28 protein-coding genes, 8 pseudogenes and 1 riboswitch (2 of these 37 cut by a window edge) are annotated in these 42,544 nt (G+C 63.1%); of the genes and pseudogenes, 12 read left to right on the top strand and 24 right to left on the bottom strand.

The features are described from left to right. A protein-coding gene (locus PD885_RS03125; protein WP_002802695.1) for an Abi family protein crosses the window boundary here: on the bottom strand, positions 1-594 show its 5' portion. 318 nt of this gene lie to the left of the window's left edge; the window shows 594 of its 912 coding nt (coding positions 1-594); it begins with the start codon at positions 592-594; the stop codon falls past the left edge of the window. A gap of 487 nt (positions 595-1,081) precedes the next feature. Beyond that, a riboswitch (cobalamin riboswitch) is annotated at positions 1,082-1,325 on the top strand. A gap of 209 nt (positions 1,326-1,534) precedes the next feature. On the opposite strand from PD885_RS03125, the gene metE reads away from it, so the two are divergent. From metE to PD885_RS21895, 4 genes and pseudogenes are all read left to right on the top strand, one after another. After that, complete coding sequence (gene metE, locus PD885_RS03130) at positions 1,535-3,826, top strand: 5-methyltetrahydropteroyltriglutamate--homocysteine S-methyltransferase (RefSeq protein WP_002802697.1); 2,292 nt, start codon at positions 1,535-1,537, stop codon at positions 3,824-3,826. A 279-nt stretch (positions 3,827-4,105) separates the two neighbouring features. After that, a pseudogene (locus PD885_RS20395) lies at positions 4,106-4,708 on the top strand (choice-of-anchor X domain-containing protein); the annotation flags it as partial. A 114-nt stretch (positions 4,709-4,822) separates the two neighbouring features. Then, a pseudogene (locus PD885_RS03145) lies at positions 4,823-5,548 on the top strand (IS5 family transposase); the annotation flags it as partial. Positions 5,549-5,701: 153 nt separating this feature from the next. Further along, positions 5,702-7,059: pseudogene (locus PD885_RS21895) on the top strand (choice-of-anchor X domain-containing protein); the annotation flags it as partial. A 65-nt stretch (positions 7,060-7,124) separates the two neighbouring features. Here PD885_RS21895 and PD885_RS03155 read toward each other — a convergent pair. From PD885_RS03155 to PD885_RS03180, 6 genes and pseudogenes are all read right to left on the bottom strand, one after another. Beyond that, a pseudogene (locus PD885_RS03155) lies at positions 7,125-7,813 on the bottom strand (TolC family protein). Next, positions 7,813-8,016, bottom strand: a complete 204-nt coding sequence (locus PD885_RS03160) for a hypothetical protein (RefSeq protein ID WP_082244181.1) — start codon at positions 8,014-8,016, stop codon at positions 7,813-7,815. Before PD885_RS03160 ends, PD885_RS03155 begins: the two are co-directional and overlap by 1 nt. Continuing rightward, positions 8,013-9,157, bottom strand: a protein-coding gene (locus PD885_RS03165; protein ID WP_088057097.1) for an IS3 family transposase whose coding sequence is annotated in 2 segments (ribosomal slippage) — positions 8,013-8,920 and positions 8,920-9,157 — 1,146 coding nt in all. Because the reading frame shifts where the segments join, the coding sequence is not laid out codon by codon here. Before PD885_RS03165 ends, PD885_RS03160 begins: the two co-directional genes overlap by 4 nt. Before the next feature lie 60 nt (positions 9,158-9,217). Next, the gene (locus PD885_RS03170) at positions 9,218-9,862 is read right to left on the bottom strand and encodes a 4'-phosphopantetheinyl transferase family protein (RefSeq protein WP_145954089.1); all 645 of its coding nucleotides are present in this window, start codon (positions 9,860-9,862) and stop codon (positions 9,218-9,220) included. A gap of 110 nt (positions 9,863-9,972) precedes the next feature. Beyond that, positions 9,973-10,941 (bottom strand): IS5 family transposase, encoded by a 969-nt coding sequence (locus PD885_RS03175; protein ID WP_088056647.1) that lies wholly within the window; start codon positions 10,939-10,941, stop codon positions 9,973-9,975. A gap of 221 nt (positions 10,942-11,162) precedes the next feature. Continuing rightward, positions 11,163-12,689: a site-specific integrase gene (locus tag PD885_RS03180; protein ID WP_040762466.1), complete on the bottom strand. Its 1,527-nt coding sequence runs from the start codon at positions 12,687-12,689 to the stop codon at positions 11,163-11,165. Positions 12,690-13,197: 508 nt separating this feature from the next. Between PD885_RS03180 and nudC the strand changes: the two genes are divergently transcribed. Both nudC and ampE read left to right on the top strand, forming a co-directional pair. Continuing rightward, a complete protein-coding gene (nudC, locus tag PD885_RS03185; RefSeq protein ID WP_002805001.1) occupies positions 13,198-14,088 on the top strand; it encodes an NAD(+) diphosphatase in 891 nt (296 codons plus the stop codon). Between the two features lie 73 nt (positions 14,089-14,161). Next, positions 14,162-15,052, top strand: coding sequence for a regulatory signaling modulator protein AmpE (gene ampE, locus PD885_RS03190; RefSeq protein WP_002805000.1), 891 nt, complete (start codon positions 14,162-14,164; stop codon positions 15,050-15,052). A gap of 53 nt (positions 15,053-15,105) precedes the next feature. Here the strand turns inward: ampE and PD885_RS03195 are convergent, their stop codons facing one another. From PD885_RS03195 to PD885_RS03205, 3 genes are all read right to left on the bottom strand, one after another. After that, positions 15,106-15,516: a DUF2752 domain-containing protein gene (locus tag PD885_RS03195; RefSeq protein WP_002804998.1), complete on the bottom strand. Its 411-nt coding sequence runs from the start codon at positions 15,514-15,516 to the stop codon at positions 15,106-15,108. Further along, on the bottom strand, positions 15,516-15,860 hold the full coding sequence (locus PD885_RS03200) for a CD225/dispanin family protein (RefSeq protein ID WP_002804995.1): 345 nt from the start codon (positions 15,858-15,860) through the stop codon (positions 15,516-15,518). The genes PD885_RS03195 and PD885_RS03200 overlap by 1 nt, the downstream gene beginning before the upstream one ends. 247 nt (positions 15,861-16,107) lie before the next feature. Further along, positions 16,108-18,030 carry an MFS transporter gene (locus PD885_RS03205; RefSeq protein WP_088056648.1) on the bottom strand — a complete coding sequence of 641 codons (1,923 nt, stop codon included), beginning with the start codon at positions 18,028-18,030 and terminating at the stop codon, positions 16,108-16,110. A 364-nt stretch (positions 18,031-18,394) separates the two neighbouring features. On the opposite strand from PD885_RS03205, the pseudogene PD885_RS03210 reads away from it, so the two are divergent. Then, positions 18,395-18,934: pseudogene (locus PD885_RS03210) on the top strand (MFS transporter); the annotation flags it as partial. Positions 18,935-18,953: 19 nt separating this feature from the next. Here PD885_RS03210 and PD885_RS03215 read toward each other — a convergent pair. Then, positions 18,954-20,322 (bottom strand): annotated as a pseudogene (locus PD885_RS03215) (IS5 family transposase). 115 nt (positions 20,323-20,437) lie between these two features. Between PD885_RS03215 and PD885_RS03220 the strand changes: the two are divergent. Beyond that, a pseudogene (locus tag PD885_RS03220) lies at positions 20,438-21,115 on the top strand (MFS transporter); the annotation flags it as partial. A 117-nt stretch (positions 21,116-21,232) separates the two neighbouring features. Here PD885_RS03220 and yccS read toward each other — a convergent pair. The 4 genes from yccS to PD885_RS20405 all read right to left on the bottom strand — a co-directional run bounded on the left by yccS (position 21,233) and on the right by PD885_RS20405 (position 27,413). Continuing rightward, positions 21,233-23,449, bottom strand: coding sequence for a YccS family putative transporter (gene yccS / locus PD885_RS03225; protein ID WP_040762463.1), 2,217 nt, complete (start codon positions 23,447-23,449; stop codon positions 21,233-21,235). Positions 23,450-23,666: 217 nt separating this feature from the next. Then, a complete protein-coding gene (gene purD, locus PD885_RS03230; RefSeq protein WP_002804987.1) occupies positions 23,667-24,962 on the bottom strand; it encodes a phosphoribosylamine--glycine ligase in 1,296 nt (431 codons plus the stop codon). Between the two features lie 120 nt (positions 24,963-25,082). Continuing rightward, positions 25,083-26,666, bottom strand: a complete 1,584-nt coding sequence (gene purH / locus PD885_RS03235) for a bifunctional phosphoribosylaminoimidazolecarboxamide formyltransferase/IMP cyclohydrolase (RefSeq protein WP_088056649.1) — start codon at positions 26,664-26,666, stop codon at positions 25,083-25,085. A 537-nt stretch (positions 26,667-27,203) separates the two neighbouring features. After that, complete coding sequence (locus PD885_RS20405) at positions 27,204-27,413, bottom strand: hypothetical protein (protein WP_145954090.1); 210 nt, start codon at positions 27,411-27,413, stop codon at positions 27,204-27,206. 352 nt (positions 27,414-27,765) lie between these two features. Here PD885_RS20405 and PD885_RS03240 point away from each other — a divergent pair, with 352 nt between their 5' ends. Continuing rightward, the gene (locus tag PD885_RS03240) at positions 27,766-32,343 is read left to right on the top strand and encodes a beta strand repeat-containing protein (RefSeq protein WP_088056650.1); all 4,578 of its coding nucleotides are present in this window, start codon (positions 27,766-27,768) and stop codon (positions 32,341-32,343) included. Positions 32,344-32,798: 455 nt separating this feature from the next. Here the strand turns inward: PD885_RS03240 and fis are convergent, their stop codons facing one another. The 3 genes from fis to PD885_RS03255 all read right to left on the bottom strand — a co-directional run bounded on the left by fis (position 32,799) and on the right by PD885_RS03255 (position 35,119). After that, positions 32,799-33,071: a DNA-binding transcriptional regulator Fis gene (gene fis, locus PD885_RS03245; RefSeq protein ID WP_002804983.1), complete on the bottom strand. Its 273-nt coding sequence runs from the start codon at positions 33,069-33,071 to the stop codon at positions 32,799-32,801. A gap of 116 nt (positions 33,072-33,187) precedes the next feature. Beyond that, entirely contained in the window at positions 33,188-34,318 is a 1,131-nt protein-coding gene (locus PD885_RS03250) for a DUF3426 domain-containing protein (protein ID WP_082244220.1), read from the bottom strand. Positions 34,319-34,741: 423 nt separating this feature from the next. Then, complete coding sequence (locus PD885_RS03255; protein WP_002804978.1) at positions 34,742-35,119, bottom strand: helix-turn-helix transcriptional regulator; 378 nt, start codon at positions 35,117-35,119, stop codon at positions 34,742-34,744. A gap of 149 nt (positions 35,120-35,268) precedes the next feature. Between PD885_RS03255 and PD885_RS03260 the strand changes: the two genes are divergently transcribed. Next, complete coding sequence (locus PD885_RS03260; RefSeq protein ID WP_088056651.1) at positions 35,269-35,772, top strand: hypothetical protein; 504 nt, start codon at positions 35,269-35,271, stop codon at positions 35,770-35,772. An 11-nt stretch (positions 35,773-35,783) separates the two neighbouring features. Here PD885_RS03260 and prmA read toward each other — a convergent pair whose 3' ends face one another. The 5 genes from prmA to aroQ all read right to left on the bottom strand — a co-directional run bounded on the left by prmA (position 35,784) and on the right by aroQ (position 39,778). Further along, a complete protein-coding gene (gene prmA, locus PD885_RS03265; RefSeq protein WP_002804974.1) occupies positions 35,784-36,704 on the bottom strand; it encodes a 50S ribosomal protein L11 methyltransferase in 921 nt (306 codons plus the stop codon). 212 nt (positions 36,705-36,916) lie between these two features. Further along, the gene (gene accC / locus PD885_RS03270; protein WP_002804973.1) at positions 36,917-38,284 is read right to left on the bottom strand and encodes an acetyl-CoA carboxylase biotin carboxylase subunit; all 1,368 of its coding nucleotides are present in this window, start codon (positions 38,282-38,284) and stop codon (positions 36,917-36,919) included. 108 nt (positions 38,285-38,392) lie between these two features. Continuing rightward, positions 38,393-38,665, bottom strand: coding sequence for a four helix bundle protein (locus tag PD885_RS03275; RefSeq protein WP_002804972.1), 273 nt, complete (start codon positions 38,663-38,665; stop codon positions 38,393-38,395). A gap of 77 nt (positions 38,666-38,742) precedes the next feature. Next, positions 38,743-39,234 (bottom strand): acetyl-CoA carboxylase biotin carboxyl carrier protein, encoded by a 492-nt coding sequence (gene accB / locus PD885_RS03280; protein WP_002804971.1) that lies wholly within the window; start codon positions 39,232-39,234, stop codon positions 38,743-38,745. 97 nt (positions 39,235-39,331) lie between these two features. Further along, complete coding sequence (gene aroQ, locus PD885_RS03285; RefSeq protein WP_002804970.1) at positions 39,332-39,778, bottom strand: type II 3-dehydroquinate dehydratase; 447 nt, start codon at positions 39,776-39,778, stop codon at positions 39,332-39,334. A gap of 992 nt (positions 39,779-40,770) precedes the next feature. Here aroQ and PD885_RS03290 point away from each other — a divergent pair. Continuing rightward, positions 40,771-41,577 carry an IS5 family transposase gene (locus tag PD885_RS03290; RefSeq protein ID WP_065975294.1) on the top strand — a complete coding sequence of 269 codons (807 nt, stop codon included), beginning with the start codon at positions 40,771-40,773 and terminating at the stop codon, positions 41,575-41,577. A gap of 229 nt (positions 41,578-41,806) precedes the next feature. Here the strand turns inward: PD885_RS03290 and PD885_RS03300 are convergent. After that, positions 41,807-42,252, bottom strand: a pseudogene (locus PD885_RS03300) (transposase); the annotation flags it as partial. Positions 42,253-42,373: 121 nt separating this feature from the next. On the opposite strand from PD885_RS03300, the gene PD885_RS03305 reads away from it, so the two are divergent. Then, positions 42,374-42,544, top strand: partial view of an IS5 family transposase gene (locus PD885_RS03305; RefSeq protein WP_088056653.1) — the 5' portion only. It continues 1,197 nt past the right edge of the window; the window shows 171 of its 1,368 coding nt (coding positions 1-171); the start codon lies at positions 42,374-42,376; its stop codon lies beyond the right edge, outside the window.

Here is a 42,544-nt window from a genome sequence, read left to right on the forward strand (position 1 = left end):
AACCGGTATATCCGTGTGGAACTCAGTAGCAATTGCGGCTTGATCTACGCTATGCATGGCACGCACCAGTTTGGACAGCGTGCCCAGGGACATCACCTCGCTGGCCATATAGATAGGCACTTCGGGGAAAGGTGGGATGGTGTATCGGCACTTATAGTGGTCTATGAACGTCTCCCTGGCACGGCAGACCTGCTCGTCGACCTTACTTAACCAGCTTTCGTGCCAGTTGCCTTTCCCACCGTCAGGTCGGAAGTTAGCCGCATTGCGATGGGCAAAGCTCCCATAGGCGTGAGCCAGCCTGTAGGTCACTGCCGTCCGGGCGGCCACTTCGATATGCCCGATGGCTTCGCCTACGAGATGGCGCAGATGACGATCAAACTCATAAAGCCTGAGCGCGGTGTCGATGCTCGCGCCTGGCAGATAGGTGTCGCTACCTGCCACTCGCAAAGGAAACAGGTAGCCCATCAGGCGGTAATAGCCGACCTTGCGCAGGTAAAGCTCTGCTTTGACAGGATCGACGATAGCCAGACCTCGGCCCTGCAACTGCCGGATCTGCTGGGCGTAATCCAACGCCTCCTTCGTGTACTGCACCATCCCTGCCCCCGTTGCCCAAGGCAAAAAAACCCGCCAAATTGCGCTTCCAGCAAGAGCTGTAGAGGCGTGGCGGGTGTGTTAGGGAAATTCTGCACCATTCCGCCCTACACATCAACAAAATTTTAGCCGGAGATAATATGTCCGCTTCTGGCAAGAGGCATCACGTTCAGCGTGAAGCCTTTTCACCTGTCAAGAGTACGAGGCCGCCCTGCCCAGGCAACTTCTAGGTAGCGTGCCCCAGAGCGAATAGCGGGCGAGAACTTCAAGGCGTTTCGCCATCTGGATGTCCCGCTCAATCCCACAGGAAGCTGCTTGGGAAGCGCGCGTTGCGTTGGAGCAAAAACGGGCACTAGATCAGCAATTCAAAAGCAAATCACGGTGACGATTCACTCGCTGGAATTACACGCATTGCTAGCGCTACATGGGGGCGCAACTTGCAGATCATGCGGGCATCCACAGTTTTGCTTGACCACCGCCACGTCTGCGCCTAATCTGCGCACGCCACGGTTTCCATCGCTTCATTCGGATGAAGCGATGGGATTAAACGGGAATCCGGTGAAGGGTGCTATCTGCATCCCATTCCGGAGCTGCCCCGCAGCGGTGAATGGAAACGACCTTCGTCAACAGCACTGGACCGGCCACGGTCTGGGAAGCGACGGACAGTAGGCACTCCGTGCATTTGCACGGCGACGTCCATCAGCCCGAATACCGGCCCTGGCCGGGGGACACGACCGTCCTTCGTTTCGACCTGGCGCTCTGCGGGGAGCGGCCGGATCCGTGCGCCGCCTGCATGGTGGCGTGCGTGTCCGTCGTTGCCCGTCGATTGCCGGCTCGCCCGCGGGGGCGAAGGTCGCTGGTGTGGCGGGCCTGCGTGCAAGCGCGGAGACGTTGCGCGGTTCCTTCGTTCCTCAATGCCACCCATGCAATGAGGACATGCAACATGACGATCGTGACCAATCTGGGCTTCCCGCGCATCGGCGCGCGACGCGAGCTCAAACAGGCGCTGGAGCGCCACTGGCGTGGCGAAAGCGACGCTGCCGACTTGCAGGCCACTGCACGCACGCTGCGTGCGCGGCACTGGGAACTGCAACGCGATGCCGGGGTGGATGTACCGCCCAGCAACGACTTCAGCCTGTACGACCACGTGCTCGACACCGCGTTTCTGTTCGACGCGATTCCGCAGCGCTATCGCGCGCTCACCGAGCGCGACCCACTGGCCGGTTACTTTGCAATGGCACGCGGCCATCAGGCCGATGGCGTGGACGTGCACGCGCTGGAAATGACCAAGTGGTTCGACACCAACTACCACTACATCGTGCCGGAACTGCATGCCGACCAGACCTTCGCGTTGCGCGGCGACAAGCCGGTGGCCGAGTTCCGCGAAGCGTTGGCGCAAGGCATTCGCACACGGCCGGTACTGCTTGGCCCGGTGAGCCTGCTGTTGCTGTCCAAGACCACCGATGGCAGCGACCGGCTCGCCTTGTTGGAACGCCTGCTGCCGGTCTACGCGCAGTTGTTGGCGCAGTTGCACGACGCCGGTGCGGAATGGGTGCAGATCGATGAGCCGGCGCTGGTGCTGGATCTGGATGCCGCTGCACAAGATGCCTACCTCACCGCGTATGCGGCACTGGCCAATGGCCCACGTCCGAAGTTGTTGCTGACAACGTATTTCGGTGCGTTGGACGACAACCTGCGCCTGGCTGCCGCGTTGCAGGTAGATGGCCTGCATATAGATCTGGTGCGTGGGTTGGAACAACTCGATGCGGTGCTCGGCGCGCTACCAAGCGAGCGTGTGCTGTCGCTTGGTCTGGTCAACGGCCGCAACGTGTGGCGTACGCCGCTGGATAATGCCCTGACCTTGGCCCGCTATGCGCGAGGGCATGTGGGTGCCGACAACCTGTGGCTGGCACCGTCGTGCTCGCTGCTGCATGTGCCAGTGGATCTGGATGTGGAGAAAAGCCTCGATACAGATCTACGTAGCTGGTTGTCGTTCGCCAAGCAGAAACTCGGCGAGCTGCGCACGTTGGCCGATGCGCTCGATGACAAACCGCACGCCAACGCCGCGCTTGAACAAACCCGCGCCGCCGTGGAGGCACGTCGCTCCTCACCTAAAGTGCACCGGCCTGACGTGAGCAAGCGCCTGGCAGCATTGGATGGCGATAGCGCGCGGCGTGCATCGGTCTATCCGCAGCGCCGTGTGGCGCAGCAACAGGCGTTGCAATTGCCGGCGTATCCTACCACCACGATCGGTTCGTTCCCGCAGACGCACGAAGTGCGCGAAGCGCGTGCGCGCTACAAGTCCGGCAAGCTGTCGCAAGAACAATACGATGCGTTTTTGCGCGTACAGACCGAGTCGTGCGTGCGCTTCCAGGAAGCCATCGGGCTGGACGTGCTGGTGCACGGCGAGTTCGAGCGCAACGACATGGTGGAATACTTCGGCGAACAGCTCGAAGGCTTCGCCTTCACCAAGCTGGGTTGGGTACAGAGCTACGGCTCGCGCTGCGTGAAGCCACCGATCATCTACGGCGACGTGGCACGCCCCGCGCCGATGACGGTGTATTGGTCGCAGTACGCGCAATCGCTGACCGAGCGCCCGATGAAGGGCATGCTCACCGGCCCGGTGACGGTGCTGCAGTGGTCGTTCGTACGCGATGACCAGGAGCGCGCGCAAACCTGCCGGCAGATTGCACTGGCCTTGCGCGATGAAGTGCGCGATCTGGAAGCGGCCGGCATCGGTGTGATCCAGATCGACGAACCTGCAATCCGCGAAGGCTTGCCGTTACGGCGTGGCGACTGGGCCGCGTATCTGGAGTGGGCGGTGGAGAGCTTCCGCATTGCCGCTTGCGGCGTGCGCGATGCCACCCAGATCCACACTCATATGTGCTACTCCGAGTTCAACGACATCATCGCGGCGGTGGCGGCGATGGATGCGGATGTGATCTCGATCGAGACCTCGCGCTCGCGCATGGAGTTGCTGGATGCATTCGTGAAGTTCCAATATCCCAACGAGATCGGGCCGGGCGTGTACGACATCCATTCCCCGCGTGTGCCCGATGCAAGCGAGATGGTGCAGCTGCTGGAAAAGGCACGCGCCGTGCTCAAGCCCGAGCAGTTGTGGGTCAATCCGGATTGCGGTTTGAAAACGCGTGGCTGGGATGAAACCCGCGCTGCATTGCAGGCGATGGTGGATGCGGCGCGCACGCTGCGTGCGTCGTTGGCGAAGGCAGCCTGATCGGCGAAGGCATCACCCAAGCATAGGCCAGAGGGCAGCGCATCCGTGCGCTGCCCTTCTTTGTTTGGGAGAGGGAGGCGTGTTCGCGATTTCGATCACATTCTTTTACGTTCGTTGCGCGGGAATTGTGTGCAGCGTGTGAGGTGCTGCAGCGCACAGCAGACTTGGCACACCAGCGAGGTATAACCATCGGCGAATCGCAGCGAGGGGTCGCTGCCTCCGATGTCGTCGCTATGCGCGGCGGCATCGCTTCTGCAACGCTCAAGGGGAGATGTCGCCATGCCGAGGCCGTCGCTGTTGTCGTTCGTGTGCACTCTGTCGCTCGTGTCCGCACCGCTGGCCGCGGCCGAGTTACAGCCCAAACAATTGGCTGGCCCACCGGAGGAGTTCGCGCAGATACGCACACCCGATCCGGCGGAATCTGCCATCCTGTCGAAGAGCGCATTGCTGCCGGTGGAGTTGGCCCCGGCGGGTAGCTCTGCGCGCTGGCAAGGCACGTTGCCGGTGGAAAACGGCCACCTGCGTTTCATGGTGTTGGCTGGCGATCACGCATGGGATGCGGCAGTGACTGCACCGAGCGTTGCCGGGGCACGTACCGCTGCTGCGACACCGCTGCTGTAAGCACAAAGCACGCTGCTTGGAACTGCAGAGAGCGGCATCGGCGGCATGTGCTATGCGCAGGATTCGGCGCAAAACGGTGCGTGGTTGCTAACCCTGCAATCGGCCTCGCCGGTGGCGCAACGCGGCTATGTGTTGATGGAGGGCGATGCGCGCACGCAGCTGGCCTCGTCCGTGCGTCATCGTCGGCAGCAAGTCGGTCGATCGCTCACGCTCAACGCACTGCTCAGCGGTAACGACACGCGCGGCGCCACCCTACTTAGTCGCCCCTGAAAAACCCCAACCACCCAACGACCGCAAGGCCTTGATGTCTGCACCGGCGTGCCAGAACTACCAGTGTTCGCTACGCTGAAGGCTGGTTTCTGGCAGTTTCCGCCCATGCGTACACGCCGTCCTGCTGCCGAGCACATGCCTGCCGATGAGTTGTTTCGTTCGCGGCTGGAGAACCAGATCGATCTGCGTCATCCGCTGGCGCGGCTGAGCCAACGGATGCCGTGGACGGCGTTGGAGCAAGCACTTTCATCGCGCTTGCCGGCCACCCAGGCCGGTGGCGGTCGGCCGGCATTGCCGGTGCGACTGATTGCCGGTTTGCTCTACCTCAAACACGCCTACGACCTGTCCGATGAAACGGTGTGCGAGCGTTGGCTGGAGAATCCGTACTGGCAGTTTTTCACCGGTGAGGTCGTGTTCCAGACGCGTTTGCCGTGCGATGCCAGCTCGCTGACGCGCTGGCGGCAGCGCCTGGGTGAGGCCGGGATGGAAGAGCTGCTGGCGCACACCATCAACGCCGCGCATGCGATGCAGGCGGTGGACGCACGCGAGTTGTCGCGGGTGATCGTGGACACCACGGTGCAGGAAAAGGCGATCGCCTATCCGACCGACAGCCGTTTGCTGGAGGTGGCACGCAAGAAGCTGGTGTTACTGGCCAAGCGGCACAGCATCGGATTGCGGCAGAGCTACGCGCGGCAAGGCCCGGCCCTGAGCCGCAAGGCAGGTCGGTATGCGCATGCGCGCCAGTTCAAGCGGATGCGGCGCGTCCTGCGACGTCAACGCACAGTGCTGGGACGGCTCATGCGCGACATCCAACGCAAACTCGATGCACGTGCTCGGCTGCGCGGCCGGCTACAACCTGCGTTGGCTGCTGCGCTGGATCGCGTTTTTGCGTGCCTGGATGCGGGCGATGGGATGGTCATCCTTGAGCGCCGTGCCGCTGTCACCGACGGCACTTGGCGCTTGAAGGGGATTTTTCAGGGACGACTACTTACCGCACAAGCCGGGCAGATCGATGAAGCCAGCCTGCGTGTGATCGATCCGCAAGGCGGCGTACGCATGCTGCCGATGGCCGATGACGGCAGGCATGACGATAGCGCCGCCGGTGATGGTGTGTACGGCGGCACGTTCCAAGCAACCATAGAAGGCACTTGGATTGCGCAGGTGATCGTGCATGGTCACGACCAGGCCGGGCAGCCGTTCGTGCGCACCAGCGAGCATGTGTTGCCGGTGCTGGATACGTCATTGCGCCTGCTCGATAACGCGCTCAGCGCACGTGCTGCCGATGGCACACGGCTCAGCATTGCCTTGCCGGTCGCCGCGCACGGCAAGGCGCCTTCGCACTACCGCGTGTTCGGCCAGGTGTGGGGCACCGATACCAAGGGCAAGGACATGCCAGTGGCATGGATTGGCGGCATGCTGTCACCGCAGCAGGGGCAGTTGCCGTTGAGCCTGGACGAACGCTGGATTGCGCGTGTCGGCGCGCGTGCGCCGTTTACGCTGCGCGCACTACGCATCGAAGACCCGGACTATTACATCCCGCTAGTGCAGGCCGACACGCTGCCGCTGCAGCTGCCCGCGTTGCGGCGTGCCAGCATCGCGCGCGCTACCGCTGCAATCGATGAGAGCATGCGCATGGGGCCGCGCCCGATCGCGTTAGCGTCTGCGATGGTGCAGCCGCAGGCGGTCGGCTCGCAATTGGTACTGGTGCATGGCTACTGCTCCAGCGGCGTGTGGTCGCAAGCGCAGTTCACCAATGCGTCGTCGTTTATCGATGCCAAGCAGAACCGCAGCAGCGACCAGTTCGCGCAGCAGCTGGCGCAGTTCGCCAGCCAGTGGTCCTCATTCGCGACAGTGGCGCACAGCCAGGGCGGCATGGCCGCGCTGCATCTGTATACCTATACTGGAGCGGGCTGGATAACGCTAGCGGTGGGCGGGTGATGCAGTCGGTGGGCACGCCGTATCAGGGCACCAATCTGTCGGGCATCCTGGCTGCGGTGGGTTCGTGGTTTGGGGTGGGCTGCGGCAGCAATACCGACCTGACCTACGACGGCGCCAAGGCCTGGTTGGCCGCCATTCCCGCCGACGCGCGCGCCAAGGTCAACTACTACACGACCTCGTTCGCCAAGACCAACTGGTACACCAACGACCACTGCAACGCGGCCTCGGACCTGGTCTTGAACGACCCGGAAGACGGCACCGTGGAGCAGAGCGACGCGCAGCTACCGGGCGGCGTGAATCGCGGTCACACGACCGGGCAATGCCACACCACCGGCATGCGCGACTCGGCGCAGTATCTGGATGCCAGTCGCAATGCGGTGATGAACGTCAACGCAGCGAAGTGATGCAGTTCTAGAGTCGTGCGAGACGATGGCCGGCGCATGCGTTGGCCATCGTGTCTGGGAAGGCGCTAGCGTTGTGCGACCGGTGCCTGGGCTTGGGGTGATGTCACAGTTGATTGCGCATCGACGCCACCGCCAAGCACCTTGTCCAAGGTCAGCCGATTGCTCGCCTCGGTCAGCCGCAAGCTGATCAAGGGCTGTTGCGCGCTGTAGAGCGTGCGCTGCGCGTCCAGCGCCACTAGATAACTGTCTACGCCATTGCGGTAGCGCGCATCCGAGAGCTTGAAGCCGCGTTGCGCATACATGCGTTCGTCCAATTGCGTGCGTTCGGCAAGCGCATCGGTCACGTCGCTGAAAACTGCTGATGCCCACTTGCACGGCGGCGCTGCGAGTGATTTGCGACGCCCCGGTCAAACCGGTAGCCGCCGCAGCGCGCTGCGCAGTGTGCGAGACGGTGGCATCCACCGCTGGGAACAGGTCCGCACGCTGAATGCGGTATTGCGCAGGCGCTTGTTCGATATTGAGTACCGCCACGCGCAGGTCGCGGTTGTTGTCCAGCGCCAGTGCCACCACTTGCTGCAGGCGTGCATCGATCAACACTTGCCGCTAGTCCAAGGCGCACTGCTGTCCGCGCTGCCGGTGTCGCCAACGACGCTGGGCACGGGTGCGTCCGGCGCGCATAACGCGGCGCCATGCTGACGCAGCCACTCAATGCGATGGCGCAGGCCATCGCCAGACCAACAGATGGGTTGCGCATCATGGGGTCACCTCCGAGGTACGGATCGCAGTTGAGTGATCGGCTGTTTTACCCGGAAACAGGCTGCGTACCATTACGTAGAACAACGGCACGAAAAAGATGCCCCGCACCGTGAAGGCCAAGGTGCCAACAAACACTCCGGTGCCCAGCGAATGGCGTCCACCGGAGCCGGTTGATACGCCCAGGGTTCCGTAGACACTCAAGACCCTCGTTGCGCGTAGCGCCGTTCAAACTCTACAGGGGACAGGTCGCCAGTTGAACCGTGGCGGCGGTTGGGGTTGTAGAACATCTCGATGTAGTCGAATACCTCGGCGCGAGCGGCGTCCTTGGTGGAATAGGTCCGCCGCCTGATCCGCTCGCGTTTGAGCAGGCCGAAGAAGCTCTCCACGGGTGCGTTGTCGTGGCAGTTGCCACGCCGACTCATGCTGCACACCACGCCATGGGACGCCAGGAAACTGCGCCAGTCATCGCTGGTGTAGACAGACCCTTGGTCCGAATGAACCAGGCAACCAGCGTTGGGTTTGCGCCGCCACACCGCAGACAACAAGGCCTGCACGACCAACTCGGTGTCGGCCCGATCGCGCATCGCCCAGCCGACGACCTGCCGGGAAAACAGATCGATCACAACAGCCAGGTACATCCAGCCTTCATGCGTGCGGATGAAGGTGAAATCGCTTGCCCAGGCCGTGTCCGGCTCAGTCACGTCGAACTGTCGGTCAAGCAGGTTGGCCGCCGCCTTGCACTGCATTCCTCCATGGAAGCGCGGTTTGCGACCATAGCCCACCTGGGCACGCAGTCCCTCGGTGCGCATCAGCCGATGCACCCGATGGCGACTGCAACGCTCACCCAGATCGCGCAGATCCCTGGTGATCTTGCGATGCCCATAGACACTGCCGCTGGCCAGCCAGTGGTGCTTGATCAGTCCAAGCAAGCGCTCATCTTCCTTGGCGCGCTCACTGTTGGGCGAGCACAACCAGGCGTAATAGCCCGACCGGTTGACCCGCAATACCCGGCACATCGCACACACCCTGAATTCCCCACAGTGGGCTTGCATGAAGGCGTACTTTGCCCTTACCCCTTGGCAAAGTACGCGGCGGCCTTTTTTAGGATGTCGCGCTCCTCGGTCACTCGACGCAACTCTGCCTTCAGCCGCCGAACCTCGGCGCTCTGGTCCACCTCGGCGCGCTGCACCACGCCAGGCTTGCCGAACTTGCGCAGCCAGGCGTAGAGGCTGTGCGTGGTGACACCTAGTCGCTCCGCGACTTCTGCCACCTTGAAACCACGATTGGTCACTTGCCGGACCGCCTCGATCTTGAATTCATCCGTATACCGCTTGCTGCTCATGGACACCTCCGAATTGACCATTTTCCATGGCCTTGAGATGTCTAGGAAACCCTGGGCGTATCACAATGGGTAATCGGTGGATGTGCAGATCGACTGCAGTAGTGACAGTTCCGAGCGGTCGACAACGGTACTCAGCAAGGCTTCGCGTGAGCCAGCATCGATAACATGCTCAAGATCGATCCCGATACCACGCCAGGTGCCAAGTGGCGCTACCGCAGCCGCAGCAAGATGGGGAGTGTGCGAAATGCTGCCAATCGCCGTAGCCGGCCAGAGTGGTTCGCGCGAGCCGCCGATGGCGATCTGGAGTGAGCTGTCGGCAGGAATCAGCGACTGCTGGCGCAAGGCCTCTCGCGCAGCTAGCCGGCCAAAGAAAAATTCCGCCTGACGCTTGCGAACGCTGCGGGCAATCGTGTCAGGGCAGACAATATCGCAGAGGCTAAACGCATCGAGTGAGAAGCGCTCGAACTCGAATGCGATCACCTGCACGATCAGCGTACTGGCATCCGGGCAGGGCAGGGAGTATTGCCAACGCATGCGGATGGCAGCCATTGCATAGGTCGTCGTGTCGAAGGACGCTAGCGCGCTCCTGGCCAAAAAAGAAGCGCAGGCTTGCTCGTCAAGGCCTTCATCGTCCCGCGTATCGGACATCATGGAGATCTTCAATTCCTCGGACCTTTCTGTCTGAGCTAAGGAAGGTCTGAACAACGCACCAGACCTCTAAAATTCGAGCCTGCTGCGTGCCAATAGCGCACAGAGTTGATGCGTGCGATACGATTTCTACGGTTTCTTGCGGCGTTGGCTGGCGCCAGACAGCATTATCCCCTGGCCGGCAGCAACTGCCGGCGCACCATCCACAGATTGGATAGTGCGAACAGGGTCAGCACATGCGCGGTGTTCTTGGCCAAGCCGCGATAGCGGACCTTGGTGTAGCCAAACTGGCGTTTGGTCACGCGGAATGGATGCTCCACCTTCGCACGCACACTTGCTTTGAAGTATTCCCAACGTTCTTCCTGGCGGCGCTCGCGTTTGTTGCCAATGGCTTGAATCGTCGAACGCTTGGCGGCAATGAAAAAACCAGCCTTGCAGGTCTGCAGTTCTTCGCGTTTGTCCGCACCGGTGTAGCCGCTGTCGCCGAACACACTGTCTTCTTTGCCGTGCAGCAATGCGTGGGTCACCGTGACATCGGCCACATTGGCAGCCGTACAACGGACGTGGCGCACCAGCCCGGAAAACTCATCCACGCCGATGGGTGCCTTCATCCCGAAATACCACTGATTGCCTTTCTTGGTCTGATGCATTTCAGGGTCGCGCGCGCGGTCGGTGTTCTTGGTCGAACTGGGCGCAGCGATCAGGGTTGCATCGACGATCGTGCCGGACCGCAGGCTCTGACCCTTGCGCACCAGATCCGCGTTGACGGCCTCCAGCATCCGCGCTGCAAGGCCATGGGTTTCCAGCAAGCGGCGAAAGTTGAAAATCGTGGTCTCGTCGGGAACATTGTCCAAACCGCCGAGCCGGGCAAAACGGCGCAAGGTCGGGATCTCGTGCAACGCTTCTTCCATCGCCGGATCGCTCAACGCATACCACTGCTGCAGCAAATGAATCCGCAACATCGTCGCCAGTGCGTACGGCTGTCGACCAGGCCGCCCCGACACCGGATAGTGCGGCGCGATCAGTCCGAGCAAATGCCTCCACGGAACCACCTGCTCCATCTCGGCCAGGAAGATCTCGCGGCGAGTCTGCTTGCGCTTGCCCAAACCTTCAGCGTCACCGAACGTCAGTTGCATGGATGACTCCTCAACGTAGGTGTGTAGTGTCGCGCATTTGAAGTGCGTTGTTCAGAGGTTCCCTAAGAGATGCACAATTTCTCGGTCATAAGCGACCCGAAGCAAGAGGCTGGCAACCGCTCATACCAGGGTTGCTTCCGAAACTCGTTATGATGCCTAAGCACGGAATCAATGCGAGGCATCAGATCTGAAATGATCTTCCATACTTCCATCCGCGCCGCTTAATTCCTCCACCCTGTTGTTCTTGTTTTGTTCGTCCTCTTTTGGGCCGCTTGCTCTCGTCGTCGTTCCATGTGGCGAACCTGCTTGAACGCACGGTCAAATTGCCCTGGCGTGTAAGCGGGCAATGGAAGCGGAGGGCCAAACCGTTCAATGGCCGCAAAGCGAGCGGGGACAGAAGGTGGATCGACGTAATGCTTCAAGCCCGGCGGAGGCGTCAACTCATGCCCGGTGATTTGCTGGGAGATCGGAAGCGAGATGCTATGCTCATTGACTAGCGCATTGGACAAGGTGTGTCGGAAGCAATGAAAGCTTTTGAGCCGTTGGGTTAACCCTCGCTTGATCGCATATGCCCGGAACTGATCCCCCAGCGCGTCGCCGTAGCCATTTTCGGCGTTGTAGGGCAAATGCGGGAACAGTCGTTCAAAGCCTGCGCGCTTGACCTCATCCACATAGACCAAGAACCCAGCCTCGATCAGCGATGTGGGCAGGGGCACAAAGCGGGAAGAATGGGGGTTCTTCAAGCGTTGATCGGGCTTGGCGGCTCTGAAATGCACGCCCCAGAAATCGCCGACCTTGCCGATGTCGTCAACATAGAGCTGAGCGGCCTCATTGACCCGAGCACCGGTCGCAAATCCCAACAGCGTGCCAAACCATCGGTGCGGATACTTCTTCGCCCAGGACGTGAATGCATTCAGTTCGAGCAGCGCTTCAAGCTCGGCTTGGCTAAACGGATCACGACTCGGCTCATCGGTGAGCGACTTGGCACGATTGAGGATGGCTTTGTGAGGCGCCTTGCTAATCAGGTCTTCGTTCGCCAAGGCGTTGAAGAAGGATGCAATACGATCCCGATGCTTTTCCTTGGTGCGCATGCTCAGCAGCTCATGACCACCTTGCCGCGCCTTGTTCAGGATTTCAACAGGCGTAAGGCCACCAAAGACCGCTTTTTTGGTGGCATTGCTCGGGTAGTGTTCGAGCGCATCCAGGAACTTTCGGACATCATCGGTCTTGTAGTCCTCGACCGGCTTGTCGCCCACCAGGGCCAGAAACAGACTCAGGCTGTGTTCGGTATCGAGCACGTTTTTCGCGCTTCGCCCCACACGCCGCATCTCATTAATGTGGATGGTGGCGCGCTCTGACAGCAACGGTCCGGCGTTTTTCATAGAAGCCAGTTGCTGAAGAGGAAGGTGTTTCAGTGCGTCCAACAGCCGGGCGTGATCTTCGGCGCCGCTGGCAGAGAGCTCCACGCCACCGACTTTGATGGTGTAGGGTCGGGCTTCGTTGCGTTGCAACGAGGCCAGCGCCTGGCTCAGCAAATCGTCTTTCATGCTCGCATCCTGCCGCATCCGATCGAATGCTTCGGAGAGTGCCACAGCCGTTCGTGCTACGGCCAGACGGTCAGCATCACCAAGGGCCAAGCGAACGGGACGGACAAGGTAGCGTGAGCCGATGAGGGCTTGCAGGTCAGTCGGGACGAAGAAGCGCACATAGAGCCCAGCAGGGCGGCGCAGAAAATAAGGCTTCGGCACGGGGTTTGATACCTCGCTTGATACCTAACGCAGGCTCAAACTGAACATCAAACCCCGGGCCGAACCTTCGCTAAATCAAGCACTTACTGCTCTTTTCCGCGATCAGATGGTGGAGGTGGGCAGCATTCGTCCATCTGGTGACGAATGAACCGTGCATCGTTGCAGCGCGGCATCAGTTGTTGGACAAGCAGCAGTAAAGCGACGGTCGTCGGTTCGATCTGCCGGATGACCCGCACGCCCGGGATACTTCGAAAGCCTGTGCCGGGGTGCCTTGTCGCTGATGCAAGCGGCGAGGCTGAGGATGACGGCGGGGCGACGTCGTTGCCCGAACGCTGCAACAACTGCGCGCGCTGCCTCGCAATCCGGGTAGCCAGCGGCTTGATGCGACCACGCGGTGATCGACCGGCCTGCGCTGGTGGCCTCCACGTCTTAACACGCGCCGGTAGCGAAGCCGTCTGACTGAAAGCGACGGTTGCAGGCGATGCCGATTATCGGCAGGCTTGCGCCGATGTCAGAGTCTCTTTTTTCTTCCTCCGATTTTGCCTTCACTCACGCACCGCTCGACCGTGGCGATTTGCTGCGTGACGATCCCGATGCGTTGGCACGTCTTTTGCAGCGCGGCCGCGTGCTGTTGCTCGACGCCAAGGGCACGGCGCTAGCCGATGCGGATGGCCAACCCTTGCTGATGGACGGCGCCGCGCTCGGAGCCGGGTCGGACTCGGCGATCTTTCTCGGTCTGCGCAACGACGTCGGTTGGTTCTGTCTGCCGGCCGATATTGTCGGTGTGCAGGCACCGCAGCGCATCGATCTGCGTCAGGTCGCGGCCGACTGCCCGGCCGACATCGCCACGGCGTTTGCCTACGCACGTGCGATGCTGCACTGGCAGTCGCGCACGCGCTTTTGTGGTGTCTGCGGCGGGGCGATCGCGTTCCGGCGGGCCGGCTTTATCGCACAGTGCACGCAGTGCCAGAGCGAGCATTACCCGCGCGTGGATCCGGCAATCATCGTGGCGGTCAGCGACGGCGAGCGCCTGCTGCTTGGCCGTCAGGCAAGGTGGGCGCCGGGCCGCTATTCGGTGATTGCCGGCTTTGTCGAGCCCGGTGAGTCGCTGGAGCAGGCCGTTGCACGCGAGGTCTTCGAAGAAACCCGCGTGCATGTGCAGGACTGTCGCTATCAGGGCGCGCAGCCGTGGCCGTTCCCGGGCGCGCTGATGCTCGGCTTCACCGCGCGCGCCGCAGCGGCCGAGATGCCGCAGGTCACCGGTGAGTTGGAAGACGCGCGCTGGGTCAGCCATGCCGAGGTGACCGCCGCATTGGCCGGCGAAGGCGACATCGATTTGCCGCCGCGCATTTCCATTGCATGCGCGTTGATCGAGCACTGGCACCGTTCACATGGCTGAGCTTGGCAGACCGGCGCGGTGCGGCGGGTGTGCTTGCGTCCGCTCGGCTAGACTCGGCTGAGGAGGCCCACCCATGTTCACGACCCTGGTTGCCGTCGTCGTCGCACTTTCGCTAGGCCATCTGGCGCCGGCGCAGGTGGCCAGACTGCGCAATTTCGCATTGCTCGGCCAATGGCTGCGTTGGCTGGACAGTTCTGCGGCCGGGCGTGGGGCGTGGCAAGGCCGTTATGGCGTGCTGCTGGCGTTGTTGCCGGCCTTGTTAGTGGCTCCGCTGCAGTGGCTGCTGGACGATCTTTTGCATGGCTTTGTAGCCTTGCTGTTCGGTGTGGCGGTGCTGGCCTGGACCTGGGGTCCGCGCGATCTGGATCGCGATGTGGAAGCGGCGATCGATGCCGACGAGCCTGGCGCGCGTCGCGATGCGATTGCGCAGTTGCAGGTGGCCGGCGGCAGCATGCACGAAGATGCACCCTCGCTGGTGGAAGCGGTGGTAGTCAACGGCCTTCGGCGCTGGTTCGCGGTGCTGTGGTGGTTTGTGCTGCTGGGGCCGTTCGGTGCTGTGCTGTACAGGCTCACGGCGTTGGCGGTGGAGAGTCCGCTGTCGATCTTGCTGCCGCCGCGCAATCTTGCCGGTGCGCGCCGGCTGCTGGCCGCGCTGGAATGGCCGGTGGCGCAGTTGATGACGGTGTCGATGGCACTGGCGGGCAATTTCGATACGGTGTTCCGCGCCTGGCGCGAGGCGCACGGCAACCGCTGGTCGTTGGAGCCGCATTTTCTCGGTGCGGTGGCGCGTGCCAGCGTCAGCGCCGAGCTGCGCGAGCAAGCGCATGACTACACTGATTCGGGCCTGGTGCCGGTCTGGCGCCGTCTACCGGAAGTGCGCGATGCGATGAGTCTGGTCTGGCGCGTGCTGCTGCTGTGGATGGTGGTGCTGGCGCTGTTGGTGATTGCGGGGTGGGTGCGGTAGCGCTGGGTGCCGCTGCGCCTGGGAACTCAGCCCATCAAGCGGCTGTTCGCGCGCTAACCCGGCGCCAGCAGAGTGAACGGAAACCACGGTAAATTTCTGGCAACCCAATACACCGGCAACGCCCACGACCAGAACTTCGGCTCGGACATCACCGTGACCACCGGCGCGAACCAGCGCCCGCGCCAGCCGGCTTTCCAGGCGATCAGGCCGGGCAGGGTGAACAGGCCCAGCACGGCAGCGGGATTCATTGCGAAGGCGCCGGGCAGATCGAAATGCACCAGCGCATACAACGCGCGGGTCATGCCGCAACCGGGGCAGTAGCAGCCGGTGACGGCACGGAATACGCACGGCGGGAACGGGCTGTTGCTTGCATTCGGATCGAAGCGATACAGCAATGTCACGCCAAAGGCGGCCACGCTGGTGGCCGCCCCCGGTCCAAGCCAATGGCGGGGACGCAGGTGCATTACTGCATGTGCTGCAGCTGCTGCATGTAATCCATGTAGCCCTGCATGCCGCCGGTGGCGACGATACCGATATTGATCAGTAGGCCGATCACGGCCAGCACGGTGGTCACGATGCACCATGTCTTGGCGGTGTTGGAGGCGCGACGCGCGCCGTCGATGTCGCCCTGGTTGAGCAGGCCATTGACCTTGCTGGAGAACACGATCGCCACGATGCCGGTGATCAGGGTCGGGCAGCACAGGCAAAAGCCGAGCACGGTAGAGACGATCGCCCAGATCAGGTGAACGGGCACTGGGCCGGGCGCGGCGCTGGACGAGGGATGGATCGGCGGTGGGATGGCACTCATGGTGAAGTTCCTTGGGTGGTGTACGACAGCGAACTGATGCGTGAGTGGGAGGGGTACCGAAGGGGTGGCGCAACAAATGAGCGACGGTCGCCGATCCTGGCGGACGCCTCAGGCGCGATGATGTTGAGCACACGACTTCCCCTGTTACGACCGGCTGCGTCCGCTTTGCGAGCGAGGCAGTAAACCGTGCAATGGCACACAGGCTACGCGCAGCGCGCGATGGAGGCAAAGCCTGCGCCCGTTCGGCTCAGGATTGATGACGACGCAGTGCACGCACCTGCTGTTCGAGCAGCGCGGCAGTGGCCTGATTGCCGGGAACCGCTGCACCTGCAACGACTTCGACCTGCGCGCGCATCCGACGCGGCACGCGCATGCGGCCCAGACGCGTATCGCGGTGGCTCCACATGCTCGACCACATGCCGCGCAATGCCATCGGGATCACCGACACCTGGCGGCGTTCTAGGATCTTTTCCACACCCGATTTGAATGGCGCGATCTCGCCATCCTTGGTAAGCGCGCCTTCGGGGAAAATGCACACCAGCTCGCCGTTGGCCAGTGCGGCATCGATGCGGTCGAATGCCTGTTGCATCAGCGCCGGGTCTTCGCGCGCACCAGCGATCGGAATGGCTTTAGCGGTGCGGAAGATCCAGCGCATCGCCGGGATGCGGAAGATCTTGTAGTACATGACAAAGCGCACCGGGCGCGGAATCACCGCCGACAGAATCAGCGCGTCCATATAGCTGACGTGGTTGCAGACCAGGAGTGCGGCGCCTTCGTCCGGCACATGGTGATCGATGTCGCGCGCGCTCAGCCGGTACAACGCGCTCACCAGCACCCAGCTGAGAAAGCGCATCAGGAACTCGGGCGCCAGGGTGAAGATCCACAGCGCCACCAATGTATTGGCCAGCGCCAAGGCCAAAAACACCTGCGGAATGCTCAGGCCCGGCAACGGAATGCGCACACCGAACAGCACCACCTGCGGCAATTGCAACGCGATGCTGATGATTGCTGCGGACACGATGAACAACGCGTTCTGGATGTTGAGCCCGGCGATCACCCGCGAGAGTCCTGCCTTGGGCGTGCGGCTCTGGATCAGCGCAAACAGCGGCACCACAAACAAGCCGGTGAACAGGCCAATGCCGATCAGATCCACGATCAAGCGTACGCTGCCCGGCTGATGCACGAACTGGCTGATCGACAGATTGCTGGTGGGCGCGGCACCAGACCGTGCGAAATAAAGATCCAGCAAGAACGCACTGATGCCGAACGCGCCCAGCGGCACCAGACCGATTTCCACGGTGCGACCAGACAGCCGTTCGCACAGCAGCGAGCCGACGCCGGTGCCGATGGAGAACAGCGCCAGCGCGAATACGTACAGATCCTGCCGGCCACCCAGGTTGAGCTGCGCATAGGTGGGCAACTGCGCGGTCAGCACGGTGCCGAGGAACCAGAACCACGACACCCCGAGCACTGCGTTGCGCACCGCTGGCGTGCGCCGGGTCAGGCGCATGATCGCGCGCGATTCGGGGAAGGGGTTCCAGTTGATCTTCAGGTCCGGCGCGCCGGCATCGACCCTGGGTACCAGCCGCGCCACCAGGTTGCCGGTGATGGCGATGGCGATCACCGCGGTGGCCGCGGCGACCGGGCCATGGCTGCCGGCGACCTGGAAGATCAGCCCGCCGAAAATCATGCCGCACAGGATCGAGATCGAGGTGCCCATCTCGACCAGGCCATTGCCGCCGGTGAGCTCTTCCGGTTTGAGCACCGAAGGCAGGATCGAATACTTCACCGGCCCGAACAGCGTGGACTGCAGGCCGGTGCAAAACAGCGCAATCAGCAGGATCACCATGTTCTCGGTGAGAAAGCCCACCGCGGCCAGCGCCATGATGGCGACCTCCATGGTGGTGGTGATCACGATGAGTTTCTGCTTTTCCAGTTTTTCGGCGATCTGTCCGGCCAGTGCGGAAAACAGGAAGTACGGCAGGATGAACAGTGCCGGCGCCAGGTTGGTGTACAGCGTGCGCTGCGCTGCATCGATGCCTAAGTAGAACAACAAGCCGATGATGGCCTGCCGATAGACGTTGTCGTTGAACGCGCCCAACGCCTGGACAGCGAAGAACGGCAAGAAGCGGCGCTGCCTGAGCAGGGCGAACTGACTGTGACCGGACATGCAGTTTCCTTTGCGAACGCGCGCAGCCTAGCAGGCTTCCACGGCGCGCTCGTGGATGACCGATTCGCCCAGCGCGCAACGCGTGCCGACGGCGCATGTTGCGCGGCCTGGGCCCGCAGCAGCGCCACGAAGGCGCACGCGACCGGAATGTAGTCACCGCGTAAGTCAACGTTGCAGCGGCGTGCGGCGGCAGTAAATCCGCCTTCTTCGACCACGGCGACAGCACATTCCAATTAGCGCAAACACGCGATCCCGAAACGCGATGTATGCAGTGAAGACACTAGATTGGGCAGTGAAGACACTAGATTGGAAAGATGCTTCCGAGCTGCCCACACTGCGCCCATCCCTTCACCAAGCACACGCCATGACCATCGAGTCGACTTCCCACCCACCCCTGCCGCGCCGCCTGGTGCTGCTGATGGCCGCAGCCACCGGGTTGGCGGTGGCGAGCAACTATTACGCGCAGCCCTTGCTGAAAACGCTGGCGCAGACGTTCGGGATCCAGGTGCGCAGTGCGGGGGCCGTGGTGACTGCTGCGCAGCTGGCCTATGCGGCCAGACTGCTGTTGCTGGTGCCGCTGGGTGACCAGCTGGAGCGTCGCGGCCTGCTCGTCGGCCTGTTTGTGCTCGGTGCGCTGGGCCTGCTGGTGAGCGCCAGTTCGCACAGCTTCGGCATGTTGCTGGTCGGCACGATTGTGACCGGGACCAGTTCGGTGGGGGCGCAGATTCTGGTGCCGTTCGCGGCGACCTTGGCCGCGCCCAACGAACGTGGACGGGTGATCGGCACGGTGATGAGCGGGTTGCTGCTGGGCATTTTGCTGGCGCGTACCGCCGCCGGGCTGCTGGCAGGTGTGGGCGGTTGGTATACCGTGTACTGGATCGCGGCGGGGTTGTCGTTGGTTAGTCGTCCCTGAAAAATCCCCTTCAAGCGCCAAGTGCCGTCGGTGACAGCGGCGCGGTACTCAAGGATGACCATCCCATCGCCCGCATCCAGGTACGCAAAAACGCGATCCAGCGCAGCAGCCAGCGCAGGTTGTAGCCGGCCGCGCAGCCGAGCACGTGCAGCGCATCGCCTTGGGCACCTTTCAGCCTGCAGCGACGCAACCGGCAGTCGTCTTTCAGATGTCCGATCACCGGCTCCACCGCCTGCCGTCGCTTGATCCAGCGCCATTGCCGTCGCGTCAGCGTCTTGGCCTTGCCGCGATGCAGGACCTGCACGCCATCGACTTCGCGCCCGCGATCGCCCAGGTCCACGATCGCCACCGTCGGTTCTACGCTCACATCCTGCAGCAACCCGCGTGTCTGCTCCAGCTGCTCGGCCAAGGTATCGCCGTCGTACGGGTTGCCCGGGAAGCTGCGCGCACCCACGACCAAAATCCCTTGCAGGCGGTGACTGCAATGCCGACCTTGACGCCGAATTCGTACGCTTGACGCGCCTTGCCCTTGCCGATGCATTCCACTTCCGGGGCATGCAATGCGTACAGTTTTTGTTTGTCCTTCGGACGCTGCGTGTACAGCCGTTGCGCACGTTCCAGCCAGACAGCGATGCGCTCGCGCACGCCGGTGTTTACCTGATCGAGTTTGCGTTGGATGTCGCGCACGAGCCGTCCCAGCACTGTGCGTTGACGTCGCAGCACGCGCCGCATCCGCTTGAACTGGCGCGCATGCGCATACCGACCTGCCTTGCGGCTCAGGGCCGGGCCTTGCCGCGCGTAGCTCTGCCGCAATCCGATGCCGTGCCGCTTGGCCAGTAACACCAGCTTCTTGCGGGCCACTTCAAGCAAACGGCTGTCGGTCGGATAGGCGATCGCCTTTTCCTGCACCGTGGTGTCCACGATCACCTGCGACAACTCGCGTGCGTCCACCGCCTGCATCGCATGCGCGGCGTTGATGGTGTGCGCCAGCAGCTCTTCCATCCCGGCCTCACCCAGGCGCTGCCGTCAGCGCGTCAGCGAGCTGGCATCGCACGGCAAACGCGTCTGGAACACGACCTCGCCGGTGAAGAACTGCCAGTACGGATTCTCCAGCCAGCGCTCGCACACCGCTTCATCGGACAGGTCGTAGGCGTGTTTGAGGTAGAGCAAACCGGCAATCAGCCGCACCGGCAATGCCGGCCGACCGCCACCGGCCTGGGTGGCCGGCAAGCGCGATGAAAGTGCTTGCTCCAACGCCGCCCACGGCATCTGTTGGCTCAGCCGCGCCAGCGGATGACGCAGATCGATCTGGTTCTCCAGCCGCGAACGAAACAACTCGTCGGCGGGTCTGTCTCGGCAGCAGGACGGCGTGTACGCATGACTGAAAATTGCAAGAAACCAGCCTTCAGCGTAGCGAACACCGGTAGTTTTGGCACGCCGGTGCAGACATCAAGGCCTTGCGGTCGTTGGGTGGTTGGGGTTTTTCAGGGGCGACTGGTTACTGCCGGGCTGTTGTGGCGCGGGCTGCCACGGCATCCGGGCAATGCGCAGCTGTCGTACCCGCAGTTGGTGGGATCGGTGTTGACACTGCTGCGCGACGATGCGGTGCTGCGTTCGCGTTCGCGTTCGCGTTCGCGTTCGGTGCTGGGCGGGCTGATTTTTGCCGGCTTCAGCATGTTCTGGACCACGCTGACATTTCTGTTGTCGGGGCCGAGTTATGGCTATGGCACGGCGGTGATCGGGCTGTTCGGCTTGATCGGTGCAGCCGGCGCGTTGGCGGCCAATCGCTCCGGCCATTGGTCCGACCACGGCCATGGCGATCGCGTCAGTTGGGGTGGGCTGCTGATGTTGCTGCTGTCGTGGGTATTGCTGGCATTTGCGCCGCACTCGATCGTATTGCTGATCATCGGTGTGCTGCTGCTGGACATCGCGGTGCAAGGCGTGCATGTCGCCAATCAAAGCGTGATCTATCAGCGCAATCCGCACGCACGCAATCGCCTCAAGTCGGCTTACATCACCTGCTACTTCATCGGTGGTGCGGTGGGTTCGACCTTGAGCACCGCGGCGTATGCGCAGGCCGGCTGGAACGGTGTGGTGATCGGTGGCGCGGTGCTGGCTGTGGCGGCGTTGGGGTGGGTAGCGCTGAGTGTGGCGTGGAACCACTGGAAATAGGCGCGGCCGGCGAAACGACTGCGGGCCACCAGGCAGACGCAGTTGATACTCAGCGTCGCATGTCCACGTGGATGCCTCACCTGCTGCGCGGCGTGCGCGCCTACCGATCATGATTCGCTAGGCGTTGGTTGTCGCCAAAGGTGGCGCGCTGTCTGCCGCCGGTGCAGTGGTGACTGCCAACGCAGCGGCACGCAGCTTGGGCAACAGACGCAGCGTCAACGCCAACTGGTCGCGCACCAGGCGCTGCTTGGGCGGCAATTGCACGGCGTGGTGTTCCAGCGCTTCGGCGATGGCCACTTCTTCGGTTTCGTCGTGCACTGGCAATGGTTGGCGTTCGCGCAATGCGGTGGCGACTTCGCTCAGTGCGCGCTGCAGATACTCGCCGGCCTGCGCGATGGTGGGGTCGTGGTCGCCCTCGAGTGCGGCGCGATGCGCCCCCAGTGCGGACAGATACCCGAGCAAGGTGTTGGACAACGCCAGGAAGCGGAAACCCGCATCCAGGTTGCGCCGATAGCGGCCTGGCTCGCGCAGCATGTTGGACAACGCTACCGACAACGCGGCATCGGCGTTATGCATGTCGCGCCGCGCGATGCGGTAGGGCAGGTCGTCGCGCATGCCGCTGGCGTATTGCTCCAGCACCTGGGCCAGGTAGCGCGCGCAGCTGGCCAGCACCGTGGCCATCACCTGGTTGAGGCGGCGGCCCTGCCAGTCCGGCAGGATCAGGAACGAGGCGGCCGCGGCGATCGCGCAACCGATCAGCGTGTCGATCAGGCGCGGCCAGATCAGCACGAAGCCGTCGCCGAGCAGGTTGAAGCAGAACAGCGCCATTACGGTGATGCCGGCGGTGGCCAGCATATAGCGATCGGTACGGGTGATGAAGAACACCAGCGCGGCGGCCAGCGCCAGCAGCAGCTGCACTTCCATGCCGGGGAACAGCTGCATCAGCGCCCAGGTGGCGACCAGGCCGATCAGGGTGCCGGCGATGCGCTGGACCAGTCGCAAGCGGGTGGCACCGTAATTGGGCCGGCACACGAAGGCGGTAGTGAGCAGGATCCAGTAGCCGTTGTCGGCGTGGATGAAGTGCATGATGGCGTAACCAACCAGCAACGCGACGGCCATGCGCAGGCCGTGCCGGAACAGCACCGAGCCAGGTGTGAGTTGTTGCACCAGGCGTGCTGTCATCTCGCGCAAGGTGTGCGGCGAAGAGTCACGCAAGCGCGTGTCGATCTGGTCGCTGGTGGAATCGGATTGCGCCGCTTCCGACAGCTTGCGTTCGATGCTCTGCAGGTTGTTCACCAACAATTCCAGCGCACCGAGCAGGCGTGCGAATGCGGGATCGGCACGTGCGTGCAGATAATCCAGCGATTGGCGCAGATCTTCGGTCGCCAGGCGGCTGTGTTCGCCGTAGTCGAACGGATGGCGCAAGCGGATCGCCTCGCCCAATGCGGCGCAGGCTTTGCCTTGCAGCGCGAGCAGACGCTGGCAGCGATACAGCACATCGCTGTGGAAGAACGCGTCGGTCAGCGCTTCATACGGATAGTGCGAGGAGCTGGCACGCTCGTGAAATTCCTGCGCCGTGTAATACAGCCGGAAATACAGCCCCGATTGCACGCCCGGCCGGCCGGAGCGGCCGAAGCGGCTCATGATCGCGGTCTTGGCGGCATTGAGCGCGCCGACGACTTTGGCGTTTTGCTCGGCCAGCGCCAGCCGGCGCGCATGCAGGTCGCTCTGCCTCACCGGTTCAAACAGATCGGCCTTGAGCTTGAGATAGCGGCCCAGCTCGAAGAACAGCCGCGACAGCCGCTCGCGCACCGGGCGATTGGCGAACAGGATGGTCCACAGGATCGACAGCACGCCGTACCAGCTGGCGCCGATCAGCAGCAGCGTCGCGTCATGCCAGGCGATGTGCGGATCGTGGCTGCCATGTTGGTCCATGCCGATCATGGCGTAGATCGACAAGGCCACCGTGGCCTGTGCGATTGAGGCATAGCGCTCGCCCAATGCACCGAGCAGGGTCAGTGAGAAGGTCGCCAACGCCATCCCGATCACGAACGGCAGCGGATACGGAAACAGCAGCACCACCGCAGCCGCAGCGGCGGCAAAACACAGCAAGGACAGCAGCACCGATTTGATGCGGCCCAGCCAGTTGTCGTCGGTTTCAGCAATGGCACTGGCGATAGCGCCAAGGAACAGCGCCGGTACTGCGGTGAGTTGCTGCCAGTGCCAGCACACGCCCATCGCCACCGCCAGCGCGGTGAAAACACGCAGGCCATAGCTGGCCTTTTCATGGGCCCACAAGCGGCTAAGGCGGGTTTCGAAGGAAGAAGTGGCCACAGTCTCTGCAAGGCAAGCGTGTCAGGGCATTATCGCCGCGGGCACGCGTCATGGGTGTAGAGAGCGGCTAGCTCTTTGTCAGTAGCTGGGTGGTGTCGGTCGCCGCGGGTGGCTGGCGCTGGCGTGGTCGAGATGCGTCGTGGTGCCGCGCGAATGCGCTGCGACAGCCACGCTGCGACATCGCTCGCTCGGCGCAGCTGTCGCAGGCATGAGGCGGTTATGCCTGCGCGTCGCGCTCGCGGGCGATCGCACGCCAGCCAATGTCGCTGCGCTGGAAGGCGCTGGCCCAATGGATCGGCTGCAGGCCTGCGTACGCGTTGCGCTGCGCATCCAGCACGCTATCGCCCAGTGCGGCAACGCACAGCACGCGGCCACCGGCGCTGATCACTTCACCTTCGGCATTCAATACGGTGCCGGCGTGGAAGACCTTGGCATTGCCCGGCACTGCCTCCAGGCCCCTGATGACCTCGCCGGTGATCGGTGCTTCCGGGTATGGCTTAGCCGCGATGACCACGCCCAGCGACGGGCGTGGGTCCCACTGCGCGTGTACGCTGTCCAGCTTGCCGTCGATGGCGGCGTCGAGCAACGCGACCAGATCCGACTGCAGGCGCAGCATCACCGGTTGGGTTTCCGGGTCGCCGAAGCGCACGTTGAATTCGATCACCTTGGGCGCGCCGTGCGCATCGATCATCAGCCCGGCGTACAGGAACCCGGTGAACGGCACGCCGTCGGCGATCATGCCCTGCACGGTCGGCTCGACCACCTCGCGCATCACCCGCGCGTGCACCTCGGGCGTGACCACCGGCGCTGGCGAATACGCGCCCATGCCGCCGGTATTCGGGCCAGTGTCGCCATCGCCGACGCGCTTGTGGTCCTGGCTGCTGGCCATCGGCAAGGCGTGTTTGCCGTCGACCATCGAAATGAAGCTGGCTTCTTCGCCATCGAGAAATTCTTCGATCACCACGCGTGCGCCGGCATCGCCGAACGCATTGCCGGAGAGCATGTCGCGCACTGCATCTTCAGCCTCGCTCAGCGTCATCGCCACGATCACGCCCTTGCCGGCGGCCAGGCCATCGGCCTTGACCACGATCGGCGCGCCTTTCTCGCGCACGTAGGCCAGCGCGGTGTCCACGTCGGTATGCACCGCGTAGTACGCAGTGGGGATGCCGTGACGGGCGAGAAAATCCTTGGCGAACGCCTTGCTGCCTTCCAGCTGCGCGGCCTTGGCGGTGGGCCCGAAGATGCGCAGGCCAGCCGCATGGAAGCGGTCGACCACGCCCAGCACCAGCGGCACTTCCGGGCCGACCACGGTGAGCGCGACGTCTTCGCGCTGCGCCAGTGTGAGCAAGCCATCCAGATCGTCGACCTTGATCGCGACATTGCGGCACTTGGTTTCGGTCGCGGTGCCGGCATTGCCGGGTGCCACCAGCACCTCGCTCACCTGCGCGGACTGCGCGATCTTCCAGGCCAGGGCATGTTCACGGCCGCCGGAGCCGATGACGAGGATTTTCATTTAAGTGCCGAGATTGGGGAGTCATGATTGGGGATTGGTTGAAGCAAGGCGGAGACCGGAAACAGGAGAGACCAGAGCGACGTTGCCACTCCCGAATCCCCACTCCCGAATCCCGGCACGTCAGTGCCGGAAATGCCGCACTCCGGTGAACACCATCGCGATGCCGTGTTCGTCGGCGGCGGCGATCACTTCGCCGTCGCGCATCGAGCCGCCGGGCTGGATCACCGCCTTGATGCCGGCAGCGGCGGCGGCATCGATGCCGTCGCGGAACGGGAAGAACGCATCGGAGGCCATCACCGAGCCGGCCACCGTGAGCTTGGCTTCTTCGGCCTTGAGCGCGGCGATCTTGGCGCTCACCACGCGGCTCATCTGCCCGGCGCCCACACCGATGGTGCGGCTGTCCTTGGCGTAGACAATGGCATTGGATTTGACGTACTTGGCCACGCGCCAGGCGAACAGCAGATCGCCCAGTTCCGCATCGCTGGGCGCGCGCTGGGTGACCACGCTCAGTTCGCCCAGCGACATGCCGCGGTTGTCCGACGACTGCATCAGCAGGCCCGAGCCGATCCGCTTGGTGTCGTAATTGTTGAGGCCGTTGCCGTGCGGGATCTTGAGCACGCGGACGTTGGCTTTCTTGGTCGCGTACTCGAGCGCGCCGGGCGCGTAGTCCGGCGCGATCAGCACCTCGATGAACTGGCGATCCAGGATGGCTTTCGCCGTCGCTGCATCCAGGGTCTTGTTGAAAGCCAGGATGCCGCCGAAGGCGCTGGTCGGGTCGGTCGCATAGGCCAGCTCGTAGGCATCGCCGCAGGCCGCGCCCACCGCCACACCGCAGGGGTTGGCGTGCTTGACGATCACGCAGGCAGGTGCATCGAACTGGCGCACGCATTCCCATGCCGCGTCGGCGTCGGCCAGGTTGTTGTAGCTCAGTTCCTTGCCCTGCAGCTGCTGCAAGGTGGCCAAGGTGCCCGGCACCGGATACAGGTCGCGGTAGAACGCGCCGGACTGGTGCGGGTTTTCGCCGTAGCGTAGGTCCATCACCTTGATGAAATTGGAATTGATCTGCGCCGGGAACGGGCTGCGCGTGGGCACGCTTTCGGCGCTATCGGCCACTGCCGAGAGATAGTTGCTGATCGCCGCGTCGTACTGCGCCACGCGGTTGAACGCAGCCACCGACAACGCGAAGCGCCTGGCGACCGAGAGCTGGCCGTCGTTGGCATCGAGTTCGGCCAGCAGCTCGGCGTATTGCGCCGGGTCGGTGGCCACCGCCACGCGGGCGAAGTTCTTCGCCGCCGAGCGCAGCATTGCCGGGCCGCCGATATCGATGTTTTCCACCGCATCGGCCAGCGTGCAATCGGCCTTGGCGGTCACCGACTCGAACGGATACAGGTTCAGCACCAGCAGATCGATCGGCACGATGCCGTGTTCGGCCATCACCGCTTCATCGATGCCGGCGCGGCCGAGCAGGCCGCCGTGCACCAGCGGGTGCAGGGTCTTGACGCGGCCGTCCATCATCTCCGGGAAACCGGTCAGCTCGGCGACGTCGGTGACCGGCAAACCCGCCTCGCGGATCGCCTTGGCGGTGCCGCCGGTGGACAGCAGCGCGACGTTGCGCGCCACCAGCGCGCGGGCCAGATCGATCAGGCCGGTCTTGTCGGAAACGGAGAGCAGGGCCCGGCGCACGGGCAGGAAATCAGAGGCCATCGGTGGGGGATGTCATTGCGGGGCAGCCGATATTGTAGGCCGCGACAGCGCGCGATGGGCTCAACACCTTCGCGATGGCCTTGATCTGTGTGCTGGCGGGAAGCTTCCAGGCGCTGCTACGGACGCAGGATTGGTGGGCGCTAGAGCGCAACGGCATCGGGCGACAGCAGGTGACGACCATGTGCCGACCACGTGCCGCTCGGTCGAGTTGTTCGGTCGCCAGACATGATCACGCAGGCGTCGGCGAAGCGATCGCTCCACCCAAGGCTGTCTGGCACTCGGCGAGATACCGGCAATCGAACGGCCGCCTGCGGTGGTGTCGTGTGCTGGCGTGCAGCTGATGTCAGTCATGGCAGCGCGCTGACGGCTAGCCGTAAATGCGGCAGCCGCCGCACTTGATCGACCCGGCAGAGAAGAAGAGCGCTGATGCAGTCAGATAAAGTCCGCGTCACAAACGTCAAATGACGGAGCGCACATCTGAAAAGCGACATTCGACCATCTGGTTTAATTGATTTAGTGAGCCAATTCACCGATAAATCAGGCGTTAATCACGAAAATATTTTTCTGTAAAAAATCGGCGGGCTGCCGATCTGTTCGAAAGCGAGCGATTCGCCGAATGACATAATCAACACCAGTTCGCATATTTAGAAAAAAATTTGGAAATCTCGGCACAACGCGCGTTTCGCGCTTCGGTATCGGAAACATTTTTTCTGCTGCGGCGACATCTGCCACGTGTTGCTGAATCACGATCTGGACTCGCTGATCTGTTGAGCTCCCTAACGTTCAAAGGCAATGACGCTCTCAGCGAGGCGTCCACCGATGTTTGCCGCAAGGGCTGCCGCGCAGGAGCCAGCCTTGCTTTCACTCCTAGCTGCGTCTTGCCGTCACGGCTGTCCATGACCCTGCGATTCAAGCAAGACACCCCAGCGCACTTTGCGCCCTAGGGCGTTCCCGAAGGACCACCATTGCCGTTCCGACGCAGTCCTTGCCAGCGGGAGGATGCGTTTCGCCCGCATGGGCGACGCTCCCATCTTTCTATCGGCGATGGCATGAACCTGACTTGCGCGGCTGTTTTAGAAAATTCAGATGAGATTATCTTATGAATCGTGAAAAAGTTTTGGCATTACGCACATGCACGAACAACATGTCCGATCATTGCGGATTGATCTGGCCGAAAAGCGGTCCGGTCGAATGCAGGCATTGGCAGCCTAGCGTCAAGCAGGAAAATGGTTTGACCGGCTTGTTGTGGGGGCAGGGAACCAATGCGCATCTGAACATGCATGCCGATGCGCACTGGGTTGTGTGCATGGTGGAGACCGCCGATATCATCTGGTTGGGCGAAGAGGGAATGATCAAGTTTCCCAAGGCCGACGTGGTCTACGCCGGTAACCGTGCGGGCGCGATGAGCTGCATCGCCGCCGGCATCGAGCAACACGCGCCACCCAAACCCGACTTGCCTGTCGACACCGTCATGGCTGCGGAATTCACGCCCAAGGCACCGCACGCGCAGTTCACCGCGCCGGCTGTTGAAAGCGGTCCGCATTCCACCGCGCCACTTCCATCACCGCCTAACGGCACCGACCCGCAAGCCGCGCAGCCGTCAAATGCGATCCTGCGCACCCGCGAAATCGCCACCTATGGCAGCACGCTCACCGGCGCCGATCAGAGTCAGCTGATCGCAGGCTATGGAAGCACCGAGACCGCGGGTAACGGCAGTGAGTTGATCGCCGGCTATGGCAGCACCGGCGTGGCCGGATCCGACAGCACCATCGTGGCCGGCTATGGCAGTTCCCAGACCGCAGGCGGGGGCAGCACGCTCACTGCCGGCTATGGCAGCACGCAAACGGCGCGCCAGGGCAGCGAGCTGACGGCAGGTTACGGCAGTACCGAAACCGCCGGTGCAGACAGCTCGCTGATCGCCGGCTATGGCAGCACGCAAACCTCCGGCGGCGACAGCTCGTTGACTGCCGGCTACGGCAGCACCCAAACCGCGCAGAACGGCAGCGACCTCACCGCAGGCTACGGCAGCACCAGCACGGCGGGCACCGATAGCTCGCTGATCGCCGGCTACGGCAGCACCCAGACCTCGGGCGGAGAAAGCTCGCTCACTGCCGGCTATGGCAGCACGCAAACAGCGCAGGACGGCAGTGACCTCACCGCCGGCTATGGCAGCACGGGCACCGCCGGTGCCGATAGCTCATTGATCGCCGGTTATGGCAGTACGCAGACATCGGGCAACGACAGCTCGCTGACGGCAGGCTACGGCAGCACCCAGACTGCCCGTACCGGCAGCGACCTCACTGCGGGTTACGACAGCACCTCCACCGCCGGTGCCGACAGCACGCTGATCGCCGGCTATGGCAGCACCCAGACCTCCGGCGGGGACAGTTCGCTCACCGCCGGCTACGGCAGCACGCAAACCGCCCGCAAAGGCAGCGATCTGACCGCCGGCTATGGCAGCACCGCAACCGCCGGTGCAGATAGCACCTTGATTGCCGGTTATGGCAGCACCCAGACCTCCGGTGGCGAAAGTTCGCTCACCGCCGGCTACGGCAGCACGCAGACCGCCCGCAAAGGCAGCGATCTGACCGCCGGCTACGGCAGTACCTCGACGGCCGGTGGTGACAGCACCTTGATTGCCGGTTACGGCAGCACGCAAACCTCTGGTGGCGACAGTTCGCTGACCGCCGGCTACGGCAGCACGCAGACCGCGCGCAGCGGCAGCGACCTGACAACCGGCTACGGCAGCACCTCGACGGCCGGTGCCGACAGCACCTTGATCGCTGGTTACGGCAGCACGCAAACCTCTGGTGGCGACAGTTCGCTGACCGCCGGCTACGGCAGCACGCAGACCGCACGCAGCGGCAGCGACCTGACAACCGGCTACGGCAGCACCTCGACGGCCGGTGCCGACAGCACCTTGATCGCTGGTTACGGCAGCACGCAAACTTCTGGTGGCGACAGTTCGCTGACCGCCGGCTACGGCAGCACGCAGACCGCACGCAGCGGCAGCGACCTGACAACCGGCTATGGCAGCACCTCCACGGCCGGCGCCGACAGCACCTTGGTTGCAGGCTACGGCAGCACGCAAACCGCTGGTGGCGAAAGTTCGCTTACCGCCGGATATGGCAGCACGCAAACCGCACGCAAGGGCAGCGACCTCACCACCGGCTACGGCAGTACCTCCACGGCCGGCGCCGACAGCACCTTGATCGCCGGTTATGGCAGCACGCAGACCTCCGGCGGCGAAAGCTCGCTGACTGCCGGTTATGGAAGCACCCAGACGGCGCGCAGCGGTAGTGACCTGACCACCGGCTACGGCAGTACCTCCACGGCCGGCGCCGACAGTACCTTGATTGCCGGTTACGGCAGCACCCAGACATCGGGCGGCGACAGTTCGCTGACCGCCGGCTACGGCAGCACGCAAACCGCGCGCAAAGGCAGCGACCTCACCACCGGCTACGGCAGCACCTCCACGGCCGGTGCCGACAGCACCTTGATTGCAGGGTACGGAAGTACCCAGACCTCCGGCGGGGAAAGTTCGCTCACTGCAGGCTATGGCAGCACGCAAACCGCACGCAAGGGCAGCGACCTCACCACCGGCTATGGCAGCACGTCGACCGCCGGTGCCGACAGCACGCTGATCGCCGGTTATGGCAGCACCCAGACCTCCGGGGGCGACAGCTCGCTCACTGCCGGCTACGGCAGCACGCAAACCGCACGTAAGGGCAGTGACCTCACCACCGGCTATGGCAGCACGTCGACCGCCGGTGCCGACAGCACGCTGATCGCCGGCTATGGCAGCACCCAGACCTCCGGGGGCGACAGCTCGCTCACTGCCGGCTATGGCAGTACGCAAACTGCACGTAAGGGCAGTGACCTCACCGCCGGTTACGGGAGCACTTCAACTGCGGGGTCGGACAGTTCGCTGATCGCCGGCTATGGCAGCACCCAGACGGCCGGCTTCAAAAGCATCCTGACCACGGGTTACGGCAGCACCCAGACCGCGCAAGAGGGCAGCATGCTCACTGCCGGCTATGGCAGTTCGTCCACCGCCGGCTCCGACAGCTCGCTGATTGCCGGCTACGGCAGCACCCAGACCGCGGGCTTCAAAAGCATTCTCACCGCAGGCTACGGCAGCACCCAGACCGCGCAGGAGCGCAGCACGCTCACCACCGGTTACGGCAGCACATCGACGGCAGGGCATGACAGTACGCTGATTGCCGGCTATGGCAGTACCCAGACCGCCGGTTACAAGAGCATTCTCACCACCGGCTATGGCAGCACCCAGACCGCGCAGGAAAGCAGTTCGCTGATCGCCGGCTACGGCAGTTCCTCCATGGCCGGCCCGGACAGCTCGCTGATCGCGGGTTATGGCAGTACCCAGACTGCCGGTTACGACAGCTTTCTGACGGCCGGTTACGGCAGTACCCAGACTGCGCAGAGCAGCAGCTGGCTGATCACCGGCTACGGCAGTACGTCCACCGCCAGCTTCCAGAGTTCGTTGATTGCCGGCTATGGCAGCACGCAGACGGCCGGCTACGAAAGTACCTTGACCGCCGGCTACGGCAGCACCCAGACGGCGCAGGAAATCAGTTGGCTCACCACCGGCTACGGCAGCACGCAAACGGCCGGCCATGGCAGCATCCTGACCGCCGGTTACGGCAGCAATTCCACCGCAGGTTACGAAAGCACCCTGATCGCGGGGTATGGCAGCACCCAGACCGCCGGTTACGAAAGCACCCTGACCGCCGGTTATGGCAGCACCTTGACCGCGCTGGAAAACAGCTCGCTGACCGCCGGCTACGGCAGTACCGAAATCGCCGGTTTCTCCAGCACGCTGATCGCCGGCTACGGCAGCAGCCAGACGGCCGGTGGCGACAGCACGCTGACCGCCGGCTACGGCAGCACCCTGATGGCTCTGGACAACAGCACGCTGACGGCCGGCTACGGCAGCACCGAGACCGCAGGACAGGACAGCTCGCTGATTGCCGGTTATGGCAGCACCTTGACCAGTGGCGTGCGCAGCTATCTGACCGCTGGCTATGGCAGCAATCAGATCGCAAGCTACGGAAGCTCGTTGATCGCAGGACACGAAAGTACCCAGATTGCCGGCCATCGCAGCATGTTGATCGCCGGCAAGCTGAGTTCGCAGACGGCCGGTTCGCGCAGCACGCTGATCGCCGGCAGGGGCAGCATCCAGACCGCAGGCGACCGCAGCAAGCTGATCGCCGGCGCCGACAGCACCCAGATCGCCGGCGATCGCAGCAAGTTGCTGGCCGGCAGCAACAGCTTCCTCACCGCCGGGGACCGCAGCAAACTCACCGCAGGCGACGATTGCACGCTGATGGCAGGCGACCGCAGCAAGTTGACCGCCGGGAAGAACAGCATCCTGACCGCGGGCGCCAACAGCCGATTGATCGGTAGCCTGGGCTCCACCCTCACCGGTGGCGAAGACTCGGTGCTGATCTTTCGATGCTGGGACGGCAAGCGCTATACCAACATCATTGCCAAGACCGGCGAGGAGGGCGTCGAGGCCGACACCGCTTATCAGGTGGACGACGACAAGAACGTGGTCGAAAAATTCGACGATCCCTTCGACACGATCGCTCTGCCGCATGACGTCGGGCATCCTTTCACGGCCGATCATTCGCCCATCGAACAAGCACCCAACTGAGCACCCGATTGAGTACCAACCGCAGCGGCGTCCGCGCCGCAGTGCATGGACAGCCCAACTGCCAGAGGCTGGCGGTTGGCCTGCAGCCGCCATGCGCACCAAACAGTGCGCTCGGCGGCACCAAGGGCTGGCTCCGGCCGATGTCATGCGTCTTGAAGAAAGCGACAGCCGTGCACGGCATCAGCGCGACGATGACTAGGTGCGATCCGCGCAGTCAATGCACCAGCTGGGTGTCGTGACGACGCCACGCGTTCCTCACCCAACACGGCACGGCGCCACCCATGCAGGCGAGGACACGCCATTGTTTTTCAAGGACGGCCCATACCTGCGCTTGATCGGCGCGCAAACACCGCAAGCGCAGCGGTGACCGGCGGCCTGCCGCCCACCAAGCGTGCAACGTCGGTACGCGATCGCTCAACCATGCAGCAACGCTTTTACGATTCCCGATTCCCTGCTTACGTCAGCCCATATTCCTTGAGCTTCTTCCGCAACGTCGCCCGGTGAATCCCCAGCATCGCGGCCGCGCGGCTCTGGTTGCCTTCGCAGTGGTTGAGCACTTCGACGAACAACGGGATCTCCATCTCGCGCAGCACGATTTCGTACACGTCGTCGGCGTCGCTGCCGTCCAGGTCGCGCAGATAACGGCGAACGGACTGGGCCACGTGTTCGCGCAGGGGTGACTTCGGTGCGCCGCGACTGGTGTCAGGACGAGAGGGGGCTGCGTTCAAAGGAGATTCCCAGTGTCACGAAGCCGGGCGGCGTGGCCGGCGAGGGGGAGTGAGTCTAGCGCGTGACCTCATCGCTCGCCACGCCCATGTGGCCATCGCCTACCGGTCGCATCCGCTTACCGGAAGTCGAAACTAAAGGCGACCGTGCTCGCGGCCGGTTCGCGCACACGAAACTCCACCTGCACTGCCTGGCCCGGTCCTAGCGTGTCCTGCCCGGCCGGCAGCTGGCCCAGATACTCCTGCGGCGCCAGCACCCGCGTGCCGATCACCCGCCCGTCGGCGTCGGACAACGACAGCTGCAGCCACGGCCAGGCTTGCGCCCAGCGCGCGTCGTTGCGGAAGCTGGCCTCAATCTGCAGCACACCGGGCATGCCCGGCAGCGGGCGCACATCACGGTTGAGCAGGGTCAGCGCCGCCGGCTCGCGCCACTCCGGCAGCGTGCAGCGCGCCACCGCGCAGGCTGCACCGACCAACGGCCGCCAGCGCGCGTTGCCGGCCAGATGCGCGCGGTCGGCGATGACGATCTGTAGCCCGAGCACACCCACCAGCCCGAGCAACAGTGCCCAATGCCGCCCGCTGGCGCGCAATCGCGGCCGGGTCAGCCCACGGCCTGCGAAGGTAGGCACGGCGAGAGCGGGTGCGGGCAGTTGCTGGGGGTGCGCAGCGATGGGCGCGTTGATTGCGGGGGTGGCGTCAGCGTCGTCGCTTGATAAACCGCGTGGCGAGGGAGTCTCGGACTCTGCTGCATTGGAGCGTCCTGATGTGGGATCTGCGCCGAGATTGAGTTCGGTTTCGGGGCAGATGGTTGTCTCTGTCGACACGTCTGACATGTCCGGCGCGTCTAGGTGCAGTAGATCCACCGTGGCTGCATCCGCCGCGGCCGAGCCGTGATCGCCATGCCGCGTCATCTCGGTTGCCGGTGCATCAGGATGCGGTGGCGTTGGCAACGCTGGGGCTTGGGTCGGGACCATCGGTACTGCCGCGTAGCGACCGTCGTGATGTGTCGTGGGCGCATCAACACGCAGCGGCCTATCGACAGGCGTCGCTGGCGCCGGAACCATCGGCGCCAGCGGTGCGGCGACCAGCTCCGGCACTGGCGCTGGCGGCAACTCGGGCGACGGTACCGGCAGCGCCAGCTCCGGCGGTTCGGCGGGCGGTAGCACTGGCGTCGGAATCAGCGGTAGGGCGGCCGGCGTCGCACGCAGGAACGTGGCCAAGGGGCGGTGCGGTGGCGGAGTCTGAGACATCGACAGGCGTGCAGCGGGAAGGCCCCTATTCAACCACGCGCACGCCGATGGGCGAACCCGTCGGCGTCAGCGGCTGCGCTTAGCGTGAAGCGCGCATTGGCGCGGCGGCGCATTGATCGCGACACATGTCAATCGACAAAAAATCGCATTGAAGGGTCTCCAGCCGATAACAGATCGCGCATGCCGCCCAAGCCCAAGCATCGTGCGTCCCGCTCCAACGCCTCACGGTAAGCCGCCACCAGGCTCTGTTTGCCGTCGGAAAGAATAGATCGAACACCCAGCACGCGATTCACAACTAGCCAATCGGCATCTGGAGCCCCGGCGTAAAACGTTCAATCGCTTCTGACTAAGTGGTTGCTGGGCAAGCGACACTTCGTCAAAGCCGCCCTACGAGTCCCCAATCTCAACGCCCCAATCCCAGCTTCAACGCCTTCGCCGCGTCTTCCCCTCGGCCAACAACAAATCCAGCAAGCCGCTGCGCTGCCGTGGCGCCAAGGTATCGAAGCGGGCCAGCAGAACGCGTTGCTGGTCGTCCAGGCGGTGGTACTGGGCGGGTTCTTCGGCAATGGCCGAGACCGGTTGGCCAAACACCCGGTCGCCGCGGCCAGTGGCCAGGTATTCGAACGCCATGCCGCTGCGCTTGGCCAAGCCGATCAGGTTTTCCACTGATGGTGCGGTGCCTTCGGCCATCTCCCATTGCGCCACCGCGCTGCGCGTGACTCCCAACTCGCCCGCCAGGGCTTCCTGGGTCAGCTTGGTAAGGCTGCGGGCTTCGCGTACTCGCTGGTACAGCTTGCTCACACGGCACCGTTGGAAGGCGGACAGGGCCGGGAGATATAGCCCTAGAAGCGTCTGAAGATAGTTCGTATGCCTTTCATATGGCCTTATGTTTGCGATACTGTCGTCCAATCAATGACGACAAGATCACACCGAACTCAAGGAGGACGTTCATGGTCGAGCCTGCCGCCCCCAAATCCGATGCCCGACGTCGCGAAACGCCGCTGCCAGCAGCGCCCCCGGCCGCGCCGTGGCCTGCCCATTCCCCGTTGGATCCTGCAGTGAACCGCTTCCGCGGCGCGGCGTGCTATCAAGTCTGGCAGCGGGGTGCGCACTGGACGGCTGTCGCCGACGGTGGGCATTGGTCAGCGGCGTTGGCGCCACGCGGGTGGGCGCTGCGCTACCGGCAATGGCCGCTGCTGGCATTGGGCGTGTTGTTGGCGGTCCTGGCCTGTGGCGTGGCGCTCGCCAGCGTGCAGGCGTGGTCGTCCACCGCCTGGCAGGTGTTGCTATTGTCCGAAGGGGTATTGCGGGTGCGTGCGGCCCGCCATGCTGGACGTTGGCGCAATGCGGGGCTACTGCGCGACGGCTGGCAGGCGGTGAGCCGCCTGCGTGCGATCAGCGTGGCCGATGCCGTGACCACCGCGCAGATCCGCGCCGGTCGGCTGCAGCGGTAGCCTGCGCTGGGTCAGGCGCGGCGTACGCCCTCGATGCGCATCCAGTCGTCGTCGCGTTCGCAGCGCAGGTGCTCGAACCACGGCGCGTAGCGTTCCAGCAGTTCGTCCTCCTGCCCATGCAGGATGCCCGACAGCGCAATCCGGCCGCCCGGCGCCACGCGTGCGGCCAGGGTGTTGGCCAACGCGTCCAGCGCCGAGGCCAGGATGTTGGCGACCACAACCGGGTAGGTCTGCACCGGCTCGTCCTGCGGCAGGAACACCGCCAGCTGCGCGTCGACTTCGTTGCGCGCGGCGTTGTCGGCGGTGGCCAATAGTGCCTGCGGGTCGTTGTCTACACCCACCGCGCTGGCGGCGCCCAGCTTCAGCGCGGCGACGGCGAGAATGCCCGAGCCGCAGCCGAAATCGAGCACGCTGCGGCCCTGCAGCTCGCCGCTGCCGGCCAGGCTGTCCAGCCAGCGCAGGCACAGCGCGGTGGTCGGATGCGTGCCCGAGCCGAACGCCAGGCCCGGATCCAGCCGCACCACCGCCGCGTCGGGCGTGTCGGCGGCCTCGGGCAGGTCGTGATTCCACGGCACGATGAAGGTGCGGGCGCCGAACTGCATTGGCTTGAACTGATCCATCCAGGCGCGTTCCCAGTCGGTGTCTTCGACCATACGGAAGGCCACCTGGCTCCAGTCCAGCCCCGGGTCGAACGCTTCCAGCGCTGCCAGCAACACCAATGCATCGCTGTCGCCATCGAACAACGCAGTCAGCACTACTGTGTTCCACAGCGGCGTTTGGCCCACGCCGGGCTCGAGGATGGCGCGCTCGTTGCTGGTATCGGCATCGGCGTCGAGCAAGGTCACCGCCAGTGCGCCGACGTCTTCCAACGCAGTCTGGAAACGGGGCTGGGAGGTGTCGGAGCAGGGCAGGGTCAGTTCAAGAAACGGCATCGTGGCGGTCGGTGAATTTTAAAGCGTGCATCGTAGACCATTCGTGCCGGTGGGCTATTGGGTCGGAACTCGCTGTGCGCTTTTCCGAAAGTGGATAGTGCAGATTGGTTTTATCCATGCGTCCCTCGATCGCATGAAGCACTGCCCGCTCACGCCTGACGTTGCGAAAAAAGCCCGGTTTCCCGGGCTTTTTAGTTCTCTGCCTGCTGCGATCAGACCAGCGCGATCGACTTGTTCTTGCGCTCGGCCAGGCGCTTTTCCAGATAGTGGATGTTCTGCCTACCGGCCTGGAAGCCCTTGTCGCGCATGATGCGCTGCTGTAGCGGGATGTTGGTCTTGATGCCGTCCACCACCATTTCGCTCAGCGCCACGCGCATGCGCGCGATCGCGGTTTCGCGATCCGGGCCGTGCACGATCAGCTTGCCGATCATGGAGTCGTAATTCGGCGGCACCTTGTAGCCGGCGTAGATATGCGTATCCACACGCACACCTGGACCACCGGGCGGATGGAATGCGGTGATCAGGCCCGGATTGGGCATGAAGGTTTCCGGGTCCTCGGCGTTGATGCGGCACTCGATCGCATGCCCGCGCAGCACGATGTCGCTCTGCTTGAGGGCCAGCTTTTGCCCGGCGGCGATGCGCAGCTGCTCGCACACCAGGTCGATGCCGGTGATGCGTTCGGTCACCGGATGCTCCACCTGGATACGGGTGTTCATTTCGATGAAGTAGAAACGCCCCTCTTCGAACAGGAATTCGAAGGTGCCCGCGCCGCGATAGCCGATGCGGATGCAGGCATCCACGCAGACCTTGCCGATCTCGTTGCGTAGTTCCTCGGTAATGCCCGGTGCGGGGGCTTCTTCGACTACTTTCTGGTGACGACGCTGCATCGAGCAATCGCGTTCGCCCAGATGGATCGCATTGCCCTGGCCGTCGGCGAGCACCTGGATTTCCACGTGACGCGGATTTTCCAGGAACTTCTCCATGTAGACCTGATCATTGCTGAAAGCGGCCTTGGCTTCGGACTTGGTGGTCTCGATGGCCGCCTTGAGCGCGGCTTCCGAATGCACCACGCGCATACCGCGCCCGCCGCCGCCGCCGGCGGCCTTGATGATCACTGGGTAGCCGATTTCGCGCGCTACCTTGGTGTTGGCGACGATGTCATCGCCCAACGGACCACCCGAGCCGGGCACGCACGGCACGCCGGCGGCCTTCATCGCGCGGATCGCCTCGACCTTGTCGCCCATCAGGCGAATGGTGTCGGCCTTGGGGCCGATGAAGATGAAACCGGATTCTTCCACCCGCTCGGCAAAGTCGGCGTTTTCCGACAGAAAGCCGTAGCCGGGATGGATGGCCTGCGCATCGGTCACCTCGGCCGCGGCGATCAACGCTGGGATATTGAGGTAACTGTCGCTGGACGCGGCCGGGCCGATACACACCGACTCGTCGGCCATGGCCACGTGCTTGAGGTTGCGGTCGACCGTGGAATGCACCGCGACCGTGCGGATGCCGAGCGTGTGGCACGCGCGAAGGATGCGCAGCGCGATTTCACCTCGGTTGGCGATGACGATTTTATCTAGCATGGGATTCGGGATTCGAAATTGGGGATTCGTAGAGGGCGCTGGGCTCGCGCAGATGTCGCGACTGGTCCAGCGTGCGGATCACTGTATTGAGCCTGGCGAACGTGCGATTCAAGCGTGCGATTCAGGAGATCGAGAGTTGCCGCATCGGGGCCAGGCGAACTGCAGCCGCGTTGCAATCTGCAGTTGCGTATACAGTTTTGCCAGCGCGCCCCGCACTATCCAGAGATAACGCAAGTACTCGGCAGTGGAGCGCTGGGCGGCGTCTTCGGTGATGCTTGAAGGAACGCTGATCGCCGCGCGCCGCATCTGAGCCGTCAGGCCAAAGCGTTCCGAATCGGGAAAGTCGTGAATGGATCGATAGATCGCTTCGACCAGCGACATCGCATCGCGCCAGACCGTCAGGCGCTCGTGCGGTCGCTCTTGCCGATCCCGAATCAGGACTCTCCAATCTTCGCAACTCAGCCAATCACAAACAGCGGCTGATCGAATTCCACCGGCTGGCCGGTTTCGCCGAGGATGGCCACGATGGTGCCGGAGACGTCGGCTTCGATCGGGTTGAACATCTTCATCGCCTCGATGATCGCCAGGGTGTCGCCGGCCTTGACCTGCTGACCGACGGTGACGAATGCCGGCTTGTCCGGCGAGGGCGAGGTGTAGAACGTGCCGACCATCGGCGCGCGCAGCACATGGCCTTCGGGCAGCGCGGCGACCTGCTTGGTACCACCGGTGGAGGCCTCGGTGGGCGACTGCATCGGCATGCTGGTCGCCATCGGTGCCTGCGCGGCGGGGGCGGGTGCGGGTGCGTACTGCTGCTCCGGCGCGCTCATCATGGTCGTGCCCTTGGGCACACGCGCCAGACGCACGCTTTCTTCGCCTTCCTTGATCTCGATTTCGGCGAGATTGGATTCTTCGAGCAGGTCGATCAGTTTCTTGATTTTGCGGAGATCCATACGGGCCTCATGAAGTGAATCGGTGGGGGGCGCCGGCGGGTGTCGGCGGAATGGGGTCAGACCCTCGGCGTGGGCGTCGGTGTCGGTGTTGCAGAGGTCATGCTTCGCGCTCCAGTCGCGCGATCACCGCTTCCAGCGCCAGCCGGTAGCTATCTGCGCCGAAGCCGCTGATCACGCCGTCGGCCTTGTCGCTGAGATAGCTGTGGTGGCGGAACGGCTCGCGTGCGTGCGGATTGGACAGGTGGATTTCCACGAACGGCAGGCCCACGCCCAGCAGCGCATCGCGCAGCGCCACCGAGGTGTGGGTGAAGGCGGCCGGGTTGATCAGGATGTAGACCGTGCCGTCCTCGCGCGCGGCGTGGATGCGCTCCACCAGCACGTGCTCGGCGTTGGATTGCAGGCTGCTGAGCGTATGCCCGGCCGCTTGCGCACGGTCGACCAGGGCCGCATCGATCTGCGCCAGCGTGGTGCGCCCGTAGACCTCCGGCTCGCGGGTACCGAGCAGGTTGAGGTTTGGGCCATGCAACAGCAGCAGGTGAGCCATGACATTCGAGAGAGCGGAAAGGCCGGAAGTCTGCGCGATGCAGTCGATGCTGTCCAGATAGGCGAAGTTGTAGGTGTTTTAAATGGTCGTTTAAGTTGAACTATGAATCCGTGCCTTGTATGACTGCGGCGCAATCCACGAGCACCACCGATATTAAAGGCGCCCCGAACGTGGCCGATCAGTTTATTGATGCCACGCCCAACGGCGTTTGGCCGCCCTCGCCGTAACGATTCCTGGGCACGGGACAGCATGCAACCCTGCAATTCCATATCGGGCAGCCGGCGTCAACGCCTGCAACCTGCAAAGGCCAGCAAACTCTCGTCGCTATGGTCTCGGTTTGACCAGTCAATACTGCTTTCTGTCGCCGACCTCTGGCGACTTGTCGTCGGCACATGCGCTGCCAAGGCGTCAAGAAGTTGCCCGATCTGGTCGCAGCGTGCCTCGAACGCTCCATCATCGCCGCCATCTGGGCAGCCAGGGCGATCTGTTCGTCGTTGTGGATGTGGGTGATCCTTCCCTCAGATTGAAACGCCGCGCGTCCGCGCCGGTACGTCGGAGCCACAGCTGGTGAAAAAGCGCCAGGTGCGGTTGGCAGGCATAGAGAAGAAGATTTTGGCGTTGTAAAGCGCGTGGCATGACCACATACGACATCGAGTCGGCACTGGTGGATTCTGTACGGGCAATTGATGTCTGGCGAGGAACGCGTGCCGATGGACGCGCTATGAAAACGAGGTTACACAGTTCCTTTGACAGATCTTACTTGCCAGTCCAATATTACGATCAGAAACTTGTCAAGAGCCGGTTCTGCGTGCTTCCAGCAATTTCCACAACGTGAGAATCAGGGATAATAAGGATATATAATTACATGCTCCTCCAGTCCGTCTGGCACGAGCTGCACCTTGGAGAGACTGATCCGATGAATACGATCCCTGTTGGCAACATACCGCTAGAGCGTGTTATGAACTTTGCCCTTGTCACGCTAACGTATACGGATGAAGTCTCGTAAGCCTTATTCCACCGATATTTCCGACGAAGAATGGGCCTTTGCGGCTCCCTATTTGACGCTGATGGACGTGCAGGCACCGCAGCGCAAGTATGAGCTACGCGCGATGTTCAACGCACTGCGGTGGATCGCGCGCGCCGGCGCACCATGGCGATTGCTTCCCAACGATTTTCCGCCCTGGGAAGCGGTGTATCAGCAAACACAGCGCTGGCTGCAAGCGGGCTGCTTTGAGGCCATGGTCAGTGATCTGCGCTCACTCTTGCGTGTGGCGCAAGGGAAAAAAGGCCAGCCGAGCGCGGTCATTTTCGATGCTCGCACGCTGCAGTCCACCTGCGAAAGCGGGCCGCGTGCTGGATACGATGGCTATAAACGCAAGAAAGGCAGCAAGGTACACATGGCCGTCGATACGCTTGGACATCTGCTCGCTGTCCAGGTGACGCCGGCTAATGAGCAGGAGCGCGCGCAAGTCCGATCGTTGGCACAAGAGGTACAACACGTGACCGGTGAAACGGTCAAGATCGCCTTTGTTGATCAGGGCTACACCGGTCAAGAACCGGCGCAGGCGGCCACGGAAGAAGGCATTGAGTTGCACGTGATCAAGCTGCAAGAAGCGAAAAAAGGCTTTGTCTTGCTGCCGCGCCGTTGGGTTGTCGAGCGCAGCTTCGGATGGGCCAATCGTTTCAGACGGCTGGCACGCGACTACGAGCGATTGCCGGAAACCTTGGCCGGTTTGCACTTCGTCGTCTTCACGATCCTGATGCTTGGAAATGCAGCCACCCTCTTTCAAAGTTCATAACACGCTCTAATCCGATCATTCCTGATTTTGGTCTTCGCCACCGGCCTAGCGTGGATGGGGTGGCAATCAACGGGCTATATGGATTGGCAAACAGCGGCAGTGTATGGCGGCATGGTGCCGCCTATGGCGCTGGCGTACTCTTTATACTTGCAGTTTTTGCAGAAGCTCAGACCTTTCGTCAATTACAGATATTCCCGTTTTTTATTGATCCTGAGCCTGCTAGAAATAGTTAGCGGACTGGTCGTTCTGCTACTGCATATTCAGAGCGGCTAACAAAAACTAGGAAGCAGCCGTCAGCAGATGATGGAGCAAGCAAGAGCAGCGCCAGGTGGAGATCGATGCGGCGTTCAAAGCCGATGCGCAGCTTGTGCACCCGTGCGAACCAGGCATGTGTGCGCTCGACGACCCAGCGATGACGGCCCAAACGGTCGTTGCGCTCGATCCGCTTGCGGGGGATCCGCGCAATGCTGCCGCGTTGCCTGAGGTGGTCGCGGCAGCGAGCGATGTCGTATGCCTTGGTTTGTCTGGCCAGCGTCGTCGGCGCCCTGCTTTGCCGCCAATCGGCGGCAAAGCAGCGACCCACTCCTCGAACACCACCGACTCGTGGCGATGGGCGCCAGTGACACACACTGCTAAAGGAACGCCATTGCGGTCGACAATCAGATGCCGCTTGCTGTCTACCCAGTCACCCCTGAAAAACCCCAGCCACCCAACGACCGCAAGGCCTTGATGTCTGCACCGGCGTGCCAGAACTACCAGTGTTCGCTACGCTGAAGGCTGGTTTCTTGTTCCGCCCATGCGTACACGCCGTCCTGCTGCCGAAGACATGCCTGCCGACGAGTTGTTTCGTTCGCGGCTGGAGAACCAGATCGATCTGCGTCATCCGCTGGCGCGGCTGAGCCAACAGATGCCGTGGACGGCGTTGGAGCAAGCACTTTCATCGCGCTTGCCGGCCACCCAGGCCGGT

It is taken from the genome of Xanthomonas fragariae (assembly GCF_900183975.1).
In the GTDB taxonomy this organism is placed as follows: Bacteria; Pseudomonadota; Gammaproteobacteria; order Xanthomonadales; family Xanthomonadaceae; genus Xanthomonas; species Xanthomonas fragariae.

Coding starts and splice junctions, on each gene's coding strand:
- PD885_RS03260 (WP_088056651.1), top strand. CDS start 35,269: ATGGTCGAGCCTGCCGCCCCCAAATCCGATGCCCGACGTCGCGAAACG.
- nudC (WP_002805001.1), top strand. CDS start 13,198: ATGTCAGAGTCTCTTTTTTCTTCCTCCGATTTTGCCTTCACTCACGCA.
- aroQ (WP_002804970.1), bottom strand. CDS start 39,778: ATGGCTCACCTGCTGCTGTTGCATGGCCCAAACCTCAACCTGCTCGGT.
- PD885_RS03200 (WP_002804995.1), bottom strand. CDS start 15,860: ATGAGTGCCATCCCACCGCCGATCCATCCCTCGTCCAGCGCCGCGCCC.
- PD885_RS03240 (WP_088056650.1), top strand. CDS start 27,766: ATGAATCGTGAAAAAGTTTTGGCATTACGCACATGCACGAACAACATG.
- metE (WP_002802697.1), top strand. CDS start 1,535: ATGACGATCGTGACCAATCTGGGCTTCCCGCGCATCGGCGCGCGACGC.
- accB (WP_002804971.1), bottom strand. CDS start 39,234: ATGGATCTCCGCAAAATCAAGAAACTGATCGACCTGCTCGAAGAATCC.
- PD885_RS03275 (WP_002804972.1), bottom strand. CDS start 38,665: ATGTCGCTGGTCGAAGCGATCTATCGATCCATTCACGACTTTCCCGAT.
- PD885_RS03290 (WP_065975294.1), top strand. CDS start 40,771: ATGAAGTCTCGTAAGCCTTATTCCACCGATATTTCCGACGAAGAATGG.
- PD885_RS03175 (WP_088056647.1), bottom strand. CDS start 10,941: ATGCAACTGACGTTCGGTGACGCTGAAGGTTTGGGCAAGCGCAAGCAG.
- PD885_RS03250 (WP_082244220.1), bottom strand. CDS start 34,318: ATGTCTCAGACTCCGCCACCGCACCGCCCCTTGGCCACGTTCCTGCGT.
- ampE (WP_002805000.1), top strand. CDS start 14,162: ATGTTCACGACCCTGGTTGCCGTCGTCGTCGCACTTTCGCTAGGCCAT.
- PD885_RS03205 (WP_088056648.1), bottom strand. CDS start 18,030: ATGTCCGGTCACAGTCAGTTCGCCCTGCTCAGGCAGCGCCGCTTCTTG.
- PD885_RS03195 (WP_002804998.1), bottom strand. CDS start 15,516: ATGCACCTGCGTCCCCGCCATTGGCTTGGACCGGGGGCGGCCACCAGC.
- purH (WP_088056649.1), bottom strand. CDS start 26,666: ATGGCCTCTGATTTCCTGCCCGTGCGCCGGGCCCTGCTCTCCGTTTCC.
- prmA (WP_002804974.1), bottom strand. CDS start 36,704: ATGCCGTTTCTTGAACTGACCCTGCCCTGCTCCGACACCTCCCAGCCC.
- accC (WP_002804973.1), bottom strand. CDS start 38,284: ATGCTAGATAAAATCGTCATCGCCAACCGAGGTGAAATCGCGCTGCGC.
- purD (WP_002804987.1), bottom strand. CDS start 24,962: ATGAAAATCCTCGTCATCGGCTCCGGCGGCCGTGAACATGCCCTGGCC.